40 protein-coding genes, 1 tRNA gene, 1 other RNA gene, 3 pseudogenes and 3 riboswitches are annotated in these 48,966 nt (G+C 68.2%); of the genes and pseudogenes, 31 read left to right on the top strand and 14 right to left on the bottom strand.

Annotated features, from left to right (window positions below; translation table 11 throughout):
- From J1M36_RS12940 to J1M36_RS12405, 4 genes and pseudogenes are all read left to right on the top strand, one after another.
- Positions 1-990 (top strand): annotated as a pseudogene (locus J1M36_RS12940) (hypothetical protein); the annotation flags it as partial.
- Positions 963-1,982, top strand: coding sequence for an ExeM/NucH family extracellular endonuclease (locus J1M36_RS12935; RefSeq protein ID WP_342358352.1), 1,020 nt, complete (start codon positions 963-965; stop codon positions 1,980-1,982). The pseudogene J1M36_RS12940 and the gene J1M36_RS12935, both read left to right, overlap by 28 nt.
- A gap of 63 nt (positions 1,983-2,045) precedes the next feature.
- On the top strand, positions 2,046-2,417 hold the full coding sequence (locus J1M36_RS12410; protein WP_206479995.1) for a hypothetical protein: 372 nt from the start codon (positions 2,046-2,048) through the stop codon (positions 2,415-2,417).
- 170 nt (positions 2,418-2,587) lie between these two features.
- Positions 2,588-2,980 (top strand): hypothetical protein, encoded by a 393-nt coding sequence (locus J1M36_RS12405; protein WP_145003666.1) that lies wholly within the window; start codon positions 2,588-2,590, stop codon positions 2,978-2,980.
- Positions 2,981-3,075: 95 nt separating this feature from the next.
- Here J1M36_RS12405 and J1M36_RS12400 read toward each other — a convergent pair.
- A pseudogene (locus J1M36_RS12400) lies at positions 3,076-3,768 on the bottom strand (class I SAM-dependent methyltransferase); the annotation flags it as partial.
- 486 nt (positions 3,769-4,254) lie between these two features.
- Positions 4,255-4,758, bottom strand: coding sequence for a site-specific integrase (locus J1M36_RS12395; RefSeq protein ID WP_206479993.1), 504 nt, complete (start codon positions 4,756-4,758; stop codon positions 4,255-4,257).
- Between the two features lie 530 nt (positions 4,759-5,288).
- Here J1M36_RS12395 and J1M36_RS12390 point away from each other — a divergent pair.
- The 4 genes from J1M36_RS12390 to J1M36_RS12375 all read left to right on the top strand — a co-directional run bounded on the left by J1M36_RS12390 (position 5,289) and on the right by J1M36_RS12375 (position 8,487).
- Entirely contained in the window at positions 5,289-5,492 is a 204-nt protein-coding gene (locus tag J1M36_RS12390) for a hypothetical protein (RefSeq protein ID WP_206479991.1), read from the top strand.
- 425 nt (positions 5,493-5,917) lie between these two features.
- A complete protein-coding gene (locus J1M36_RS12385; RefSeq protein ID WP_206479988.1) occupies positions 5,918-7,036 on the top strand; it encodes a hypothetical protein in 1,119 nt (372 codons plus the stop codon).
- 131 nt (positions 7,037-7,167) lie between these two features.
- The gene (locus J1M36_RS12380) at positions 7,168-7,647 is read left to right on the top strand and encodes a hypothetical protein (RefSeq protein WP_206479986.1); all 480 of its coding nucleotides are present in this window, start codon (positions 7,168-7,170) and stop codon (positions 7,645-7,647) included.
- 30 nt (positions 7,648-7,677) lie between these two features.
- Entirely contained in the window at positions 7,678-8,487 is an 810-nt protein-coding gene (locus J1M36_RS12375; protein WP_241247213.1) for a GAF domain-containing protein, read from the top strand.
- Positions 8,488-8,727: 240 nt separating this feature from the next.
- Here J1M36_RS12375 and J1M36_RS12370 read toward each other — a convergent pair whose 3' ends face one another.
- Positions 8,728-9,378: a hypothetical protein gene (locus J1M36_RS12370; protein WP_206479982.1), complete on the bottom strand. Its 651-nt coding sequence runs from the start codon at positions 9,376-9,378 to the stop codon at positions 8,728-8,730.
- Between the two features lie 119 nt (positions 9,379-9,497).
- Positions 9,498-9,582, bottom strand: a tRNA-Ser gene (locus J1M36_RS12365).
- Positions 9,583-9,850: 268 nt separating this feature from the next.
- Between J1M36_RS12365 and ffs the strand changes: the two genes are divergently transcribed.
- The 7 genes and pseudogenes from ffs to J1M36_RS12330 all read left to right on the top strand — a co-directional run bounded on the left by ffs (position 9,851) and on the right by J1M36_RS12330 (position 17,710).
- Positions 9,851-9,947, top strand: an RNA gene (gene ffs, locus J1M36_RS12360) — signal recognition particle sRNA small type.
- 64 nt (positions 9,948-10,011) lie between these two features.
- A complete protein-coding gene (locus J1M36_RS12355) occupies positions 10,012-13,596 on the top strand; it encodes a DNA polymerase III subunit gamma and tau (RefSeq protein ID WP_206479979.1) in 3,585 nt (1,194 codons plus the stop codon).
- Between the two features lie 48 nt (positions 13,597-13,644).
- Positions 13,645-14,250: a recombination mediator RecR gene (gene recR / locus J1M36_RS12350; RefSeq protein WP_064846538.1), complete on the top strand. Its 606-nt coding sequence runs from the start codon at positions 13,645-13,647 to the stop codon at positions 14,248-14,250.
- A 143-nt stretch (positions 14,251-14,393) separates the two neighbouring features.
- Positions 14,394-15,680, top strand: a complete 1,287-nt coding sequence (locus J1M36_RS12345; protein ID WP_064846537.1) for an aspartate kinase — start codon at positions 14,394-14,396, stop codon at positions 15,678-15,680.
- A gap of 14 nt (positions 15,681-15,694) precedes the next feature.
- Positions 15,695-16,216 carry a MarR family winged helix-turn-helix transcriptional regulator gene (locus J1M36_RS12340; RefSeq protein ID WP_082943329.1) on the top strand — a complete coding sequence of 174 codons (522 nt, stop codon included), beginning with the start codon at positions 15,695-15,697 and terminating at the stop codon, positions 16,214-16,216.
- A pseudogene (locus J1M36_RS12335) lies at positions 16,209-17,105 on the top strand (3-methyladenine DNA glycosylase); the annotation flags it as partial. The gene J1M36_RS12340 and the pseudogene J1M36_RS12335, both read left to right, overlap by 8 nt.
- Before the next feature lie 233 nt (positions 17,106-17,338).
- Complete coding sequence (locus J1M36_RS12330) at positions 17,339-17,710, top strand: Rieske 2Fe-2S domain-containing protein (RefSeq protein ID WP_085107873.1); 372 nt, start codon at positions 17,339-17,341, stop codon at positions 17,708-17,710.
- A gap of 39 nt (positions 17,711-17,749) precedes the next feature.
- On the opposite strand, the gene J1M36_RS12325 is transcribed toward J1M36_RS12330, so the two are convergent.
- Both J1M36_RS12325 and J1M36_RS12320 read right to left on the bottom strand, forming a co-directional pair.
- The gene (locus J1M36_RS12325) at positions 17,750-19,567 is read right to left on the bottom strand and encodes a glycoside hydrolase family 15 protein (RefSeq protein ID WP_342358351.1); all 1,818 of its coding nucleotides are present in this window, start codon (positions 19,565-19,567) and stop codon (positions 17,750-17,752) included.
- Between the two features lie 104 nt (positions 19,568-19,671).
- Positions 19,672-20,514 (bottom strand): SDR family oxidoreductase, encoded by an 843-nt coding sequence (locus J1M36_RS12320; RefSeq protein WP_064846535.1) that lies wholly within the window; start codon positions 20,512-20,514, stop codon positions 19,672-19,674.
- A gap of 234 nt (positions 20,515-20,748) precedes the next feature.
- Between J1M36_RS12320 and purS the strand changes: the two genes are divergently transcribed.
- The 5 genes from purS (at position 20,749) to cls (ending at position 26,317) form a co-directional block, all read left to right on the top strand.
- Entirely contained in the window at positions 20,749-21,006 is a 258-nt protein-coding gene (gene purS, locus J1M36_RS12315; protein ID WP_035960791.1) for a phosphoribosylformylglycinamidine synthase subunit PurS, read from the top strand.
- Positions 21,007-21,008: 2 nt separating this feature from the next.
- Positions 21,009-21,800, top strand: coding sequence for a phosphoribosylformylglycinamidine synthase subunit PurQ (gene purQ, locus J1M36_RS12310; RefSeq protein WP_206479977.1), 792 nt, complete (start codon positions 21,009-21,011; stop codon positions 21,798-21,800).
- 160 nt (positions 21,801-21,960) lie between these two features.
- On the top strand, positions 21,961-24,258 hold the full coding sequence (gene purL, locus J1M36_RS12305) for a phosphoribosylformylglycinamidine synthase subunit PurL (protein ID WP_206398698.1): 2,298 nt from the start codon (positions 21,961-21,963) through the stop codon (positions 24,256-24,258).
- A gap of 39 nt (positions 24,259-24,297) precedes the next feature.
- Positions 24,298-24,813, top strand: coding sequence for a GNAT family N-acetyltransferase (locus J1M36_RS12300; RefSeq protein WP_206479976.1), 516 nt, complete (start codon positions 24,298-24,300; stop codon positions 24,811-24,813).
- Positions 24,814-24,826: 13 nt separating this feature from the next.
- Positions 24,827-26,317 carry a cardiolipin synthase gene (gene cls, locus J1M36_RS12295; RefSeq protein WP_206479974.1) on the top strand — a complete coding sequence of 497 codons (1,491 nt, stop codon included), beginning with the start codon at positions 24,827-24,829 and terminating at the stop codon, positions 26,315-26,317.
- A gap of 181 nt (positions 26,318-26,498) precedes the next feature.
- Here cls and J1M36_RS12290 read toward each other — a convergent pair whose 3' ends face one another.
- The 4 genes from J1M36_RS12290 to J1M36_RS12275 form a co-directional block, all read right to left on the bottom strand.
- The gene (locus J1M36_RS12290; protein WP_064846531.1) at positions 26,499-27,563 is read right to left on the bottom strand and encodes an alcohol dehydrogenase; all 1,065 of its coding nucleotides are present in this window, start codon (positions 27,561-27,563) and stop codon (positions 26,499-26,501) included.
- A 283-nt stretch (positions 27,564-27,846) separates the two neighbouring features.
- On the bottom strand, positions 27,847-28,161 hold the full coding sequence (locus tag J1M36_RS12285) for a hypothetical protein (RefSeq protein ID WP_231885569.1): 315 nt from the start codon (positions 28,159-28,161) through the stop codon (positions 27,847-27,849).
- 204 nt (positions 28,162-28,365) lie between these two features.
- Positions 28,366-28,617 (bottom strand): hypothetical protein, encoded by a 252-nt coding sequence (locus tag J1M36_RS12280; RefSeq protein WP_156523412.1) that lies wholly within the window; start codon positions 28,615-28,617, stop codon positions 28,366-28,368.
- A gap of 191 nt (positions 28,618-28,808) precedes the next feature.
- Positions 28,809-30,224: an LLM class flavin-dependent oxidoreductase gene (locus tag J1M36_RS12275; protein ID WP_064846529.1), complete on the bottom strand. Its 1,416-nt coding sequence runs from the start codon at positions 30,222-30,224 to the stop codon at positions 28,809-28,811.
- Positions 30,225-30,301: 77 nt separating this feature from the next.
- A riboswitch (SAM riboswitch) is annotated at positions 30,302-30,416 on the bottom strand.
- A gap of 128 nt (positions 30,417-30,544) precedes the next feature.
- Positions 30,545-30,636, top strand: a riboswitch (SAM riboswitch).
- 7 nt (positions 30,637-30,643) lie between these two features.
- On the opposite strand from J1M36_RS12275, the gene J1M36_RS12270 reads away from it, so the two are divergent.
- The 9 genes from J1M36_RS12270 to J1M36_RS12230 all read left to right on the top strand — a co-directional run bounded on the left by J1M36_RS12270 (position 30,644) and on the right by J1M36_RS12230 (position 40,493).
- Positions 30,644-31,447 (top strand): ABC transporter ATP-binding protein, encoded by an 804-nt coding sequence (locus tag J1M36_RS12270; protein ID WP_085107891.1) that lies wholly within the window; start codon positions 30,644-30,646, stop codon positions 31,445-31,447.
- 4 nt (positions 31,448-31,451) lie between these two features.
- Positions 31,452-32,501: an aliphatic sulfonate ABC transporter substrate-binding protein gene (locus J1M36_RS12265; RefSeq protein ID WP_131332225.1), complete on the top strand. Its 1,050-nt coding sequence runs from the start codon at positions 31,452-31,454 to the stop codon at positions 32,499-32,501.
- Positions 32,498-33,463: an ABC transporter permease gene (locus tag J1M36_RS12260; RefSeq protein ID WP_241247210.1), complete on the top strand. Its 966-nt coding sequence runs from the start codon at positions 32,498-32,500 to the stop codon at positions 33,461-33,463. The genes J1M36_RS12265 and J1M36_RS12260 overlap by 4 nt, the downstream gene beginning before the upstream one ends.
- A gap of 112 nt (positions 33,464-33,575) precedes the next feature.
- The gene (locus J1M36_RS12255; RefSeq protein ID WP_206479972.1) at positions 33,576-35,708 is read left to right on the top strand and encodes an AMP-binding protein; all 2,133 of its coding nucleotides are present in this window, start codon (positions 33,576-33,578) and stop codon (positions 35,706-35,708) included.
- Between the two features lie 9 nt (positions 35,709-35,717).
- Positions 35,718-36,236 carry a DUF3995 domain-containing protein gene (locus tag J1M36_RS12250; protein WP_206479971.1) on the top strand — a complete coding sequence of 173 codons (519 nt, stop codon included), beginning with the start codon at positions 35,718-35,720 and terminating at the stop codon, positions 36,234-36,236.
- 145 nt (positions 36,237-36,381) lie between these two features.
- On the top strand, positions 36,382-37,356 hold the full coding sequence (locus tag J1M36_RS12245) for a succinate dehydrogenase cytochrome b subunit (protein WP_064846525.1): 975 nt from the start codon (positions 36,382-36,384) through the stop codon (positions 37,354-37,356).
- Entirely contained in the window at positions 37,356-38,051 is a 696-nt protein-coding gene (locus tag J1M36_RS12240) for a succinate dehydrogenase/fumarate reductase iron-sulfur subunit (RefSeq protein WP_098053523.1), read from the top strand. Before J1M36_RS12245 ends, J1M36_RS12240 begins: the two co-directional genes overlap by 1 nt.
- A gap of 370 nt (positions 38,052-38,421) precedes the next feature.
- Positions 38,422-38,519: riboswitch (SAM riboswitch) on the top strand.
- A gap of 61 nt (positions 38,520-38,580) precedes the next feature.
- On the top strand, positions 38,581-39,999 hold the full coding sequence (locus J1M36_RS12235) for an O-acetylhomoserine aminocarboxypropyltransferase/cysteine synthase family protein (RefSeq protein ID WP_064846523.1): 1,419 nt from the start codon (positions 38,581-38,583) through the stop codon (positions 39,997-39,999).
- 2 nt (positions 40,000-40,001) lie between these two features.
- Positions 40,002-40,493, top strand: coding sequence for a CoA-binding protein (locus tag J1M36_RS12230; protein WP_064846522.1), 492 nt, complete (start codon positions 40,002-40,004; stop codon positions 40,491-40,493).
- Between the two features lie 172 nt (positions 40,494-40,665).
- Here the strand turns inward: J1M36_RS12230 and J1M36_RS12225 are convergent, their stop codons facing one another.
- Positions 40,666-40,851, bottom strand: coding sequence for a hypothetical protein (locus J1M36_RS12225; RefSeq protein WP_206479969.1), 186 nt, complete (start codon positions 40,849-40,851; stop codon positions 40,666-40,668).
- Positions 40,852-41,051: 200 nt separating this feature from the next.
- Here J1M36_RS12225 and J1M36_RS12220 point away from each other — a divergent pair, with 200 nt between their 5' ends.
- Entirely contained in the window at positions 41,052-42,326 is a 1,275-nt protein-coding gene (locus J1M36_RS12220; RefSeq protein WP_064846521.1) for a hypothetical protein, read from the top strand.
- 138 nt (positions 42,327-42,464) lie between these two features.
- On the opposite strand, the gene J1M36_RS12215 is transcribed toward J1M36_RS12220, so the two are convergent.
- The 3 genes from J1M36_RS12215 to ilvD all read right to left on the bottom strand — a co-directional run bounded on the left by J1M36_RS12215 (position 42,465) and on the right by ilvD (position 47,629).
- The gene (locus J1M36_RS12215) at positions 42,465-43,955 is read right to left on the bottom strand and encodes a sodium:alanine symporter family protein (RefSeq protein WP_098053524.1); all 1,491 of its coding nucleotides are present in this window, start codon (positions 43,953-43,955) and stop codon (positions 42,465-42,467) included.
- 130 nt (positions 43,956-44,085) lie between these two features.
- Positions 44,086-45,750 carry an amino acid permease gene (locus J1M36_RS12210; protein ID WP_082943328.1) on the bottom strand — a complete coding sequence of 555 codons (1,665 nt, stop codon included), beginning with the start codon at positions 45,748-45,750 and terminating at the stop codon, positions 44,086-44,088.
- Positions 45,751-45,790: 40 nt separating this feature from the next.
- The gene (gene ilvD / locus J1M36_RS12205; protein ID WP_098053526.1) at positions 45,791-47,629 is read right to left on the bottom strand and encodes a dihydroxy-acid dehydratase; all 1,839 of its coding nucleotides are present in this window, start codon (positions 47,627-47,629) and stop codon (positions 45,791-45,793) included.
- A gap of 265 nt (positions 47,630-47,894) precedes the next feature.
- Here ilvD and J1M36_RS12200 point away from each other — a divergent pair.
- Positions 47,895-48,966: FGGY family carbohydrate kinase (locus tag J1M36_RS12200; protein WP_206479968.1), on the top strand; the 1,072-nt coding region annotated here is incomplete at its 3' end.

Here is a 48,966-nt window from a genome sequence, read left to right as displayed (position 1 = left end):
CGACAAACCCTCGACCGGAGACCCCTCATGCCCGTGACATCACCCCTGTTCAGCCTGCGGACCCGCATCGCGGCCGTGTCCTCCGGCGCGCTCCTGCTGTGCGGCGGCCTGGCCGCAGCACCCGCGGTGGCCGCCCCCGCGCCTTCCGGTTCCACCGGGACCGTGTCGATCGCTCAGATCCAGGGCACCGGGGACGAGACGCCCCTGAAGGGCCAGACGGTCACCACCGAGCCCTCCGTCGTCACCGCCGTGTACCCGGGTGATCCGGGGACCCTGGGCGGATTCGTGATTCAGACCCCCGGAACCGGTGGGCACGTGGACACCTCCCGGGCCTCGAACGCCGTGTTCGTGTACACGGGAGCCACCCAGTCCACAGTGTCCGTGGGTGACCGCGTGCAGGTCACGGGTGTGGCCGGGGAGTTCAAGGGCCTGACCCAGCTCGCGGGCAACGTGGCGGTCACTCCGGTGCGCGACAAGCTCCCCGCAGTGAAGCCCGTGACGAACAACTGTGCGTCCACCGCCGCGAACCGCGAGAACCTCGAATCCATGCTCTACCTGCCCAAGGAGAAGTTCCGGGTCTCGGACACCTACGGCGTGGGCCGCTACGGTGAGCTGGGCCTGTCCGCGGGCAAGGAGCTGCCCGCCCAACCCACTCAGGTGGCACGCCCGAACAGCCCCGAGGCGCGCGCCCAGGCGCAGCGCAATGACGCCATCTCGGTCACGTTGGACGACGGCACCAACCGGGGCTTCGCGGCATCGCCCACCCAGGAACCCCGCCAGGTCCCGTACCTGACCCCCGAGAACCCCGTGGCCGTGGGCGACACCGCGCGGATCACCGCCCCGGTGATCGTGGACTACCGCTTCGACAAGTGGCGCCTGCAGCCCACCGCCCCGGTGGTCCCGGGCAAGGAACCGGCCCGGTTCTCCGGCTCGGCGGACCCCAAGCCGGGGTGGGTGGACAGGTGCGGATCGCGTCCTTCAACGTGCTGAACTACTTCACCACCGTGGGGCAGGACAAGGGCTGCCGCGGCGGGAACTACTCCACGGACGGCACGTACAACGTGGCGCAGGGCTGTGACGCGCGCGGGGCCTACGACCGCGCGGACTTCGAGCGCCAGCAGGCCAAGACGGTCTCGGCGATCAACAAGGTGGATGCCTCCGTGGTCGGGCTCATGGAGGTCGAGAACTCCGCGAAGCTCGGCGAGCCCAAGGACGAGGCGCTCGCCTCCCTGGTCAAGGCGCTGAACGAGGCGGCCGGCTACACCAAGTGGGCCTACGTCCCCGTGGCGGATTCCGAGCTGCAGCCGGTTGCAGAGCAGGACTTCATCACCAACGCGATCATCTACCAGCCCCGCGAGGTCACGCAGGTGGGTCAGGTCCGGGCCCTCGGCTCCGAGGCCGTGGCCGGCGGCGCCTTCGAGAACGCGCGCACCCCGATCGCGGCCACGTTCACCGCGACCAAGGGCGGCGGCAAGCACGGCGCAGCACCCACCACGGTGGTGGTCAACCACTTCAAGTCCAAGGGCTCCGCTCCCCGCACCGGTCCCAACCGGGACACCGGTGACGGCCAGGGCGCCTGGAACGCGTCGCGCGTGGCGCAGGCGAGCGCCGTCGTCGACTGGATCCCCGAACTCACGGCCGCCGCGGGCTCCCAGGACGTGGCCGTGCTCGGCGACTTCAACTCGTACGCCCAGGAGGACCCCCTGCAGGAGTTCTACCGCGCCGGGTACGCACGGGCCGCCGAGGACGACCACACGTACGTGTTCGGGGGGCAGGTGGGTTCGCTCGACCACATGCTGATCTCGCCGTCGCTCGCCAAGCGCATGACCGGTGCGGCCGCGTGGAACATCAACTCGGGCCAGTCACCCTTGCTGCAGTACGCCCAGTACCGCACCACGGCCCTGGACTACTACGTCCCGAACGAGGTCGCCTCCTCCGACCACGACCCGTTCATCGCCGGGTTCCGGGCGGGCACGAAGTAGCCCTCCCTTCCGGTACGACGACGCCACCCGGCCCGTTGCGCACGAACGCGGCCGGGCGGCGTCATGCTGCCAGCCCCCGCGACCTCGGAGGCGCGGGACTCCCCGGCTGCCACGGGTGGATCGGGGAACTCCGCGGACAGCAGCGACCCCTTCGGCGGGATGGCCGCGGTGACCGGTCCGCTCACGGCCGCCGAGACGTGCGAGCACATCGACGCGTTCCGGGCCAACATGCCGGGCAACGTGAGCAACGATCCCGCGGGTGCCCGCGAGGCCGTGGCGCAGCTGCGCTCGGCGGCACCGCAGGAGCTCAGCGGTAACCTGCGCGGCATGGAGCAGGTGCTGCACAACTTCGAGAACGGCAACAACCCCATGCAAGCGGTCGAGGGCAAGATGACCGGGCTGACCAACCAGTGCCGGGGCCTCGCGAACCGGTGACGGATCCGCGCAGACATGTGCGATCGTAATTATTCGGCGGATATTACTCAGGGGTCATTCCTGTTCCTATGATGTGCTCACCCCCTTGATCGGTGAGTACCGCACGGGCCGGCGGAGCTGTCATCACACGCCCGCCACGGGCTTCCTCACCCTTAACGAAGGATCCGCGCATGTCCGCCGCAACCTCCATCCGCCGCTCTGTCACGACCGGGCTCATCGCATTGTTCCTCGCCTCCGGCACCGTTGCCGTGGGCTCCTCCGCACCGGCCGAGGCCGCCGTGGTCAAGCCGTGCAAGGCCAGCATGTCCGTGACGCAGCCCCGCCAGTACACCAAAACCTCGGTGAACGTCTCCCAGGTGGGCGCACGCGCCAACGTCACCACCACGGCCAAGTACAAGACCACCACGACCAAGAAGACCGCGGTCGCCTCGACCAAGGGCACCGCCGTGACGACCTACTCGATCGGCCGGGCCACCCTGAACCGCAAGGTGGTCGTGGACGTCGTCGCCACCTCGGGCAAGACCACGTGGAAGTGCTCCACGTCGTTCACGCCGAAGCGCTGACGCCTCGGGTGGGGGGGCACATTCCCACCCCTTCCGCTGGTGAAAATTAAGTGGGGTAAAAGCAGCCTGGCGCACGCGAGGCTGCTTTTACTTCACTAGGAATTCACAACGATCAGTTCACCGTGGGGAGGGAAGAACCAGGCGTCAGGATCTTGACCCCATGTCCGCCAATCGCGCGCCACGATCTGGAGGTCAGCGTCCGTGAGGCCCTGTGCACGAGTACGTTCTGCGAAGGTCGAGTGCAACACGCGGTCCGCCTGGGTGTTCCCCCACCACGCCGTGGCCTCAGGGGTCGCGTAGGTCCATGTCGATGCCCCCGCGTAGGTGATCTCCAGCCCGGTGGCATTCGCCCATGCCCGCAATTGCCGGCCCGCATCGGGCTCACCGCCTGGCGCACGCGCACTTCGGCAGTACGTGGTGAACCATGCGCTCACACCCGGCAGCTGCGGATACCAGGCCATCGCCCCGTAGTCGGCGTCACGTACGGCAATGTGCCCTCCCGGCTTGCAGTAACGGGCCATGTCCCGGAGGGCCTTCACCGGGTCGGCCGGATGCCGCAGCACCTGGTGAGCGTGGACGATGTCGAAACATCCCGGCTCTACATCGAGGTCGAACAGGTCCCCACCATGAACTCGACAGCCACCACGCCCCGCGACCCAGCAACGGCACGTGCGGCGCTGATCGCATCAGCGGAGAAGTCCACTCCCAGGACATGACCGTTCGGGCCGATGCGTTCCGTCAGGTCGAGAGTGATGGATCCGGGCCCGCACCCCAGGTCGAGGATCCACTGTCCAGGTTCGAGGCGATCCAGGAAATACGCACAACTGTTGTCCACGGTGCGGGCGGCGTGAGAGGCCAGAACGCTGGGCTGATGCCCGTGCGGGTAGGCCTCGATACCGTCCGGGAAGTGGGGAACGTCCATCTGGAGACCGTACCGAGTATCTCCCTATCCAAGACAGATCGTCTTGGATAACGAGACACTCGCGACGAGGGCGGACCCGCCTGCCCGGCCCCACCAATCTTCAAGGCGCTCGGTATTGATAGGGAACCTGGAATTGTCCCGGACACGACAAAAGGGCCCCGGAACCCCGAAGTTCCAGGACCCTTCTGTCATCCATCTACCGACTCGTCTGTCAACGATGACCCGACTCAGGACAAACGCGGAGGATGGGGGATTTGAACCCCCATCCCCCTACTCTATGACATGCCAATACCCCGTATGACGTGCGATGATACTGAACCCGACGTGACTCCATACCCCCTATGTGATGGAGTCATGGAGTCAAAATGGAGTCACGGGAGTTTCCGCCGACTCCCGCCCACGCCTCGTCCATGCGCGCGGCCACATCATCCAGATCGCTGTCGAAAAGGTCCGCGTACACATCTAGGGTCATGGCGGCCGAGGCGTGCCCGAGCATGCTCTGGACGGCCTTCACGCTCGCCCCGGACTGGACCGCCAGGGACGCGGCGGTGTGCCGCAGGTCGTGGGGAGAGAGGTAGTCCAGGCCTGCCTCGCGCAGTGCACGCTGCAGCCACTCCTCGCGCTGCTGGGCTGAGGCTTTGCGCGGGGGCCGGACGAATCCGCTGGGGCCGGGGAACACGAGGTCATGCGCGGCCAGGCCCTCCGTGCGCCGCACCAGCCGATCCAGGAGAAAGCGCGGTACGGGGACGGTGCGCTTTTCGTGGGTCTTGGGGGTGCCCTCGACCCACGCCGAGCCGACAAGGCCCGCGGTGCGGTGGACATGGATGCAGGAGCGTACAAGGTCGATGTCCTCCACGCACAGCGCAGCCCGAGGTGGGTCAGGAGGAGGAAAAGATCGGCGTAGCGATCGGGGACGTGCTGGGCTACCTCGCGCACCTCGACGCGGGACAGATATCGGTGGCGGCTACGTCCCCGGCGCGGGAGGGTGACGCCGGCGGCAGGGTTGGTCCGCACGTGCTGGTCCTCCACCGCGACCGCCAGGGCACCGCGCAGGACCTCCACGGCACGAGTCGTCACCGTGGGCGACCGCTCCCCCGCGAGACCATTCGTCCACTCCTGGACCGCGCGCCGCGTCACCCGGCCCACCTGCACACTGCCCCAGCGCGGCTCCACGTGCGTGCGCCAGGAGACATCGAGGGAGCGCAAGCTGCTGGGCTTCAGCCGGCTGCCTCTCGCGGCCCGGTACGCCTGCCAGCAGTCGGCCACGGTGGCGCGGGAATCGCTAGGGGAGACGTAGGAACCCCGCCGCTTGGCCGTCTCGACGACGGAGCCAGCCGCGGGCTGGCCGTGACCGCCAGTGAAGGAGGTGCAGTGCGTGGGGTGCGCGTGGCCTACGCGGAGCCCGATCTGATCGAGGCGGTGCTCGACGCCGCTGGCGTACCGACGCCCGACCCGCTGCCGACGGAGCGGCCCGAGGCGCTGCGTGAGGACGACACCGAGGAGCCCGAAAGTGGTAGCCATCCGGCGCCCAAGAAGGGCAATGGGAAACGTGGGCGAGCTGATGTGGACGACCTGTTGCAGCAGCTGTAAAAAATGCGGCAGTGGTTAAGAGAAGGTACACAACGGTCGAGGGATCACCAGCGTCCAGAGTCACCGCATCGGACACCGGAATGAGAAACCAATAGAACGACAGATAGGGGATAGCAGACGACAACGAAGGCACCAACAACACCCATTGATACCAACAGCAGTAGGACCAGTAGCAGACGATGTATCCGACCACAGGCAGCAGCCACCAGACACCGACAGCCGATCCGCAGCCAGACCCCGGCACCGATACCCGGTTCCATGTCGTCTTGCCCCGCGTCCCGGCCGATCCTCCCGAGCATCCTCCGGTCTATCGCAGTCTTACGCCTGCTGTCCTGCCAGAATCCCCGTCCCCGCCAGAATCACCCCCATTAGCCCTGCTACTACTCCGCTTCGCTACGTAGTAGCAGGCATAGAGGAGTTCTACCGTGACCAGTGTTCTCCCGGCCATCGCCGCCGCCTACGAGACCAAGTCCGCCCGTCAGATCATCCTGGCTCTGCTGGCCGCCGAGCCCGATGTTTCCACCGTTGTCTCCTACGCCCGACGTCGTTTCCACGCCCGCCCGGACATCATGTCTCTCTTGTCCTCCCGTCAGCTTTACGCTTTGGCGTCCGCCGCGTCCGCTCACCGTCAGTCTTCTGTGGACCCTTCCTTTGTCCTCACGGTTCTTGTTCACCGGCTCTCCTCTCCTCCCCCGGCGACGGCGGATCGGGGCACCCTCTCTGTAGACAGGGCGCTCATGTCATATCTCTGTCATCAGCTCCTCTCCGACGACCACAACCCGCGTCGCTGGGACAGCTTGCTGCTTAACCAGCACGACGCCGCGGCGGCGTTGGGCTGGTCCCGTGGCACGGTGGCCCGGTCTCTCGATCGGCTCGTGAACCGGCTCTGGGTGACGCACCAGTCATCCCGTCCTGGTGGCAGTCGCCGGGTGTCTCTGCGCCCGATCCCCGCCCGCTCCCGCGCGGCGTTGGAACGTCGCGCCGGGCCGTGGTTGCACGCGGTGCTGGAGGGCACACAGGTCTCGCGCACCCTGCTGGCGGCACCATGGCATCCGGCCATCGCCTACGGCATCGACTCTCCGCGCCTGGTGCTGCCCGCGTGGCACCTATGCGTGCTGCTGGACGCGCGCGCTGACCCCTCCCAGCACTTCACGGTTTCCACCCTGCGCCGCGCCCGCGGGATGCTCCGTGACCTCGACGGGCTGCACCTGTTCACTGACACCGCGGTGCTCGACGGGCTGGCCGAGGCGACCGGCGCTGACGGCCGCGCGGCGGCCGCCTGGCAGGAGCGGGACGAGCAGAAGCAGGCGCGCCGGGAGGAGGTGGAGAATGCCCGGCACCGCGGGAACGTGGTGCGCCAGATCGTCGCCACAGTGACGCCCCCGCGTGCCCGTGAGTCGGACCCGGAGGCGCTGCGCGAGTATATGACCGAGGTTCGCGGACAATTCGCCGGACTTCTGGAGACCGACCCCGCGCTGGAGGCACGAGTGCGCCGAGAGATGCGCCGACGGCTGGTGCGTAACGGCTGGGAGAGTGCCGCCTGAATAGGGTAGAAGCCACCACGAAGAGGAAAGGTCCCGACTTGTACTACTTGCTCATGATGTATATGAGCCAGAGTTCTTCGACGTACCCGTACGCTAGATAGATCTTCTTCTCCCACCCCAAGGAGACCGCCATGAGCCTTGAACCTCAGAGCCGCGAACAAACAATCTTGAGCCTGCTTAGCCGCGACTACTACAACCTGCATGAACTCGGTGAGAACCCACGGCTCGCCCCCGCCCTGGAGCAACTAGTGATCGTCCTTGACGATCAACAGCCCGACTACACGTGGGCAAGTGTGACGAGCGACGCATGGAATAAAGAAGCAGGAGAATTACATGTCCTCGCAGGCAACACAATGTTCAGCACAGGTTACGGTTCGGCGGATTCGCGCGCTGTGAGAATAGAGCCACTCAGCCTCGTGGACCTTGACGTCAAGATGACTAGGACCCCGCCGAGTGTTCGTATTCCAGGTGGCGTGGAAAAGGTCAATGTCACTCTCAATCGAGATGGCGGTCGGCAGCCGATCAAACTCAAAGCTCAATCCTTGCAGGACGACGAGTCAGTACAGGCGCTCCTCGATCTCGTGCGCGCCCTCGCAAGCCGGCTGGGCTAACCGTAGCCCGGTTACGGAGTAGGTAGCGTGATGAAAAACAAAATGCGCTGGCTAGAGACGGGCACCGTGGCACTGCCGGCGCTAGCGACACTTGGTATTGGTCTTATAGGTAACCCTTTGGAACATCCGTGGTCGACGATCGCCTTTGCCCTCATGTTCGTAGCTGGGATTTGGTGCCTCTGGGTGCGCCGGAAGCACGAGTACCGAGAAACAAAGCAGAAAACAGAACAGGAAAGTGCCCAGCGAGCACAATTGGAGGAGGAGTACCGAGCACGCCTCAACACCCAGGCCACGCTAGTGGGCGAATTGAGCACCAGCACGGGTGGACTTCTTGACGATCTGGCACACCTCACGCGGCAAGACTCCGAAGCTCGAGGGCATCAACTCCTACCCACGCACAAGCAGATCACTGTTGAACTTCTCAAGGTGCTAAGAGCTCACCATGAGCAGGGACGCGCAACACTGTATCTTCCGAAGGAGGACGGGACGCTGACACCAGCAACCTGCAAAGGGCGGCACGACCACGCACGCAGCTTTGATCCTGAGACGCCTCGTGGTCAAGGCGTGTGGCAGTTCCTCAAGAACGGCTCACCGTTCATCTGCAACGATGTTGACGACCCGGAGGAGCTTCCGAAAGGTTGGGAGGGCACTGCCTCGGGTTATAAGGCTTTCGTCTCGTGTCCCATCGTCGTAAACTCCGACATCTACGGCATGCTGACCTATGACGTCCCGGATGCACGCAGCTTGACCAAGAACGACGCCGATGCAGTCATGATTTACGCAGCCATAGCGGGGCTTGCTTCCCGTGTCGTCGAGGGCCGCGAAGACGAGAGCCGATAGAATTGCTTCCAGGGAGGAACCGAAGATGAACAGTAGCTATGGCCTTAAGTCCCGGAACGGTGTGGTTTCTGCCAAACGTGCTGCGCCGTTCAAGCGGGTCGTTCAGTCGGGGCGATCGGGTACACCCCTCAGTCGCAACGAGCAAACAAGCCGCACCTCCTCACCCGAGACTAAGAGCAGTTCTGCGTCCCAGGACAGGCGTAACTAGCGATCCCCGTAGCGGTCAAGTCTCCGGAGAGATCAGAGGTTGCGGAGCCAAAGGAGTCGCCGGATGGGTCCTGTCTTCCGCACCGGTTGGTGCCCCATGGCCTCCCCCATCTCCTGCACGAGTACGCATGCTCGGTTTCCGAGCCACGCGTACCCGAGCGGTGTGAACTTATTGGGGTCCAGTACCTTACTGGCGCTCCGGTAACTCCGTTCCCAGCGGCGGAGGTCGAGTGCCTCGGTGGGAAGCGGCGCAGACGGGTCCGCGTTGTGTACGTCCTGGAAGTGCAGGTATGCATCAACGAACCCCTGAATGTTCCCGACCGTGAAGCTCACGACGTTGGTCTCGAAACGGTTGAACCGCGCGTCACCCGCATTCCGCGCTGTCTTCGCCGCCTCACCGAAGGCGATGCCGTGAAGCAGCCCTAGGCACTCAGCGATCCGATCCACGAGCACGTCTCCGTCCATCGAGGCTTTCCCGGGCGTGTAGAGCCGCAGTGCCCCCATCTGGGTTGCGGTGGCAGTGAAGGCGCGGGACACCAGGAGCCGCCCGCCAGCATCGGCCTCGTACCGCCGCTGTCCCCTGGCCTTGAACCACCACCCGACGACCCCGGCCACCCCAAGGACGAGGAGAGGGAGCCAGAAGTTGTCGATCCACGTCTGGGAGTCAGAGAGCAGCGGGTGCATCGGCGTCCTTCGATCGGGGGCATCGAACGGGAGCTATGGAGTCAAAATGGAGTCACAGGGGGTAGAAAAAGAGCCCCTGACCGGGTGTTTTCCCTAGTCAGAGGCCCTTTTACAGTGAGCGGAGGATGGGGGATTTGAACCCCCGAGGGCGTTAACCCAACACGCGTTCCAGGCGTGCGCCATAGGCCGCTAGGCGAATCCTCCAGGCACGCACGTGCATCACATCCGTGGGCAACGTGCGGCCATCAGCATAACGGAACTGGGCGGGCGGGCGCGAATCGGGAAGGTAGCCGCCCGGAAATGCCAGGCCGAGCGACGTCGTCAACGCACCCGCGCCGCGCAACTGTTCTGACGCCAGTTGGCCGGGGAATCGGTCACGGCCGGCCACGCACTGCATCGGGCCCACTTCATCGCGCGATCCTCGACGTCACCGCCCGGTTCGAACTCCTCGCCGGCTTGAGCTAAAGTATGGAGCAGCCCCTCGTGTGGCGCCATCTCGTAAAACTCCCCCAGGACCGGAAGGTAGCAAGGGTATATGGGCTCTGGCGGGTGCACGGGGGGTCTTCTCGTACCCGGCTCCCCACCCCCGCGAGCGCGCTGTGCGCGTCCGGGTCCCCGGCTAAGGTTTCATACGTGACTACCGCCCTGTACCGCCGCTATCGCCCGGAGACCTTTCAGGATGTCATCGGTCAGGAACACGTGACCGAGCCCCTGATGACCGCGCTGCGCAAGAATAGGGTCAATCACGCCTATCTCTTCTCCGGTCCGCGCGGCTGCGGTAAGACCACGTCCGCGCGCATCCTGGCCCGCTGCCTCAACTGCGCGGAAGGGCCCACGGCCACACCGTGCGGTCACTGCGAGTCCTGCCAGGATCTGGCCCGGGACGGTGCCGGCTCACTGGACGTCATCGAGATGGACGCGGCCTCCCACGGCGGCGTGGACCATGCCCGTGACCTGCGGGAACGCGCCACGTTCGCCCCCGTCCGGGACCGCTACAAGATCTTCATCATCGACGAGGCCCACATGGTCACGCGGGAGGGCTTCAACGCCCTGCTGAAGATCGTGGAGGAACCGCCGGAGCACGTGAAGTTCATCTTCGCCACCACCGAGCCCTCCAAGGTGCTCACCACCATCCGCTCGCGCACGCACCACTACCCCTTCCGCCTCGTTCCCCCGGAACCGCTCATGCGCTACCTCGAGCAGCTGTGCCAGGAGGAGGGCGTCACCACCGAACCGGGCGTCCTGTCCCTCGTGGTGCGCGCCGGCGGCGGCTCGGTGCGTGATTCGCTCTCCGTCCTGGATCAGCTCATGGCCGGCTCCGACGACGGCGGCATCACCTACGATCTCGCGGTCGCCCTGCTGGGCTACACGCACGCGGCCCTGCTCGACGACGTCGTGGACGCCTTCGCCGCCGGCGACGCCGCCACGGTCTTCGCGTCCGTGGACCGCGTCATCCAAACCGGGCAGGACCCCCGCCGTTTCGTGGAGGACCTGCTCGAACGCTTCCGCGACCTGGTGGTGGTCAACGCGGTCCCCGATTCCGCCGCGAACATCCTGCACGGGATGCCCACGGACCAGATCAACCGGTTGCGGAACCAGGCCACCCAGCTGGGCGCGGCCGAGCTCTCCCGCTCCGCGGACATCACCAACGAGGCCCTCAACGAGATGACCGGGGCCACCTCCCCGCAGTTGCACCTGGAACTGCTGTGCGCCCGCATCCTACTGCCCTCGGCGGACCACACAACGCGCGGCATCACGTCCCGGGTGGACCGTTTGGAACGCCGCCTGAGCATTCCTCGGGGCACCGGAATTCGTACGACGGCGCACGACGCCGCGTCGTCGTCCCCCGCGGTGGAACCGACCGCACGCGGAAGCCAGGAGCCCAGATCTCCGGAACAATCCGGCACCGCCGCGCCGGCACCCGCGTCGCACGACGCCCCCGCACCGGAATCCGCCGGGGTACCTTCCCCGATGCCCCCCGCGCTCGACGACGCCGCAACGGACTCCGTTGACCCGTCGCAGCCCGTGCGCCCGGACGGGTCCGCCGCGGACGGCGCGGACGATTCCGCAACGGGCCGTCCCGCGGAGGAGACCCCGGACGTCCAGGAACCCACGGACCCGCAGGACGAGTCCGAACAGCCCGAGGGCAGCAGCCACCCCGCCGCTGCGGATCCCGTTCCGGAAGGCGAGCGCGGCCCCGACGCCCAGCACCCGCCCGCGGACGGCACGACCGACACCCGCTCCCCCGCGTCACAGGACGCGGGAGCCGAGGTCTCGGCACGCATGCAGCAACGGGAGACGTCGAACCAGTACGGGTCCCAGCGGCCTGACGACGACGCATCCCGCCAGTACGCGCAGGGGGAGCCTCGCCGTGACGTCGCGCTACACGATGACCACCAGCCGCAAGCCCCGCAGGCGTCCGAGGAGCAGGCCGCCCCGAGCGACGTCACCAGCGGTGAACTGGAACTGCTGCGTTCCTCGTGGCCCGAGATCGTGTCCGCGCTCGCGGAGATCCGCCGCGTGGCCTGGGCCATCACCGTGCGAGGAACGCCCATCTCGTTCGAGAACCGCACTCTGCGGATCGCGTTCGAGAACGACGGCGACCTCCTGAACTTCCCCCGCTTCGAGGCGGACGTCCGTAATGCCATCCAGAGCGTGGTGGGGCTGGATTGTGCAGTGGAAGCAGTGCGCCCCGGTGACACGCGCGGCCGGCAGGACACCCCGGGTGCGGGTGGTCCGCCGTCGAACGCGGGCCGTGGCACCGGGCCCGGTCCCGGGCGGGACGCCGGCGGTGGACAGGGTTACCGGGGAGATCGCCCCGCGCCCCGGGGCAGCGGGCCCCAGAACGCTCAGGGATCCCGGCAGGATCGCGGATCGCAGCAGGACCGGGGTTATCAACGCGACGATTCCTCCTCGGAGCACGGCCAACAGTACGGATCCGGCTCACGGCGAGACACCGGTGCATCTCGCGGCGACGGACCCACCGGGCGGGACGCCAGGCTGAACGCCTCGGGCCAGGCCGGATCCTCCGACCAACCGGACTATTTCCGCGAGTCTGAGGGCTTCGGGGTCAATCGTCGTCGGGGCAATCCTCCCGCGCCCGACCGCGAACCGACACCGGAACGCGAGTCGCGGTCCATGCCCGATTCCGCCTCTCGTTCCACGTCCGGCACTGACCGGTCCTCCGTGCCCGCTTCCTCGTCGCACTCGGCGCCCGCATCCGCCCCGGACGACGACGAACCCGTCACCTCGTGGTCCGTGGCCTCCATTCCCCAACCGGGTTTCGCCGCACCGAGCGGCGGGGATTCCACGTCGAACACCGCCGATGCGGCGCCCACGCGTGATGATTCGGACCAGAATCCGGACACGTCCGACAGCTTCGGGGGCGACTCCTCCAGGGACGATGCCCACCGAGCGACGGATTCCCCGGCGGACGACCGCGCTGGCACCGGCGATTCCACCTCGGTTCCGTCTCGTGAGGGCTTGGGCGGTGCCAGTGACTCCGCGGACGTCGGCGCGACCTCGTGGACCCCTGGCGCCCCCGCGTCGGATGGCCCCGGGTCGGATGTTCCCGCTTCCGATGACTCCGCGGCATCCGAGTCCCACGATTCCGGGGCCGCTTCCGGCGGACCCGATCTGTCCATGCGTGACGGTTCCATGCGGGATGGTTCCGTGCGCGACGGCTCCGTGCCCGAGGACCCCGCATCGGGGGCCCCTTCCTTCCGTGCCCCGCAGCCGCGAGATCGCGGCCCGGAGTACTGGAGCCCGGAGGAACCGCTGCCCCCACCGGAGGATGACCCCCCGGCGGACATGTACGACGAACCCGTGCCCCGAGCGCCGTCGCCCGCGAGGGATCGTAGGGCCCAGGGCGGGAACGGCCCCGGCGGCGACAACCCGGCGGGTCCCGGTCCCGACCACGACGGGCGCGGGAACACCCGCCCCGGCGGCGTCGTCCCTCGCGAGAACGGCGACACCCGCCCCGGCGGGAACCGCCCGAGCTGGCGAGAGCGCCACGCGGAAGCGATTGCCGCGGCGGAACGGCGCTCCACCGACATCGCGCCCCCGACCTCGCGCAGCCCCGGCATGGAGGACGAGAACTTCGTCCCGGGCGCGGACGACGAATCCCTCGAGGACTCGTCCCTGTACGGGCGGGCGGCCATCGAGCGCATCCTGGGCGGCATGCTCATCGACGAGCACGCCCACGGAACGGATCAGTGACCGGGCCCATCGCCCGGCTGTTCACGAACACGACAATGAAGGAGCGCGGTGTACGAAGGACCGGTCCAGGACCTCATCGATGAGCTGGGGAGGTTGCCGGGTATCGGCCCCAAGTCCGCGCAGCGCATCGCCTTCCACCTGTTGGACGCGGACAAGGACGAGGTCCAGCAGCTCGTGGAGGCCATCACCACGGTGAAGACCTCGGTGTCGTTCTGCGTGATCTGCGGCAACGTCACAGAGCAGGAGGAGTGTGCGATCTGCCGGGACGCCCGCCGGGACCGCAGCGTGATCTGCGTGGTGGAGGAGTCTAAGGACGTCATGGCCATCGAACGCACCCGCAGCTACCGGGGGTTGTACCACGTGCTGGGCGGCGCGATCTCGCCGCTGCAGGGTGTGGGACCGGATCAGCTGCGCATCCGCGAGCTGATGACCCGGTTGTCGGACGAGACAGTTCAGGAGATCGTGCTGGCCATGGACCCCAATCTGGAGGGCGAGGCCACCTCCACGTACCTCACCAGGATGTTGAAAACGCTGGGTATCCGGGTCACCCGGCTGGCCTCGGGGCTGCCCGTGGGCGGTGACCTCGAATACGCCGACGAAGTCACGCTGGGCAGGGCCTTCGAGGGACGCACGGTGGTCTCCGAGGCCCGCTGAGGCCCGTAACATTCGCGTCCCTCTTTGTGTCCACGAATGCCCGCTCGACTCCGCGCGGCTGCGGGTGAGCGGATAGCATGGATCACTGATCCCGCGAGACCGCCCGTGCGTTCGGGCCGGGTGCCTGCCTGTGAGAGGAATGTATGAGCCTCATTGTCCAGAAGTTCGGCGGTTCATCGGTCGCCGATGCCGACGGTGTCCGCCGGGTCGCCCGGCGAGTAGCCGAGACCAGGAACGCCGGCCACCAGGTGGTCGTGGTCGTCTCCGCGATGGGTGACACCACGGACGACCTCCTGGACCTCGCCGGTGAGGTGGCCCGCAAACCACCGGCTCGCGAGTTGGACATGCTGTTGACCTCCGGGGAACGCATCTCCATGGCCCTGTTGGCCATGGCCATCTCCGACCTCGGCGTCCCCGCGCAGTCCTTCACCGGATCCCAGGCCGGAATGATCACGGACGGCGCCCACGGTGCGGCCAAGCTCGTGGAGGTCAGCCCCCTCCGAGTGCGTGAGGCGCTCGACCACGGCAACGTCGCGATCATTGCCGGGTTCCAGGGCGTCAACCGCTCATCCAAGGACATCACCACGCTGGGCCGCGGCGGTTCGGACACCACCGCCGTGGCGCTCGCCGCCGCCCTGGACGCGGACGTGTGTGAGATCTACTCGGACGTGGACGGCGTCTACACCGCGGACCCCCGCATCGTCCCCACCGCCCAGAAACTGGACCGGGTCTCCTCCGAGGAGATGCTCGAGCTCGCCGCCAACGGCGCCAAGATCCTGCACCTGCGCTGCGTGGAGTACGCCCGCCGCTTCAACGTGCCGTTGCACGTCCGTTCGTCTTTCAGTCACAACGAGGGCACCATGGTCATCCCCAGCCCGCACGAGAACCTCACGCCGCAGAAGGAGATCCCCTTGGAACAGCCGCTGATCGCCGGTATCGCTCATGATCGCAGCCAGGCCAAGATCACCATCGTGGGGGTCCCCGACCGCCCCGGGATCGCCGCGCGGATCTTCCGGTTACTGGCCGACTCCAAGGTGGACGTGGACATGATCGTCCAGAACGTCTCCACCGGCGAGAACCCGCTCACCGATGTGTCCTTCACCCTGGCCGAGTCCCAGGGTGACCTGGCCATGAACCTGCTGCGTGCCGCCGAAGAGAAGATCGGCTATGCGAGCCTGGACTACGACGACGAGGTGGGCAAGCTCTCCCTCGTGGGCGCCGGTATGAAGACCAACACCGGCGTGGCGTTCACGTTCTTCGAGGCGCTCGCGGAGAACGACATCAACGTGGACATGATCTCCACGTCCGAGGTCCGGATCTCGATCATCACGTCCATCGCCAAGCTCGACGAGGCCGTCCGGGCCGTGCACACGGTGTTCGGTCTGGACTCGGACGAGACCGCCACGGTGTACGGGGGTACGGGACGCTGACCCCGGCTTCATCCATGAGTTCTGATTCGGACCCGTCCGAGGATCCCCGGCTCGCCGAGATCATCGACTTCCTGGGTGGTTCGGACGAATCCGCCGTCGAGGATCCGCTGTCCCTGGCGGACCAGCTGTGCTTCTCGCTGTCCGTGGCGTCACGCAGGGTCGCGCACAGCTACCGCCCCGTGCTGGAGCCTCTGGGACTGACGCTGCCCCAGTACCTCGTGATGCTCGCGCTGTGGGATGCCAACCCGCGCACGGTGAAGGACCTGGGCGAGCAGCTCATGCAAGATTCGGCAACGCTCTCGCCCCTGCTCAAACGCTTGGAGGCCCGCGGTTACCTCACGCGGGAACGCGATCCGCACAACGAGCGGGCCCTTGCCGTGACTCTCACGGAGGAGGGCGCGCGTCTGCAGGACGGGGCGCAGGCCGTGCAACCGGAGATGATGCGCCGGTTGCGGTTGTCCCCTCAACAGGTCCGGTTGCTGAACCGCGGGATGCAGCGGTTGATCGACAACACCCAGGACGCCGAGAGTGCATGAGGCGCTGACCCGGGAGGAGTGGTCACGCCGGGCGCACGCGCACGCGGAGCGGGTGGCGCCCCACACCCGGCCGTTCCTGGACCGGCGGTCCCGCGGGGAAAAGCATCCCGTGGAGGACTTCCTGTTCACGTACTACACGCTGTCCCCGGCCCAGTTCACGCGGTGGCACCCTGGGCCCGGCGTCATCCTCTTGGATGCCTCGGAGCGCGAGGGCTGGAAGCACTACCGTCCCGCGACGACCGCGGAGCTCGAGGCGGCGGGCGCGGGGGAGGGCGTGAGCGGCGTCGTCGTCGCGGTGGAGGAATTCGTGGCCGAGCGGGGCACCGCGGTGCGGTTCACGCGCGAGATCCTCGCGAACACCCTGGCCAGGAGCGGGACGTTCGACTGCTTCGGGCTGCATGAGTGGGCCATGGCCTACCGCGCGCAGAGCAACGGTGTGCGCCACGAGGACGCGCCGTTGCGCTTGGGGGCGTCCGGGACGGACGACGTGGTGGAGGCCCACCGGATCCGCTGCTCGCACTTCGACGCGTTCCGTTTCTTCCAGCCCCAGGCCGTGGAACGCAACGAGCTGCAGCCCACGCGCGAGTCACAGCGCCGCATGGAACAGCCGGGGTGCCTGCACGCGAGCATGGACCTGTACAAGTGGGCCTACAAGTTGTTGCCCGCGGTGGATTCGGACCTGCTCGCGGACTGCTTCGACCTCGCGTGGGACGTGCGCGTGACCGACATGGAGGCCTCCCCCTACGACCTCACGGAATGGGGGTACGAGCCCGTGCGGATCGAGACGCCCGAGGGCAAGGCCGAGTACGTCCGGCGCCAGCGCGCCTTCGCGCAGCGGGGTAATCGGTTGCGAGAGCGCTTGGCGGCGACCGTCGAGCGGCTCCTGGACGGGGTCGACGACGCCGCGTCCGCGCCGCTCGATTCCACCGGCTCCGCGCCCCGGTCACGCCGTTCGGACGACGCCGCGGTGCCCGTCCGCGCGGCCGGGCATGATGGCGCGACGAGGCAGTCCGGAGCGGGCGGGCACATCGGCGCTATGGCGCGGACCGGAGCAGTCGGACGGAACGGCGCGAGCGGCGTCGTCATGCAGGGCCGAACCGCTCGGACCCGCGGAGACCGTTCATGAGGCCCGGGGAAACCGCCCACGGATGGGAACGGATCACCGTGGTCTCCGCGGTGGCGGAACCCCTCGACTTCGTGACCGCCCGCTCGAGCGCGGGCCCGGTGCTCGTGACCCGGGATGCAGACGGGGCGCTGCACGTGCTGTCCAACACGTGCCCACACCAGCAGGCCACGGTGTGCCGGGAGGCCGCGGGGCGCGCCGAGAGCTTCGAGTGTCCCAACCACTACTGGGTGTTCGGCCCGGACGGCCGGTTCCTGGGCTCGCGACTGGCCATGGCCGCCGGTCGGCAGCTGCCGCACGACCCGGCCAAGGACCTCCCCGCGGCCGCCGTGGATGTGGTGGACGGCTGGGTGGTGGCGCGCTTCGACTGAGCGGACCTCGGCGTTCGTCGTCTCCTGCTGCAGCGCGTCCTACTCGAGCGCCGCCTGCTCGAGTGCCACGGCGGCGTTGAGCAGGGCCAGGTGGCTGAGGGCCTGCGGAAAGTTGCCCAGAAACGAGTTGTCCTCGGGGTCGATCATCTCGGTGAACAACCCCACGTCATTGGCGAGAGGGAGCATCTCGTCCATGAGGTCCACGGCCTCCTCACGACGGCCCACCGTGGCCAGCGCCGCCACGGTCCAGAACGAGCACGCCACGAACGCTCCCTCCTCCTTCTCCATGCCGCTGTAGCGGTACATGAGCGGACCGCGGCCCAGCTCCTCCCGAACGGCGTCGATGGTCGAGGACATGCGGGGACCACGATCGAACCCGGTCATCGCGTGCAGCAACACGGACACGTCCAGCTCGTCGGTTCCCGGGTACCAGACGTACGCGCCCCGTTCCTCGCTCCAGCCCTCGGTCTCGATCCACTCCCGGATCCGTTCCCGTTCCGAGCGCCACCGATCCACGCACCCGGGGATGTGACCGGCCTCCGCCAGTTTCACGGCCCGGTCCAGGCCGTGCCAGCACCCCAGCTTGGAGCTCGTGTAGTGCCGGTGCTCAGGCAGTTCCCACATCCCGGAGTCGGGGCGGCGCCACAGGTCGCACACCGCGTCCGCGAGGTCGGCGAACATCCGGGCGGTGGCGGTGTCCAACACGTTGCCGCCGCCCACGTAGAGGTGCGCGATGTCGAAGACGTCCCCGTACACGCCCAACTGCAACTGGTCCGCGGCGTCGTTGCCCGAGACCACGGGGCCGATCCCCCGCCACCCGGGGGCGTCGTACTCGGTCATCTCGGAGGCGGGGACCTCGCCGTCGAAGCGGTTAAGGACGTGCAGGTCGGGGGTCTGTGCCCGGGCCCGGCGCAGGATCGTGGACACCTGCGCGTGCACGTCCTCCTGCTCCCCCAGTCGCAACAGCGAGTGCAGGGTGTAGGTGGCGTCACGGATCCACGCGAAGCGATAATCGAAGTTCTTGGTGCCCTCCCTGTTCTCGGGAAGGGACGTGGTCGCCGCGGCCGCCACGGACCCCGACGGGCTGTGGCTGAGCAGTTTGAGCGCGAGGGCGCTGCGTTCGACCTCCGCGCGGTAGGGACCGTCATAGTCGAGCAGATCACGCCATCGGCGCCACGTGTCCCGGGTCATGGCCACGTTCTTGCGGATCTCACGGGGCGAGGGCAGGCGCAAGGGCTCATCGTGCGTGGCGACCACCGCGAGCAGGTGCTCGGAATCGGGGCGCGTGGTGAACCGCCCGGAGATCTGCTGGGTCCCCACCTGCGGTTCCCCCGCATCGTCGGTGCGGACCCCCATGCCCACCCGGTTCGTGCGCAGCACGGGCTCCCCCGCGATCATCTCGACCCACGGGGAGACGGTGTTGAACATGGTGCCCGGGGCCACCCGCCACACCATGGCCACGTTCCCGGTCACACCGTCCACCGAGCGGGCCAGTTCGTTCCACGGCAATTGCCCCGTGGACCCCATGTTGAGGGAATCGGTGACCCGCACGGTCCCCGAGGCCGTGGAGAACGTGGTGGTCAGGATGTTGGTCCCGGGGACGTACTCCCGGGTGACCTCGAACTCCTCCTCCGGGCGCAGCTCGATACACCCGCCGTGCTCGGCGTCGAGCAGCTTGGCGAACGGCGGCGCGGAGTCCAGGTCCGGGACGGGGTACCAGTCCACGGATCCGTCCTGGGCCACCAGCGCCACGGTGCGCCCGTTACCCAGGGCTGCGTAGGAACGCAGGTCCACGTAGCCGTCCCGGCGCCGGGACACCTTGTTCAGGAGCTCGGCGCGGTCGGGGGTTGCGTTCACGGGGCTCGTTTCTCTCGTGAGGCGGGACGGGAGGACGGCGGATCGCGCCGCAGGAACGGCACGACCCGCCCTCCGGAGGACTCGGTGACGTCAGCGCGGCCGGGTCACAGGATCGGGCTGCCGCCAGTGACGGCGATCCTCGCCCCGGAGACGTAACTGCCGTCGTCGGACGCGAGCAACACGTACACCGGGGCCAGTTCTGCGGGCTGGCCGGCGCGCCCGAGGGGCTCCGCGTCCCCGAAACTCTCGAGCTGCTCCGCGGGGATGGTCGAAGGGATCAACGGTGTCCAGACGGGCCCGGGGGCCACGCTATTGACGCGGATCCCGCGCTCCCCGAGCAACTGCGCGAGACTCGCCGAGAAGTTGGCGATCGCCGCCTTGGTCGCCGCGTACGGCGCCAGGGTGGGGACCGGCATGTCCGAATTGACCGACGAACTGCCGATGATCGCCGATCCCGGCGCCATGTGCGGCACGGCGGCCTTGGCCAGGTAGAAGTACGCCCCCACGTTGAGCTTGAAGGTGTGCTCCCACTCCTCGTCGGGGATCTCCTCGAGGCTCTCGCGCGTCATCTGGTAGGCGGCGTTGCTCACGAGCACGTCCACCTTGCCGAACTCCTCCACGGCCTTCGCGATCACGGCACGACAGTGCGCCGCTTCGGACAGGTCCCCGGGGACCAGGACGGCCTTGCGTCCCGCCTCCTCGATGTAGCGGGCGACGTCGCGGGCGTCCCGTTCCTCCTCGGGCAGGTAGGTGATCAGCACGTCCGCGCCCTCGCGGGCGTAGGCGATAGCCACCGCTCGGCCGATCCCGGAGTCACCACCGGTGACGACCGCGGCCTTGCCCTCGAGCTTGCCCGATCCGCGGTAGCTGTCCTCACCGCAATCGGGGACAGGGTTCATCTCGGCCTGCAGTCCGGGGGCCTCTTGCTGTTGTTCAGGGAATCCCATGACAGTGTCCTCTCTGGTGGAGCGGGTCCGGGCGAGCTCTCGCGCTTCGCCGACCCGGTGACCGGGAGGACTCCCGGGCGGGCCGACGCTCAGCACACTTTCCATCGTAGGGGACGCCCGTGTCCGGAAACATCCCCTGCGGGCCGCGCACGGCAGCTCTGCCGTCTGCCCGCGGCCCACCCGCGGGCCGATAGGATGGGCGAGGATTGGCCCGTAAGCGCAGGAGTAGTGGAAATGGCCCGTATCGTCGTTGACGTCATGCCCAAACCGGAAATCCTTGACCCGCAGGGCAAGGCGATCGCGAATGAGTTGCCCCGGATCGGGCTCAGCGGTTTCACGGAGGTGCGCCAGGGCCGCCGGTTCGAACTCACGGTCGAGGGCGAAGCGGACGAGCAGGTGCTCGCCCAGGCCCGCGAAGCCGCGGAGAAGCTACTGTCCAACCCGGTGATCGAGGACGTCGTGAACGTCTCCGTGGCCCCCGAGGAGGACTGAGCGTGGCCCAGAACCTCACGGCCGAGCAGACGTCCCTCGTGGCGGACCTCTCCGAACCCGCCACCGATTCTCGACTCGCGGACGTGCGGGTGGGTGTCGTGACCTTCCCGGGCACGCTCGACGACCGCGACGCCGCTCGCGCCGTCGAGATCGCCGGCGGCACCGCGGTGCCGCTGTGGTACGCAGACAAGGACCTCAACGGTGTGGACGCCGTGATCCTGCCCGGTGGCTTCTCCTACGGGGACTACCTGCGCGCCGGTGCGATCGCCCGCTTCGCCCCCCTCATGGACAGGATCGTGGACGCTGCCAATGCCCGGGAGGGCATGCCGGTGCTGGGGATCTGCAACGGTTTTCAGGTACTCACCGAGGCCCACCTGCTGCCGGGGTCCATGATCAAGAACGAACAGCTCAAGTTCATCTGTCGGGACCAGGCGCTGCGCGTGGAGAACACGGACACTGCGTGGACCGGGCGATTCGAGCAGGGCCAGACCATCGTGGTGCCGCTGAAGAACCAGGACGGGCAGTACGTCGCGGATCAGCGCACCCTGGACGAGTTAGAGGCCGAGCACCGGGTGGTCTTCCGCTACGCGGGCGGCAACCCCAACGGTTCCCGCAACGACATCGCCGGGATCACCAACGCGCGGGGCAACGTGGTGGGACTCATGCCCCACCCCGAGCACGCCGTGGAACCGGGCTTCGGCGCCGATCTTTCCGGCTCCGGTCCGGTCCAGATGCGCCAGGGAACAGACGGGCTGGACGTCTTCGTCTCCGCCCTGGAACACCTATTGCGCTGACCCGTCCACGCCGCGCTCGCCCGCAGCGAGGACCGCGGCGTCCCATCCGTTCGTCATCGGGCCAGTTCGGGGAACCGCACCCGGCCCACACCATGCCTCCGCGTGAGCGCCCGCCCGGCACCGCACGCCCCATCGTTCGCAAAGGGATCTAGTAGTCGTCATGAGCGAAACCCACTTCAACCTGGACACCGTGGAGCACGCCGCCTCCACCCCGGACACCGAGCTGCCCTGGGCGGAACTGGGGCTGAACGAGACCGAGTTCGAGCGCATCAAGGAGATCCTGGGCCGCCGCCCCACCGCGGCGGAACTGGCCATGTACTCCGTGATGTGGTCTGAGCACTGCTCGTACAAGTCCTCCAAGGTGCACCTGCGCCAGTTCGGGGACAAGGTCACGGACGAGATGCGCAAGAACCTCATGGTGGGCATCGGTGAGAACGCCGGCGTCACGGACATCGGGGACGGTTGGGCCGTGACCTTCAAGATCGAGTCCCATAATCACCCGTCCTACGTGGAGCCCTATCAGGGTGCGGCCACGGGCGTGGGCGGGATCGTGCGGGACATCATCTCCATGGGTGCCCGCCCGGTGGCCGTGATGGACCCGTTGCGTTTCGGCGCGATCGACCACCCGGACACCCAGCGTGTGGTGCACGGGATCGTGGCCGGCGTGGGCGGCTACGGCAATTCGCTGGGGTTGCCGAACATCGGCGGAGAGGTGGAGTTCGACCCGTGCTACCAGGGCAACCCCCTGGTCAACGCGCTCGCCGTGGGCGTGATGCGCCACGAGGACATCCGCTTGGCGAACGCGTCCGGGACGGGCAACAAGGTGGTGCTCTTCGGCGCGCGCACCGGCGGGGACGGGATCGGCGGCGCCTCGGTGCTCGCGTCCGAGTCCTTCGACGACTCCAAGCCCTCCAAACGCCCCGCGGTGCAGGTGGGTGACCCCTTCGCGGAGAAGGTGCTCATCGAGTGCTGCCTGGAACTGTTCAAGGGCTCGCTCGTGGAGGGCATCCAGGACCTCGGTGCGGCGGGCATCTCGTGTGCCACGTCCGAGCTCGCGTCCAACGGTGACGGCGGCATGCGCGTGGACCTCACCGAGGTCCTGCTGCGCGATCCGTCCCTGACCCCGGGCGAGATCCTGATGTCCGAGTCGCAGGAACGCATGATGGCCGTGGTCACCCCCGAGAAGGTCGCGGGCTTCGAGGCCGTGATGGCCAAGTGGGACGTGGAGTACTCGTGGATCGGCGAGGTCACGGACACCGGCCGCCTGGTCATCGACTACCAGGGCGAGGTCATCGTGGACGTGGATCCCCGCACCGTGGCCCACGACGGTCCCGTGTACGAACGCCCCTACGCGCGCCCCGAATCCCAGGACGCCCTGCAGGCAGCCCACTTCACGGGCTCCCCGGAGGACGCCGCCCGCCCGTCCGGCGCGGAGCTCGGCCCTGCGCTCGTGGAACTGATGGCCTCCCCGAACCTGTGCTCCAAGGACTGGGTCACCGACCAATACGACCGCTACGTTCAGGGCAACACCGCCATGGCCATGCCGGATGACGCCGGCGTGATCCGCGTGGACGAGCGCACCAACCTGGGGGTGGCCCTTTCCACGGACTCGAACGGCCGCTACACCCGCCTGGACCCGTACCAGGGCGCCCAGTTGGCGCTCGCCCAGGCGTACCGCAACGTGGCCACCGCGGGCGCGCGCCCCGTGGCCGTGTCCGACTGCCTGAACTTCGGTTCCCCCGAGGACCCGGACATCATGTGGCAGTTCGCGGAGGCCGTGCGCGGCCTCTCGGACGGGTGCCAGACCGTGGGTGTGCCCGTGACCGGCGGTAACGTCTCCCTCTACAACCAGACCGGCGGCGTGGCCATCAACCCCACCCCGGTGATCGCCATGATGGGCGTGTTCGACGACGTCACGCGCCGCACGCCCTCGGGCTGGAGTGAGGATGGCCAGGCGATCTACCTGCTCGGCGAGACCGCGGACGAGCTGGACGGCTCCGAGTGGGCGCGCGTGCGCGGCCACCTGGGTGGGTTGCCCCCGCGCGTGGACCTGGCCCGCGAGCGCGTCCTGGGTGACATGCTCATCAACATGTCCCGGGACGGGATGATCGACGCCGCGCACGACGTCGCGGAGGGCGGCCTCGGGGCCACGCTCGCCGAGATGGCGTTGCGCTTCGGCGTGGGCGCCCGGATCGGCCTCGGTGAGGTCGCCGAGCGGGACGGCGTGGACCTGTTCACGCTGTTGTTCTCCGAGACGCAGGGCCGCGCCGTCGTGGCCGTGCCGCGCTCGGAGGAGGTGCGCTTCCAGGACATGTGCACCGTGCGCCGCTACCCGTTCGCGCGGATCGGCGTGGTGGACACCGAGGCCGGGACCCTGGACTTCCAGGGCGAGTTCACGGTGGCGCTGGACGAGCTGAAGACCGCCCACGCATCAACCCTGCCCCGTCACTTCGGCTGACGGGCCGGGACCACAGCACGAGAACCCTCGGAGGGAGCCATGTTGGACGACATGCCGCGGCCGGTTCCGCCGCAGCCGTTGCGCACGCAGCGGTTGGAGCTGCGCGCGTTCACACCGGACGAACTCGAGGCCGTGGCCGGGGGCTCACGACTGCCCCAGTTCGCGCCGGGTTTCCCCACCCCCGAGAACGAGGACTGGGCCCGGGAGGCGATCGAGGCCGGTGAGCACTTCTTCACGGAGAGCGACTGCGCCCTGCTCGCCGTGATCCGGCTCAGCTCGGGGCAGATCATCGGCGCCGCGGGGTTTGCGGGACCCGCCATGGACCACGAACTGGAGATCAAGGGGTCCATCGTCCCGGAGCACCAGAACCAGGGGCTGGCCACCGAGGCCTTGCGCGCGCTCGTGGACCGCGCATTCGAGGACCCCGGAATCCGTGCGGTGCACGGCTCCGTCCCGACCGACCACGAACCGGCACGCCGGGTGCTCGTGCGCTGTGGGTTCGTGAAACGACCCTCCGAGGGCTCGGAGGACACCTACTACCTGCGACGCCCCTGACGAACGGTCACGGATGTACCCCTGGATACCCTTCAACCTGCTCCCCGCGGACACCCTGCCGGAGTGGATCCTCATCATCCTGGCGGTCCTGGACCTGCTCCTGAAGATCCTGGCCCTGGGCTGGATCCCCCATCAGCGCCGTCCGTCCGTGGCGCTCGCGTGGTTGCTCGCCATCTTCCTGATGCCGTACGCGGGGCTCCTGTTGTTCGTGGTGATCGGTTCCACCCGGTTGCCGCGCAAGCGCATGGCCAAGCAGGCCCGGATGAACCACGTGATCCAGGAGAACACCCCCGAGCACTTCCCCCTGGGGCCCGAGCTCGCCGTGTACCCGGAATGGGTGCGCACCACCGCGGAGCTGAATCAGAACCTGGGCGCCCTGCCCATGGTGGGTGGTAACGACTTCGAGATCCTCACCGACAACCACGATTCCATGGCGCGGATGGCCCGGGACGTGGACCGCGCCACGGACTACGTGCACTTCGAGTTCTACATCGTGGCCGTGGACCGGATCTCCCGCGATCTGCTGGACGCCCTGATCCGCGCCCACGAGCGCGGGGTGCGCGTGCGGATCCTGATCGACCACGTGGGGTCCCTGGGCTACCCGGGGTACGCGGAACTGGTCCGCCAGTTCAACCGCTCCGGGGTGCCGTGGCGGCGGATGCTTCCCATCCGCCCGTGGCGCGGCGAGTGGCAGCGCCCGGACCTGCGCAACCACCGCAAGATCCTGGTGGTGGACGGCCAGGTGGCCTACACGGGCTCACAGAACATCATCCACCGCTCGTACAACAAGAAGAAGAACCTGCGCAAGGGCCTCGAGTGGAAGGACCTCATGGTCCGGGCCACGGGATCCGTGGTCACCGAGCTGAACGCGGTGTTCGTCTCGGACTGGTACTCGGAGACCGACGACCTCCTGCTGGACGAGACCCCCGCCGCGCTCGAGCACACGGCAGGGCCCATGTACGCCCAGGTGGTGCCGTCCGGGCCCGGGTTCGAGACCGAGAACAACCTGCGCCTGTTCAACCACCTGATCTACAACGCCAATCACCGCGTAGTGATCTCCAGCCCGTACTTCGTCCCGGACGAGTCCCTGCTCCACGCCATCACCACGGAGGCCCAGGCGGGCGTACGGGTGCAGTTGTTCGTGGGTGAGACCTCGGACCAGTTCCTCGCGCAGCACGCCCAGAACTCGTACTACTCCGAACTCGCGCGCGCCGGGGTGGAGATCTACCGGTACAGCTCCCCCACCGTGCTGCACGCCAAGTTCGTGCTCGTGGACGACATCGTCTCCGTGATCGGCTCGTCCAACATGGACGAGCGTTCCTTCGCGCTGGACCTGGAGGTCTCCGTGTTGATCGTGGACGAGCCGTTCCGCACCCGGATGGAGGACGTGGTGGAGCAGTTCCGCGCCAACTCCACCCTGTTGGACCTCGAGGCCTGGGAGAAGCGCTCGCTGGGGCGCAAGTTCGTGGAGAACGTCTGCCGCCTTACTTCCGGCCTGCTCTGACGCGCCCCGGACGACGACGCCGCGGGGCCGGGTGCGGCGTCGTCCGTCCCCTCGGTGCCGCCCACCCGGGGCGGGCGCGAGTGTCCGTTCCTCGCCCGGGTGCGCGAACGCCGTCGCCGCCCGCAGAGATCGGGGTGGCGACGGCGTCGTCGTGCACGGTGGGCACGGGGCCCGGTGCGGATCAGCCCGCTACGAGCACCGCGCGGCCGTTGAACGTGCGGTTGCGCAGGCCGTCCAGCGCGGAGTTGACCTCCTGTGCGGTGAGCGGGAGCTCCGTGATGGGCGGCTTGGGCAGATCCGTGTCCTGGGCGAGCTTCACGAGCTCCTTGAGCTCGGGCAGGCTGCCCACGAAGTTGCCGCGAATGTTCAGCAGGTTGAACGCCACGAGCGCGGTGGGGAACGTGAACTGGCCGCCGAACAGCCCCACGCTCACCAGGGTGCCGCCATTGGCCATGGCGAACAGGGCGGCGCTGGAGGTGTCCCCGTTGTTGACCAGGTCGATGGCCGCGGCGATCTTCTCCCCGCCGGCCGCCACGATGTCCTGGTGGGGGGCCTCACCACCCGCTACCACGGTGGCCGTGGCACCCATTGCGGTGGCGTTCTCCAGTGCCTTCTCGCTCATGTCCACCGCCACGATGTTCTCGTGACCCAGGGCCTTCAGCAGCGCAATGGTCATGAGCCCCACGCCACCGGCGCCGATGACCGCAACCGGCTTGTCCGCGGGGACCGGCATGATCTTCTGGATGGCCGAGTAGGACGTCAGCCCGGAGCAGGCCAGCGTGGCACCGAAGGAAGGGTCGATGTCGCCCAGCGGCACCAGGTAGCGGTCCCCTGGAACCAGGACCTCCTCCGCGTAGCCGCCGTTGAGCGCCACCGAGAGGTTGCGCTTGGCGCCGCTGCAGTAGTTCTCGCGGTCCTCCTGGCAGGCCTGGCACTCACCGCACCCGACCCAGGGGTAGACGATGTACTTGGTGTCCCCCGGCTGCACCGTGGCCTGCGGGCCCACCTCCACCACCTCTCCCACGATCTCGTGGCCCAGCACCACCGGGTACTGCGCGCCCGAGGCGGTCAGCTCGCGACGCCCCGCGCTGCCCAGGTCGAAGTACCCGTCCTGACAGTGGACGTCCGAGTGGCACACCCCCGAGTTCGTGACGCGGACCAGCACCTCGGAACCCGTGAGCTGGGGCTTCTCCAGCTCGATCTCCTCCGCCGGGGCACCGGGTTCTGTGTGACCGAAAACCTTCATGGCTGACTCCTTCGTGGCGCATTCGCATGTGCGCTTCTCATGTGGGCTACGCCATCACTGTAGGCCGCATCACAGCGATATGCACCGGCTCATTGGGGCAGATGGACTCGGGAGTAATGTCTACGCACGCCCACCGGGGCCCGCGACAGCGCACGACGACACTACGGGGCCGGCGCATCCGACGGAACGGTCTGGACCGCGGGGCCAGGCATCCTCGTCCGCCGGTGCGGCACACGACGGTGAGGTCCCGCGAACCGCGCCACCCTGCTGGACACTTCCTCGCTCAACCGTCCCGCCCCAGCAGAGCGGCGTACCGCTCAGTGGCGAGCTTCGAGAAGAGCAGCACCACCAGAGCGGACACCACGCTCGTCAGCACGAGCCCCAGGGACCAGGACACCCACACGGAGAACAGTGCCGCGACCACCGCGACGAACACGGCCGCCGAGCAGATCTGGGTGGCCACCCGGCTCCGGGTCAGGGCGAAGAACAGGGCGTCCAGCAGCGTGTCCACCAGCATGAGCCCCACGACGACCATGCAGACCCCGAGGAACTGCGCGAGGAGCCTGACCGCCCCCACGGCCTGGTGCTCCCCGAACACCTGTCACAGCACCTGGGGAGCCAGCACCGACAGCGGGAAGCCCACCACGACCAGGCCCAGCTCCATCAGCACCCCCCATTCCTTGGCCTTGCCACTCCCCGCCGCCTCTTCCACCGATCGTCCGTCTTGTCGTGCGGTGCCCCGCACGTTCCGCCCGGCACCCCGCGGCTTTCGCACGGCCTCCCGCCCGGCCGCCGGGTCGGCTCAGCAGCTGCCCGCCGAGCAGCCCCGGTCCACCGGGACCGACGGTACCTCGGCCGTCTCCTTGACCGTCAGCAGGTGACACTCTGGGAAACGGTGCTCGGCATCCGGGCGGTTCACTGCGCGCCACCGCTCCGTGAACCCAGCGCGGTAGAGGCGGCCCGCCATCACGTCCGGGTGCCAGCGCCAGTCGGGCGCCACCGCATGGTCGAAGAAGACCACCGGCCGGCCGCCGTCCACGGCCTGGAACGCCACCAGCACCACAGCGCCCGCCGGCAGCAGCTGCGGGTGCGCGCTCCGCGGTCGCGTGTCCCGTGCCGCACCCCCCGTCCACCACGGGGCAGGACAGTCCGGGCTCCCGCACGTGCTCGGCGAACGCCGCCGCGGCGTGTCGCGCGTGCCCTCGGGAAGGTGCGGCGCTGCGTCGTCCCCTGGCTCGGGGCGGCTCAGCGCGAGCTGGCCGTGGCCACGGAGCTCGCGCCCGCGAAGGCGCCCCGGTAGGCCGCGGCGGGATGGGTGTCCTTGACCCGCGGCTGGCCCTCGCCGTAGAGGGACTCGCGCAGGGTGGTGCCCTCGTACTCGGTGCGGTAGCGCCCGCGCTTCTGCAACTCGGGGACCACGTACTCGACGAAGTCCTCGAAGGAACCGGGGCTCACGTGGTAGGCCAGGTTGATGCCGTCCAGGCCGCCCTCGTCCACCCAGGTCTCGAGCTGATCCGCGACGGTCTGCGCGGAACCCACGAGCACGGCACCCATCCCGCCCAAGGCGCAGTGCTTGGCGATCTCCTCGCGTGTCCACTGCTTGTCCTTGGACTGCAGCGTGAACGGGGTCAGGAAGGACTGGATGGAGTCGGTCTTGATGTAGTTCAAGGCCTCGTCCTCGTCGAACTGGGACAGGTCCACGCCGGACCACCCACCGATGATCGCCTGGGAGGCCTCCAGGTCCACGTATTGCAGGTAATCGCGGTACTTCTCCTGGGCCTGCTCGTCCGTGTCCGCGACGACCACGGAGAGCATCGCGTAGATCTTGACGTCATCACGGCTGCGGCCCTCGGCCTGAGCCCGGTCGCGGATCTTGTCAGTCACGAAACGCGTGAGGTCCGGGCGCAACCCGCCGATGAACACGGCTTCCGCGTGCTTACCCGCGAACGCCTGCCCGCGCGAGGACGCGCCGGCCTGGAAGATCAGCGGTGTGCGCTGCGGGGACGGTGCCGTGAGCCCCGCTCCGGGAACCGTGAAGTGCTCCCCGCTGTGCCGGATGGGATGGACCTTGGTGGGATCCGCGTAGACACCCGTCTCACGGTTCTGAACCACAGCGTCCTCCTCCCACGAGCCCTCCCAGAGCTTGTAGCACACGTCCAGGAACTCCTCCGCGATCTCGTAGCGCGTATCGTGCTCAATCTGGCGCGGCAGGCCCTGGTTCTCCGCAGCGGACGGAAGGTAGGAGGTCACCACGTTGAATCCCACGCGGCCCTTGGTGAGGTGATCCAGTGTGGCGTACTTGCGGGCCAGGGTGTAGGGCTGCTCGTAGGTCACCGCGCTCGTGACGCCGAAGCCCAGGTGCTCGGTCACGGCGGCCATGGCCGAGACCTGCATGAACGGGTCGTTGACCGGGACCTGGGCCCCGTCACGCACGGCCGGAGCCGCGGAGTTCTTGTAGATGTCGTAGATGCCCACCACGTCCGCAAGGAACAGGGCGTCGAACTTGCCCCGCTCCAGCAGCTTGGCCAGCTCCGTCCAGTACTCGATGGTGTTGTACTCGGTGGCCCGGGACCGCGGGTGGCGCCACAACCCGAAGCTCTGGTGATCCACGCAGGTCATGTCGAACGCGTTGACGGAAATCCGTTTGCTCATCTCGGTCAGCCCCTCAGCAGGAACACGACCCGCGCCCCGTGCACCACCTACGGCGGCCTACCTTGCGGGTCCAGCGCGCTTGTGTGGCGCCGTACTTGCCGCATGCGGTGTGTCATGCGGCCCGATCCTCACCTGGGGCACCCCGCTACGGGAGAGGGTTGCCGTCCGACAAGCCAGGGCTAAAAGTCGGCACTCGTGATCGTTGTGGCATCGATCCTAACGGGGATCCCCGGTCCTCGGAAACACCTCGGGTTACGGCACGTCACGACGGCGCCCCGGCGCGTCACACGATTTGCACCCGCGGGCTCCCGGCCCGTTCAATGGTGTGGTTCCCATCCGGAGCGGCTGAGAGACCTGGCTCGTTGACGTCGCAGCAACCAGCCCCACGCGGGCAAGGTGCTAATGCCAGGAACGATGGAGTTGATGAATTGAGCCATATCCTCACGCGCCCGGAATCTGCCGTCGACGCCGCGGCGGTCACCTTCGACCGGGTCGGCAAGTCCTTCCCCGCACACCACGGAGCGCATGTCCACGAGGTCCTGAGGGACGTGACCTTCACGGTGCGTCCGGGCGAGATCGTCTCCGTCCTGGGCCCCTCGGGGTGCGGCAAGTCCACCCTGCTACGCGCCGTGGCCGGGCTCGGCACGGCGAGCGAGGGCGAAGTCCGGATCGACGACTCGGTGGTGCGCGAGATCGACCCGCGCTGCGCCGTCGGCTTCCAGGAACCGCGGTTGCTGCCGTGGCGCAGCGTGGCACGCAACGTGGCACTGGGTCTGCCCCACGGGACTCCCGCCCGGGAAGGGAAGCGGCGGGTGGCGCAGCTGTTGGAGCTCGTCGGCCTGTCCCACCACGCGAATCACCGTCCCTCGGAGATCTCCGGGGGCATGGCACAGCGCGCATCCCTCGCCCGGGCCCTGGCACGGAACCCGCGGGTCCTGCTGTTGGACGAGCCCTTCGGGGCCCTGGACGCCCTGACCCGGATCAGGATGCAGGATCTGCTGCTGGACGTGCACCGCGCCGATCCCACGACCGTGCTCATGGTCACCCACGACGTCGAGGAAGCCCTGGTGCTCTCCGATCACGTGGTGGTGCTCGCGCGCGAAACGGCCACGGGCCCCGCGACCATCGCCGAGATCATCTCCCCCGAGCTGGCCCGCCCGCGCTCCCGCGAGGACAGTGAGATCACCGCGCTGCGCGCCCACCTGTTGGCCCTGCTCGGCGTGGAGCGCTGAGCGCATGGCGCAGTTGTCCCGACGCCGCGCACTGCAGGCACTCGGCCTGTCCGCGCTGGCGCTGCCCCTGAGCGGATGCGTCATGGAGGGCGAAGGTCCAGGCCGCGGTGTGGCCGGCGGTTCCGCGCACGAGATCTACCTGGACTACGCGACCTACAACCCGCTGTCCCTGATCATCAAGGCCAAGGGCTGGCTCGAGAAGGTCGCCGGGGCCCACGGCCAGACCGTGACGTGGGTGTACTCGGCCGGTTCCAACAAGGCCAACGAGTCGCTACGCGCCGGGGTCGTGGACGTGGGCTCCACGGCAGGTTCCGCCGCACTGCTCGCGCGTGCCAACCGCTCGCCGATCAGGACGATCGACCTGTTCTCACAGCCCGAGTGGTCCGCGCTCGTGCGCACCCCGGACTCCCCCGTGCGCACCGTGGCGGACCTCGCGGGCACGTCCGTGGCCGCGACGAAGGGCACGGATCCGTACTTCTTCCTCCTGCAGTCCCTCGGCGCGGCGGGCATGAGCGCACAGGACGTCACCGTGGTGAACCTGCAGCACGCGGACGGGCGCACCGCGCTGGACACCGGTCAGGTGGCCGCATGGTCCGGACTGGACCCCGTGATGGCCGCCGCGGAGAAGGCGGGGGACGTGCTGTTCCACCGGCAGTTGGAGTTCAACACGTACGGGTTCCTCAACGCGCGGGAGGTGTTCCTGCAGCTGAACCCCACGGGTGCGCAGGACGTGGTGAACACGTACGCCTACGCGCGGCAGTGGGCGCTGCAGCACCCGGAGGAGGGGATCGCGATCCTCGCGGAAGGCGCGAGCATCGATCGCGACACCGCCCGGCGGGTCTGGCAGCGCACCCACCTGGACATCGACCCCGTTCCGGGCCCCGAACAGCTCGCGGTGCTCGAGCGGGTCGGGCCCATCCTGGTGGAATCCGGGGATGTCTCCTCGCAGCAGGACGTGGACGAGGCGCTCGCGAACATCGTGGAGCAGCACTACGCACAACACGCCGATGCGGCCGCCGTGGCCCAGGTGATCGAAGGGAAGCAGTCCTCATGAGCACTCACGACACCTCCTCCGCCGCACCGCGGTCCTCGGACGGCGCGTCCTCCGAAGCAGCTGGCGTCACTGCGGTGGCCACACTGTCCGACGACAACGGACGCCACGAGGCGGGCGCGGTGGCGCCCGGCGACGTCGCAGCCCCATCAGACACCCCTGCCGCGGCGGATTCCCGCACGCGTCCCAGCGCGCTGCGCAATCCTTGGGCCCTGGGGCTGATCGGGATCGTCCTGCCCGTACTGCTGGTGCTCGCGTGGCACACCCTCTCCACGAACGGGACCTTCTCCCCCGTGCAGTTGCCGCGCCCGTCCGCGGTGCTCGCCGCGGGATGGGAGCTGCTGCGCAGCGGTGACCTGTGGTTGCACGTGGGGATCTCCACGCAGCGCGTGATCGTGGGCTTCCTGATCGGCAGTGGGCTCGGGCTGTTGCTCGGCGCGTTGCTGGGGCTCTCCCCGTGGGCGCGGGCCATCGGCTCGCCTACGATCGGCGCGCTGCGCGCCGTGCCGTCCCTGGCGTGGGTGCCGCTGCTATTGCTGTGGATCGGGATCGGGGAGAACTCCAAGGTGACCCTGGTGGCAATCGGCGCCTTCTTCCCGGTGTACACCACGGTGTCCGCCGCGCTGCGCCACGTGGACCGGCACCTGATCGAAGCCGCACGGTCCTTCGGGCTGCGCGGGGTCAAACTCTTCACCACCGTGCAGTTGCCCGCGGTGCTGCCCTCCGTGATCTCCGGGCTGCGCCTGGCCCTGGCCCAGGCGTGGTTGTTCCTGGTGGCCGCGGAACTATTGGGCTCCTCCATGGGCCTGGGGTTCCTGCTCACCGATTCGCAGAACAACGGCCGCACGGACCGGTTGCTGCTCGCGATCGTGTTGCTGGCCGTGCTGGGCAAGCTCACGGACGCCCTGCTCGGCATCTTCGAGCGGTGGACGCAGCGGCGCTGGAGCGTGGCCGGAACCAGGTGACAACCCGCCCGGTTCCCGCCGGCGCCCGCCGTTCCACCGGGGCCCGGTCGTTCGACCGGGGGCCCGGCCGTTGCAGACACCGACCGTTCGGATCGACATCACAGGAGGACTCGTGACCGGCACGCACTCGTACTCAGACCCCGCTCACCCCACACCGAACCCGGCGTTGATCTCCGACGACGCCCGGGTGCAGTTCTGGGTCGAGCAGGCCGGGCGGCTGGACTGGGCGCAGCCGTGGCACACGGCTCACCGGTTCGAGAAGCCGCAGCGCACGGGTGAGGACCACGACGGCAACCCCACTTACACCGTGCCCGAGATCGCGTGGTTCGAAGGCGGGAAACTCAACGTCTCGTACAACTGCGTGGACCGCCATGTGGCAGCCGGGCGTGGTCAGCACGTGGCCCTGTACTTCGAGGGTGAACCCGGGGACCGCCTGGTCTATACCTACGCGGACCTGCAGCGTGAGGTATCCAGGGCCGCCAACGCCCTGCTCCAACTGGGCGTGGAGAAGGGCGACCGCGTGGTCATCTACCTCCCGGTCATCCCGGAGACCGTGATCATCACGCTCGCGTGCGCGCGCATCGGGGCGATCCACTCGCTCGTGTTCGGCGGGTTCTCCGCAGAAGCCCTCAAGTTCCGGGTCGAGGACACCGGAGCCAAGGTCCTGGTGACCACGGACGGGCAGAACCGGCGCGGCGCCGTCGTCCCCGTGAAGACCAATGCGGACGAGGCCTGCAGCGGTGAGAACAGCATCGAGCACGTGATCGTGGTGCGCCGCACGTCCCGGCCCGGGCGCACCGATCTGCCGCGCGGCACCCGGGGCCTGCATTCCAAGGACGAGGAACTCGTGCCGTGGACCCCCGGGCGTGACGTGTGGTGGCACGAGCTCACCGCGGGCGTCTCGGACGTCCACGAGCCCGAGGCGTTCGACGCGGAGACGCCCCTGTTCATCATCTACACGTCCGGCACCACGGGGAGGCCCAAGGGCCTGGTCCACACGATGGGCGGATACATGGTGCAGACGGCATACACCCACGCCCTGCTGTTCGACCTACTCCCGGACGTGCCCGACGCGTCCGGGGTGCTGCGCCCGGAGGAGCTGTCCGCCGTGAACGACCCCGCCAAGGTGGACTCCACCGTGCACTGGTGCACCGCGGACCTCGCGTGGGTCACCGCGCACACCTACGAGATCTACGGCCCGCTGGCCAGCGGCGTGTCCCAGGTGATCTACGAGGGCACACCCAACACCCCGGATTACGGCCGCCACTTCGAGATCATCGAGCGCTACGGCGTGACCAACTACTACACGGCACCCACCCTGATCCGCTCGCTCATGGGCGCGTTCCCCAAGGGGCTGCCCCCGGTCTACAACCTCTCCTCGATCCGGTTGCTCGGCTCCGTGGGCGAGTCCATCAACCCGGAGGCGTGGCGCTGGTTGCGCGCCCAGGTCGGCCGCGACGAGGTGCCCTTCGTGGACACGTGGTGGCAGTCCGAGACGGGCTCCTGCGTCGCATCCCCGCGCCCGCACGATCCGCAGTTCGCCCCTCCCGGCACGTTCGACGAGGCCGCAGCGCACACCTCCCTCAAGCCCGGTTGCGCTACGCGTGCGGTCCCCGGCGTATCTGTGCGGGTGCTGGACGAGGCCGGTGAGGAAGTGGGCCCCAACCTGCAGGGCTACGCCGTGATCGACAAGATCGGCCCGTCCATGGCCCGCACGGTATGGGGCGATCCGCAGCGCTACCTGTCCTCCTACTGGGCGGCCTACGGCGAGCGCGGTTGGTTCCTGGCCGGGGACGGCGCACGCACCGATGACGAGGGCGACCTCTACATCCTGGGGCGGGTGGACGACGTGATCAACGTGAGCGGGCACCGGTTGTCGACGATCGAGATCGAATCCGCCCTGGTGACCCACCCCCACGTAGTGGAGGCCGGGGCCACCCCGATCCGCGACGCGGTAACGGGCCACGCCATTTTGGCGTGCGTGGTGCTCACGGCGGATGCGCAATCGCTGTCCGCGGACGAGGTCCGCGAGGAGCTGCGCGCGCACGTGGCCCGGGAGATCGGCCCGATCGCCAAACCTCGCGAGGTCATCGTGGTTCCGGATCTGCCCAAGACCCGTTCGGGGAAGATCACACGCCGCCTGCTGACCCAGCTCTACGAGGGCGAGCAGCTGGGCGACCGTTCCTCGCTGCAGAACGAGGAAGCGCTAAACGCGATCGCGGAGGTCTTGGCAGGGCGTGCTTAGCTTGACCACATGAGCTTGTTGCCCCGATCCCACGGCGGTCGCGGCTGGGTCTGGTTGGCGTGTGCGGCCGGGGTCGTGCATGCCGGATTCAGCCTCTACTGGGCTTTGGGCGGGCACTGGTTCCTGGACACCGTGGGGCAGTGGACGGTACGGCTGTCCTACGAGGCACCCCTGGCCGTCGGGCTGGGGCTGGGCATGGTTTCGCTTTTCAAGCTCATGGCGGCCATCATCCCAGTGGCGGAAGCCTACGACAGGGTGCCCTGGCGGCGGTTCTGGCGGGCCACAAGTTGGGTGGGTGCCGCGGTCCTGGTGGTCTACGGCGGGACCAACACGGTGATCAGCAATGCCGTGCTCATCGGGCTCATCCGCCCGGCCACCGGATACGAGCGACTAGCCATGATCGGTCACGCATGGTTGTGGGATCCACTGTTCCTGGTCTGGGGTGCCGCGCTGCTGATCCATCTGTGGCGGTCCCGGCCGGCGCGGACGCGCCCGCACGGCACACGTAAGTCACTTATCGGGAGGTGAACATCCGCACGAAGGAGACGACCGGGGAGCCCACGCCGCCAACTGCGGATGACCACCACCCAGGCTTCTTCCCGATCTGCGGGCATGACCGCGTGTGACCCCGCGAACTGTTATGCCCCGAAGGAACTTCTAAGATGGCTCAGTGATGAATTCCGCCGCGCAGCCCTCGACCGAGCGACCCGTCACCGGCACTACCCGCACGGCCACCGCCCCCGCGGACGCGTCCGTCACTGCCGGGATTGCTGCCGTGGCCGGCGATGCCTGGCAGCGCATGTTCGGGGACACCCACAGCTCCGACCTCAAGCTCGCCATGGCCGCCTCGGGCACCGTGTTGAGCGTGTTCACTGTGGGGCACATGGCCGGGAATATGCAGGTCTACCTAGGCCGGGACCACTACAACGAATACGCCGAGTTCATTCGCACGGTGGGCGCGCCGGTGCTGCCCCGCAACTCCGTGCTGTGGGTCGTGCGTATCGGGTTGATCGGAAGTGCTGCGACCCACGTGTTGGCCGGAACCGAGCTCACGCTGCGGGCCATGAGCGCCGAGGGCCGCACGGTGGCGGATGCGCTCCGGCCCATCACGTGGCGGGTGGGCGCCGCCGCTCAGAAGATACGGAACGGTTTCCCCACCGCGCCTGCCCCGAGCGGGACGCAACGGTACCGGAAAGCGGCGTTCGACGGAGCCTTCCTGGCCAGCCACTTCGACCGCCACGCGCCACGTCAGCGTCCCCGAGGCCGACGCCGCTCCGTCCCCCGAATCATCGCCCGCTCGATGCGCTCCACGGGCGCGGTGCTCGGACTGTTCACGGTGTACCACGTGCTGGACCTGACGGCGGGCGCCCGGCCTGCTGCTTCCGTAAGCCACACCCACGGTGACGCGTACGGCAACCTGGTGGCGAGCCTGTCCCGGCCGTCCGTGGCGGTGTTCTATACGGCCTCGATGGCCGCGCTCGCCGGACACATGATCCATGGCTTGCGGACCGCCGCGATGGACACCGGGGTGACCGGAACCGCGCGACGGGTACGACAGGTGGACACGATCGCTAAGGCCGTGGGCGGCGTCGTCGCCCTGGGGAACGTGAGCATTCCCGTGGCCGTACTGACCAAGGTGGTGCGCTGATGCTGTTGACCGTTCACGTGTGGCGCCAGGCGGGCGAGGACGAGCCCGGTGGCTTCGAGACCGTCCACCCCGTGCAGGCCCGCGAGGACCTGAGCATGCTCGAATTGCTCGATGCCGTCAACGAGACGCTCGAGCGCCAGGGTGCAGAGCCGGTGAGCTTCGACGACGGCTGTCGCGAGGGCATCTGCGGCAAGTGCGGCGTGACCGTGGACGGCGTGGCCCACGGGCCGGAGAAGAACCGGGCCTCGTGCACGCAGTCGCTCAGGGCCTACCGGGACGGGGACGAGATCTTCATCGAGCCCCTGCGCGCGGGAGCGTTCCCGGTCAAGAAGGACCTGTCCGTGGACAAGAAGGCCCTGCGGCGCGTGGCCAAGGAGGCCAAGTTCCCGGTCGCGATGAAGGCGTTGAACACCGCTGGGTGCATCAGCTGCGGCGCGTGCGTGGCCGCGTGCCCCAACGGCTCGGGCCAGCTCTACGTGGGCACGCTGCTCAAGGAACTGCCGCCGCTCGCCAAGACGCCCGAGGAACGCGACGAGCGCTCGAGCAAGGTGCTCGACGCCGCCGAGCACGAGTTCGGCCCGTGCTCCCTGCTGGGCGATTGCACGGAGGTCTGCCCGGCGGGGCTGCCACTCGAGAACCTCACCGCGGTGGCGCGGGAAAACCTGCGCCGGAAGGACCCCGAGAAGTACGGCTGAGTTCCGCCCCGAAGCCAGCGAGCTCACCAGCAGTCGGCGACCCCACGGGCGGGAAGTTCACCGCTTTCACCGCGGGCCCCACCGACCGGGGGCCGAACCGCGGACGGGCGGGTCAGCCCTTGCGCCACCGGGGAAAGGGCAGCCGCAACGGCCCGGCGGGACGCGCGGTGGTGCGGGCCGCCGAGCGTGAGTCCTCGACCACCGTGGCATCCGGGATCCTGCGGGCCAGGGAACGCTGGAACCTGTTCTGCAGCGTGACCTTCGCGGCGGGGCACCCGTGGCGCGCGCCCTCTGAATCAATCGCACCCGCTTTCGGGCGGCTGCGATCCGCACGGTTTGGTCCGTCACCCACGCGCGCGACACAATAGACGCACCATCCCGAGCGGCCGAGAGACCTGGATCCATGACGCCGCAGCAACCCGCAGTGCTCGGCCAACTGCACGGTGCTACCGCCAGGACCGATGGAGTGCTGCGCGGCCCCGGGCAGCTGTCGGACGGGAGCCGTACCCGGCCGACGAGGAGGACATCCATGGCCGAGCACCAGTTCGGTTTCCGCACCCGCGCCCTGCACGCCGGCGGCACCCCGGACGCCGAGCACGGCGCCCGCTCCGTGCCCATCTACCAGACCAGCTCGTTCGTCTTCAAGGACGCCGACGACGCCGCCAACCTGTTCGCGCTGCAGAAGTACGGCAACATTTACTCGCGCATCGGCAACCCCACCGTGGCGGCCTTGGAAGAGCGCATCGCCTCCCTCGAGGGCGGGATCGGGGCGGTCGCCACGTCCTCCGGGATGGCCGCCGAGTTCATCACGTTCGCCGCGCTGTGTGGCCAGGGTGACCACGTGGTGGCCTCGTCCCAGCTCTACGGCGGAACGGTCACCCAGCTGGACGTGACCCTGCGTCGCTTCGGTGTGGAGACCACCTTCGTCCCCGGGACCGAGCCCGCCGACTACAAGGCCGCGATCACCGAACACACCAAGGCCGTGTACACCGAGCTCGTGGCCAACCCTTCCGGGGAGATCGCGGATCTGGAGGGGCTCGCCGCGGTGGCCCACGAAGCAGGCGTGCCGCTCATCGTGGACGCGACGCTCAACACCCCGTACCTGTGCCGCCCGTTCGAGCACGGCGCGGACATCGTGATCCACTCGATCACCAAGTTCCTGGGCGGGCACGGTAACACTCTGGGCGGCGTGGTGGTCGAATCCGGCCGCTTCGACTGGGGCAACGGGAAGTTCCCGGCCATGACCGAACCGGTTCCCTCGTACAACAACGTGACGTGGTGGGGGAACTTCGGTGAGTACGGGTTCCTGACCAAACTGCGTTCGGAGCAGCTGCGGGACATCGGGCCGTCCTTGACCCCGCAGGCCGCGTGGAACCTGCTGCAGGGTGTGGAGACCCTCCCCCAGCGCATGGACGCCCACGTGGCCAACACGCAGGAGGTCGTGCAGTGGCTCGCCACGGATCCACGCATCTCCTACGTCAATTACGCGGGACTCGAGGGCCACCCCCACCACGAACGCGCGCAGAAGTACCTGCCCCACGGCATCGGATCCGTTTTCGCCTTCGGTGTGGCCGGCACGGACGAGTTGAGCGGCCGTGAGGTGGGCGCCCGATTCATCGGGAGCCTGCAACTGGCCTCACACCTGGCCAACATCGGGGACGCCCGCACCCTTGTGCTGCACCCCGCATCCACGACCCACCAGCAGTTGAGCTCCGAACAGCTCGCCGCGGGCGGGGTCAAGGAGGACCTGATCCGGATCTCCGTGGGTCTCGAGGACGCCGCGGACATCCTGTGGGACCTGGACCAGGCACTGAGCGCAGCCAGCGGTAGGAACCGGGACGGCGGCGTCGTCGCCCCCTCCGCCGCGCTCACGGACGCGGCGCGCACCACCCTGGACCAGGACAACAGTGCGGCGGCCTGCGCGCTGCCCGGAGCCGAAGGAGAATAGGTATGAGCACGCAACGCACCTGGGTGGGCCCCAGCGCCCCCGAACGGCTCGGCATCCTCCGAGGCACGCGCTCGATCGCGATCGTGGGGATGTCCAACAAGCCGTCCCGTGCGAGCTACTTCGTGGCCACGTACCTGCAGTCGTCGAGCCCGTACCGCGTGTACTTCGTGAACCCCGTGCTGGACGAGGTGCTGGGCCAGAAGGCCTACCCGTCGCTCGCGGAGCTGCCCGAGGTCCCGGACCTCGTGGACGTGTTCCGCAAGGACGCGGACCTGCCCGACGTGGCTCGGGAGGCCGTGGCCGTGGGCGCCAAGACCCTGTGGCTGCAGCTGGGCTCGTGGAACGAGGAAGCGGCGGCCATCGCGGAGGACGCCGGGCTGGACGTGGTGATGGACCAGTGCGTGAAGATCGAGCACGCGCGCTTCCACGGCGGTCTTCACCTGGCCGGGTTCAACACCGGAGTGATCTCCTCGAAGCGCCAGGTCCTGGCCTGAGACCGGGGCGCGACGGCGCCGGCGCGCCGCTGCCGACGCCGCTGACCGGCCACCCCCGCTGACGCCCGCACCGGAAATCGAATTTCTAGTGGAGTAAAAGCAGATTTGGGCGCGAACCCTGCTTTTACTCAGTTAAATCGCGAGGGCTATCGGCCCTGCGAGTGCGGGTCGCTCAGGGTGGAGTGCACCACGGGTGACCCCATTCGTCCACCTCGAAGCGCGAGTAGTCACCCATGGGTGCGTCGAACGATCCCGCCTCCCCGGAGCACACCAGGACCTCCTGCTGCGGGGCGTCGTCGCGGACGGCGTCCCAACCGGCCACCCAGCTCTCGAGATCTGTCTGCCACTGCTGCGTCACGGGGTGCTCCCTTCGTCGAATGCTCCGCCTCCGAGTATTCCACCGGCCCCTGAGCCGGGAGGTGTCGGCATCATCACGTCACGGGCAGGCCGCTGCCACGTGGCGCGGACGAGCCCACTCCCTATGCTTGACCAGTGGAGAAGACCTGGAATGTGGTCCGAGCCACATGAGAACCGTCCGACCCCCGAGGAGTTGCTCCCGTGTCCGCCAAGAAAACCCTGCAAGTCACCCTGGCCTTCGTGGGCCTGCTGGTGGGTGCCGGTTTCGCCACCGGTCAAGAAGTCATCCAGTACTTTATCTCGTTCGGTGTCTGGGGGCTGGCCGGCGCGGTGGTCTCGGGGATCCTGATGATCGCCGCGGGTGCCGTGATCATCCACATCGGCAGCTACTTCCTGGCGGACGAGCACCGCCGGGTCTTCCGGTCCGTGTCCTCTCCCGTGGTGTCCCGGTTCCTGGACATCGCGGTGAGTCTGACCCTGCTGGCCATGGGCATCGTGATGCTCGCCGGCGCGGGTTCCACACTGGAACAACAGTTCGGGCTGCCCGCGTGGATCGGTTCGGCCATCATGGTGGTGCTCGTGATGGTCACGGGGCTGCTCAACGTCAACAAGGTCACCAACATCATCTCGGCGGTCACCCCGGCGATCTTCGTGGCCGTGATCGTGGCGTTCGGTTACACCCTGACCAAGCTCCCCGTGGATCTCGGATCGCTGCACGAGCTCGCGGTGCAGGCGGGCTCCCCCGTGAGCCCGTGGTGGCTGTCCGCGATCAACTACACGTGCATGGCCCTGATGCTGGGCGTGTCCATGTCCCTGGTGATCGGCGGCAACGCCCTCAACCCGCGCGATGCCGGCTGGGGCGGGCTGCTGGGCGGCGTGGTCTACACCGTTCTTCTGGCCATGAACGCCTTCGCCCTACTCGTGAACTTCGATGCCGTGGGCGGCTCCGAGGTGCCCATGCTCCAGCTCTTCCAGACCATGCACCCCTGGGCCGCACTCGGGATGGTTGTGGTGACGTTCGTGATGATCTACAACACGACCATCAGCATGTTCTACGCCCTGGGTCGCCGGGTCACCGTGAACCACCGCCACCGCTACGTCCCGATTTTCCTGGGCCTGTGCGCGGTGGGTTACGTGGTGAGCCTCGTGGGCTTCGGCACCCTGATGAGCGTGGTCTACCCGATCATCGGGTACGTGGGCATGGTCCTGGTGGTCGTCATGCTGTGGTGGTGGTTCCGTCACCGCGAGGACATCAGCGTGGAGGCCGGGCGCCGCAACCGAATCCGCGCCCTGCTGACCAAGCGTCGCGCGCAGGACAAGGAGTTCTCCGAGTTCAACGAGCACCAGCTCCGGGACGCGGCCCACGATTCCCCCGCGGACGACGACGCCCTCACCGGCGCGATCGACACCCAGGTCCAGCAGGATCTCGCGGACGGCTCGGGCGATTCCCCGAGCCCCTCGCCCGAGCGCGGCTGAGCGCAGCCGTCGAGCGGCCCCCGCGAGCGGCGTCGTCCGCGCGCGCCGCGCACAGACGACGACCTGCGCGCGGGGACGACAGCGGCGTCGTCGCCCCTGCAAAGAGCCGGGGACGACGACGCCGCGTACGGGTCGCTCTCAGCGGCGCGCCCCGTTCTTCTGGTTGGCGCGCTGTTCCCAGAACACGGGGAGTGTGACGGTGTCCGTGCCGTCCCAGGCGGAGAGACCGGTGATCCCGGGGACGTCCCCGGCCTTGAACACGGGCTCCACCCCGGCCTTGCGCTGTTCCATGTAGTTGGCCAGCACCTTGGCGGCGACACCCGCGAGCATGCACAGCGCGATGAGGTTCAGCGTGGCCATGAGGGCCATGAACAGGTCCGCGAGGGACCACACGAGGTCCAGCGCGAGCATGGCGCCCAGGAACACGCACACGAGCACGGCGAAGCGGTAGATGTTCATGGCCGCACGGGACTTGGTCATGAAGCGGATGTTGGACTCGCCGTAGTAGTAGTTGCCGATCACCGAGGACCACGCGAACAGGAAGATCGCCACGGTCAGGAAGTGCACGGCCCAGTCACCCAGCTGCATGCCCAGGGCGCTCTGCGTGAGGGAGGCACCCTGGCGCTCGTCGCCGAACGTGGGGTTGGAGAGCAGCACGATGAACGCGGTGATCGAGCACACGAGCATGGTGTCGAAGAACACCCCCAGGGACTGCACGAAGCCCTGCTTGGCCGGGTGGGAGATGGACGCGGTCGCACCGGCGTTGGGCGCGGAACCCATGCCGGCCTCGTTGGAGAACAGACCGCGCTTCATGCCCTGGATGATCACACCGAGCACGCTGCCCGTAACGAACTCACGGATGCCGAACGCACCCTCCACGATCATGAGCAGCATGCCGGGGACCGCGGTGATGTTCAGGACCACCACGAGCAGCCCCAAGACCAGGTACAGCACGGCCATGACGGGGACCAGGATCTGCGTCACGGAGGAGATGGAGCGGATGCCGCCGAAGATCACGGCCGCGGTGATGACCACGAGCGCGAGACCCAGGACCACACGCATCCACATGCCCTGGCCGTTGGTGATGTCCACGTCGAAGGACCCGCTCACGGCGTCCACGATGGAATTGGACTGCACGGAGTTGAACACGAAACCGTAGGTCACGGTGATGATGACCGCGAACAGCAGACCCATCCAGCGCTTGTTGAGCCCGCGCTCCATGTAGTACGCGGGACCGCCCACGTAGCCGTCGCCGGTCTTGACCTTGTACAGCTGCCCCAGCAGGGACTCCACGAACGCGCTGGCCGCGCCGATCGCGGCGATGACCCACATCCAGAACACCGCGCCGGGCCCACCCAGGCTGATGGCGATGGCCACACCGGCGATGTTGCCCGTGCCCACGCGAGCGGCCGCGGAGACCGTGAACGCGCGGAACGAGGAGATGCCCTTCCGGCCGTTCTCGGCATCACCGGGCGGATCGGTGAGCACCCTGAACATCTCGGGGATCCCGCGTAGCTGAATGGCCTTGGTGCGGATGGTCAGGTACAACCCCACACCAATCAGGATCGCGAAGACGACGTACCAGATGTAACCGCCCAGCGTTCCCACGAGTTCTGTCAACGCATCCATGTGATTCCCCGGAATTCTGCCTCAAGACGGTTCCGGCCGCTGCGCGATGGGCAGCGGGGAACCGGGTGACTGACGTGTGCTGTTGCACTGATCTAGGTCACAGTAGCGGAAACAGGGCCCCGTGTGAGTGTCAGCGGGACGTGTCAGGGCCCTGGTGCCCCGGGCCCTGGTGCCCCGGGGGCGGCGTCGGGGCACCGTCGGTGGAACCCGGCCCCGGGGCCCGATGCAGGGACGCCGTGGACGTGGTGGACCCGGAACCCGTGGAGTTCTCCCGGCCCACCGGGCGGAACGCGCCCACCGCGGGCCGCTCCGCGAGCACCGGGAACGCCCCCGTGAAGCCCTCGCGTTCGGCGGCGATCTCGCGCACCCTGCCCCGCACCATGAACCACCCGATCACCAGGACCGGGATCAGCACCAGGGAGGACGCCAGGGTGAAGGTGCCCACGGGGTAGTCCACAGCCATCAGCACAAGGACCCCCGCGAGGAAGAACATGGTCAGCCAGTTGGTGAACGGCGCCAGCGGTGCCCGGTAGGTCGGGCGGTTGTAGAAGCCCTTCCGCGCCAGGGAGACGTATCGCTGGTGGGACAGCGAGATCGCGGCCCAGCCCGCCATGGTGCCCAGTGCCGCGAGGTTCAGCACGATCTCGAACGCCTGCTCCGGGACCACGAAGTTCAGCCCCACGCCGAGCACGGCCACCCCGGCGGTCAACAGGATGCCGCCGTAGGGCACACCGGACGCGGACAGCTTGCCCGTGAACCTCGGGGCGGAACCGGCCTGCGCCATGGAATGGACGATGCGCCCGGTGGAATAGAGGCCTGCGTTGAGCGAGGACAGCGCCGCGGTGATCACCACGAGCTGCATGATGGGCCCCGCCGCGTCCACGCCAATGGACGAGAAGAACGTGACGAACGGGCTCTCGGTGGCGCTGTAGGCGGTGTAGGGCAACAGCAGGCACAACAGCAGGACGGAGCCCACGTAGAACACCGCGATCCGCAGGATCACCGTGTTGATGGCCCGGGGGATGACCTTCTCCGCGTTGCGGGTCTCCCCGGACGTGGTGCCCACGAGCTCGATGCCGGCGTACGCGAACACCACACCCTGCACCACGATGAGCGCCGGCAGCACGCCGGACGGAAAGAGGCCCCCGTTGTCCCGGATCAGGGAGAACCCCACCTCGGAACCGGTGGGCGTGCCAAACAGCACGAAGAACGTGCCGATGACCAGGAAGACCACCAGGGCCAGGACCTTAATCAGAGAGAACCAGAACTCCAGCTCGCCGAACACCTTGACCGAGACCAGGTTCAGCGACACCACTAGGACCACCACGATCAATGCGAGGATCCACTGCGGGATCCCCGCCACGAACGCGCTGTACTGACCGAACCACTTGATGTAGATCGCGATGGCCGTGGCATCCGCGACCGCTGTCATGGCCCAGTTCAGCCAGTACAACCACCCGGAGACGTACGCGGCCTTCTCGCCGTAGAACTCACGGGCGTAGGAGACGAACGAACCGGAGGACGGCCGGTGCACCACGAGTTCGCCCAGTGAGCGCAGGATCAGGTAACCGAAGAAACCGCACACCGCGTACAGCAGGAACAGGGACGGACCGGCCTGCTCCAAACGGCCACCGGCGCCCAGGAACAGCCCGGTCCCGATCGCGCTGCCGATCGCGATCATCTGCAACTGGCGGGCGCCCAGCCCCTTGTGGAACCCCGCCGTCTCGTCCTCGAAGCGCCGCCGCAGGATGTGTTTCTCCTGGGCCTCGGTCAACTGCGGGCCGTTCTGGGACATACCTGTTCCCTTCGTCCTGACCGCCCGGGTCGGACCGTCCTCAGTCCTCCACGACGCGCACTGCGCCCTTGTCCGCGGAGGTCACCATGGAAGCGTACGCCCGCAGCGCCTTGGACACGCGACGTTCACGCGGCTTGGTGGGCTTCCAGGGGGCGTCACCCTTCTCCTGGCGACGGCGCGCGAGCTCGGCGTCGTCCACGTTGACCCGCAGCACGCGGTTCTCCACGTCGATCTCGATCTCGTCACCGTGCTCGATGAGACCCACGGCACCGCCGGCCGCGGCCTCCGGGGAGATGTGGCCGATCGAGATCCCGGAGGTGCCCCCGGAGAAGCGGCCGTCCGTGATGAGCGCGCACTTCTTCCCGAGCCCCAGGCCCTTGAGGTAGCTCGTGGGGTACAGCATCTCCTGCATGCCCGGTCCGCCCTTGGGTCCCTCGTAGGCGATGACGACGATGTCCCCCTCCTTCACGTTCTTGGAGAGGATCTCGTGCACGGCCTCGTCCTGGGACTCCACCACGAAGGCCCGGCCGGTGAAGTGGAACAGGTCGGGGTCGATCCCGGCGGTCTTGATCACCGCGCCGTCCTCGGCGATATTGCCGAACAGCACGCAGAGCCCACCCTCCTTGGTGTAGGCGTGCTCCACGGAGCGGATGCAGCCCTCGGCGGCGTCCACGTCGTGGTCCTCGTACTCGTTGGCCTGCGAGAACGCCTGGGTGGTGCGCACGCCGCCCGGTGCCGCCAGGAAGAACTCCTTGGCGGCGTCGGATGCCTTGCCCGAGCGGATGTCCCACTCGTCCAACCACTCGCCCATGGTCTGCGAGTGGACGGTGTGGACGTCCTCGTTCAGCAGCCCGCCGCGCCGCAGTTCACCCAGGATCGCGGGGATGCCGCCCGCCCGGTGGACGTGCTCGATGTGATACTTGGTGGAGTTCGGCGCCACCTTGGCCAGGCACGGGACCTTCCGGGACAGCGCGTCGATGTCCGAGAGATTGAAGTCCACCTCGGCTTCCTGCGCGGCGGCCAGGATGTGCAGCACCGTGTTGGTGGACCCACCCATGGCGATGTCCAGGGCCATGGCGTTGCGGAACGCTGCCTTGGTGGCGATGTTGCGGGGCAGCACGGAGTCGTCGTCGTGCTCGTAATAGCGCTTGGCGGATTCCACGATCCGCCGCCCGGCCTCCAGGAACAACCGCTTGCGGTTCACGTGCGTAGCCAGCGTGGTGCCGTTGCCGGGCAGGGACAGACCCAGCGCCTCGGTCAGGCAGTTCATGGAGTTGGCGGTGAACATCCCGGAGCACGAACCGCACGTGGGGCACGCGTTCTCCTCGATCTGGGCCAGCTGCGCGTCCGTGACGGACTCGTCCACGGCCAGGGCCATGGCGTCCACGAGATCCACGCGGTGCTCCACCACGCCCTCCACGCCCTCGCCGGATTCCATGGGGCCGCCGGAGACGAAGACCACGGGGATGTTCAGGCGCAGCGCGGCCATGAGCATGCCGGGGGTGATCTTGTCGCAGTTGGAGATGCACACCAGGGCGTCCGCGCAGTGCGCGTTGACCATGTACTCCACGGAGTCGGCGATGATGTCCCGGGAGGGCAGGGAGTACAGCATGCCGTCGTGGCCCATGGCGATGCCGTCGTCCACGGCGATGGTGTTGAACTCCTTGGCCACGCCTCCGGCCTCGCGCACCGCGGAGGCCACGAGCTCCCCCATGTTCTTCAGGTGCACGTGACCGGGGACGAATTGCGTGAAGGAGTTCGCGATCGCGATGATCGGCTTGCCGAAGTCTTCGCTGCCCATGCCGGTGGCGCGCCAGAGGGCGCGGGCACCCGCCATGTTCCGACCGGTGGTGGACGTTGCTGAACGTAGCTGCGGCACTGTGACCCCTTCCCGAAGGCTGGACCGGGATGTGGACGGCGCGAAATGCGCCGGTCTCCCGGCAAAAAGTGTTCCCTCAAGGATACGCGTGACCCCGACACAGTTTTCACATAGCAGACAGCCGTCTCACCATTCGGGACGAGAGGACGACGACGCCGCCGTCCATCCCGCGCGCCCCGGACCCCGGCGCCGTCGTCCGCCGAGCGCGCACCGGGCCCGTCCCTAGACTGGGAGGACGGCACAACCGCGAGGGAGCAAGACGCAGATGGGCAAGCACAAGAACACACCGTGCATGGACGACGGCGTGGACTTCGCCGTGGAACTGGACCGGGCGCAGGACCCCCTGGTGATGACCCTGGACATCGGCTCCACCGCCACGCGCGGCTCCGTGCATGACGCCACCGGGACACCCGTGCGCGGGTACCGCCACAAGATCCCCCACGCGTTCACCACCGCGGCGGACGGCACCTCCGTGATCGACCCGGACCAGGTGGTGGACGAGATCCGCGAGATCCTGGACGTGGTGTGCGACCGGAAGGAGCTCGCGGGGCGGGTGTGCGGCGTCGGCCTGGACTCCTTCGCGTCCTCCCTGGTGGGTGTGGACGCGAAGGGTGACCCCGTGACCGAATGCTTCACGTACGCCGACTCACGGTGCGCGCCGCAGCTGAAACAAATGCGCGAGGAACTCGACGAACGGCAGGTCCAGCAGACCGTGGGCGCGCGCCTGCACACGAGCTACCTGGCCCCGCGGTTCCGGTGGCTCGCGGAAACGCGCCCCGAGGACTTCGAGGCCGCAGAGCGCTGGCTGAGCATCGGCGAGTACGTGTGGTTGCGTCTGCTCGGCACCACCGCCGCGGGTACCGCGACCGCCGCGTGGACGGGGCTGCTCAACCGCCGTTCGGGCAACTGGGATCGGCGGATGCTCAAGGCCGCCGGCATCACCGCGGACGCGCTCTCCCCGGTCCTCGAACCCCACGAGCCGCTGCCGGACGTGGATCCCGATCGCACCGCGCGTTGGCAGGGGCTCGCGGACGCGCAGTGGTTCGCGCCCGTGGCGGACGGGCTGTGCGCCAACCTGGGGGTGGGCGGATCGGACGAGCACACGATCGTCGCGTCTGCGGCGACCTCCGGCGCCATGCGGGTCCTGCTGCACCACCGCCCCCAGGACATCCCGCCGGGGCTGTGGTGCTACCGCATTGACTCCTCCCGGTGCCTGCTGGGCGGCGCCCTCAACGACGTGGGCCGCGCCGTGAGCTGGTTGCTCGACACCCTCGCGCTCGACGGCGTCGTACTCGACGAGATCGCCGCCGCGGATCCCTCCCCCGACACCCCCGGGG

The organism is Kocuria sp. KRD140 (genome assembly GCF_017168375.1).
In the GTDB taxonomy this organism is placed as follows: domain Bacteria; phylum Actinomycetota; class Actinomycetes; order Actinomycetales; family Micrococcaceae; genus Kocuria; species Kocuria marina.
Note: the sequence above shows the minus strand (reverse complement) of the source record. Positions and strands in the feature narration are given on the sequence as shown.

Coding starts and splice junctions, on each gene's coding strand:
- J1M36_RS12410 (WP_206479995.1), top strand. CDS start 2,046: ATGCTGCCAGCCCCCGCGACCTCGGAGGCGCGGGACTCCCCGGCTGCC.
- J1M36_RS12405 (WP_145003666.1), top strand. CDS start 2,588: ATGTCCGCCGCAACCTCCATCCGCCGCTCTGTCACGACCGGGCTCATC.
- J1M36_RS12380 (WP_206479986.1), top strand. CDS start 7,168: ATGAGCCTTGAACCTCAGAGCCGCGAACAAACAATCTTGAGCCTGCTT.
- J1M36_RS12375 (WP_241247213.1), top strand. CDS start 7,678: ATGAAAAACAAAATGCGCTGGCTAGAGACGGGCACCGTGGCACTGCCG.
- J1M36_RS12370 (WP_206479982.1), bottom strand. CDS start 9,378: ATGCACCCGCTGCTCTCTGACTCCCAGACGTGGATCGACAACTTCTGG.
- J1M36_RS12345 (WP_064846537.1), top strand. CDS start 14,394: ATGAGCCTCATTGTCCAGAAGTTCGGCGGTTCATCGGTCGCCGATGCC.
- J1M36_RS12340 (WP_082943329.1), top strand. CDS start 15,695: ATGAGTTCTGATTCGGACCCGTCCGAGGATCCCCGGCTCGCCGAGATC.
- J1M36_RS12330 (WP_085107873.1), top strand. CDS start 17,339: ATGAGGCCCGGGGAAACCGCCCACGGATGGGAACGGATCACCGTGGTC.
- J1M36_RS12320 (WP_064846535.1), bottom strand. CDS start 20,514: ATGGGATTCCCTGAACAACAGCAAGAGGCCCCCGGACTGCAGGCCGAG.
- purS (WP_035960791.1), top strand. CDS start 20,749: ATGGCCCGTATCGTCGTTGACGTCATGCCCAAACCGGAAATCCTTGAC.
- purL (WP_206398698.1), top strand. CDS start 21,961: ATGAGCGAAACCCACTTCAACCTGGACACCGTGGAGCACGCCGCCTCC.
- J1M36_RS12300 (WP_206479976.1), top strand. CDS start 24,298: ATGTTGGACGACATGCCGCGGCCGGTTCCGCCGCAGCCGTTGCGCACG.
- cls (WP_206479974.1), top strand. CDS start 24,827: ATGTACCCCTGGATACCCTTCAACCTGCTCCCCGCGGACACCCTGCCG.
- J1M36_RS12290 (WP_064846531.1), bottom strand. CDS start 27,563: ATGAAGGTTTTCGGTCACACAGAACCCGGTGCCCCGGCGGAGGAGATC.
- J1M36_RS12265 (WP_131332225.1), top strand. CDS start 31,452: ATGGCGCAGTTGTCCCGACGCCGCGCACTGCAGGCACTCGGCCTGTCC.
- J1M36_RS12260 (WP_241247210.1), top strand. CDS start 32,498: ATGAGCACTCACGACACCTCCTCCGCCGCACCGCGGTCCTCGGACGGC.
- J1M36_RS12250 (WP_206479971.1), top strand. CDS start 35,718: ATGAGCTTGTTGCCCCGATCCCACGGCGGTCGCGGCTGGGTCTGGTTG.
- J1M36_RS12245 (WP_064846525.1), top strand. CDS start 36,382: ATGAATTCCGCCGCGCAGCCCTCGACCGAGCGACCCGTCACCGGCACT.
- J1M36_RS12240 (WP_098053523.1), top strand. CDS start 37,356: ATGCTGTTGACCGTTCACGTGTGGCGCCAGGCGGGCGAGGACGAGCCC.
- J1M36_RS12235 (WP_064846523.1), top strand. CDS start 38,581: ATGGCCGAGCACCAGTTCGGTTTCCGCACCCGCGCCCTGCACGCCGGC.
- J1M36_RS12230 (WP_064846522.1), top strand. CDS start 40,002: ATGAGCACGCAACGCACCTGGGTGGGCCCCAGCGCCCCCGAACGGCTC.
- J1M36_RS12215 (WP_098053524.1), bottom strand. CDS start 43,955: ATGGATGCGTTGACAGAACTCGTGGGAACGCTGGGCGGTTACATCTGG.
- J1M36_RS12210 (WP_082943328.1), bottom strand. CDS start 45,750: ATGTCCCAGAACGGCCCGCAGTTGACCGAGGCCCAGGAGAAACACATC.